The following is a 53,810-nucleotide window of genomic DNA, read 5'->3' as shown; positions in this document are numbered from 1 at the left end:
GAGCATGATCAGTTGCGCGATACCCAGCAGCGTCCTGCGTTGTGACGCGGGTATGAGGTGGGCGAAGTCATGAGCGATGGTTCTGGCTGAGGCGAGTGTTTCGCTGGCATCGGCCAGCAGTTCCTCGTTTTTGAAGTCCGCAGTGACGGCGTACATCCGGCGGGTTTTGCGTGGCGGTGGGGTAGAGCCGGGTGGGCAGAGGTAGTGATCGAGCGCGCGTTCGGCGGCGTCGTTGAGCTTTTTTGAATCGAGGGATTCGTAGGGGGAGGCGAGGTCGGTTTCGGGTGGGTTGGGTGTTGGTTTGATCATGGTGAGACTCCGTGGTTGATTTAGCCGCCACGGCTCATCGCTAAACAAGTAAAGGTGGCGGCTGTACGCAGGTTAGCGATCCGGGTCACAGAAACCCCGGGTAGACCCGAAGGTCTCCCACGCACAGCCACCATGACGCCAAGTGCAGATAGAAAAAGCTGCAATTGAGACTGGGGATTGAGCGTCTGTAGGGTATCGGATCGCTAAACCCGATCGCTGATTCGTCAGCGACCGCACCACAATAGAACCCGCCCCCAAGGCGCACAAGCCGGCGGATTCTGGCGTAGCTGTAGGCAATGGCGCAAGAATTTGTAGCCTGAAAGGCGTGTCTGAAGGTGTCTTTTAAACTCCAGAGTTTAAAAGACGATTTGCACTGACTTAACTGGCCCCTTCGCGAGCAAGCTCGCTCCCACATTTGCAATGCGTTTCCCTGTGGGAGCGGGCTTGCTCGCGAAAGGGCCATCCCGGTAGGCAAAAAAATCTCGGCCAAGTCTCGCTGTTTAAATCACTGCTTAAATAGATTTGTCCCCTTTTCTCGGATCCGCTCAAGGACGACTTGCCGATTCCGCCGGATCTGCGCCGCGATTCCTGACATTGCGGTGATACAACAAAAAACCGCCATCCCGATTGAACGGGCCGGCGGTTCTTTATGCCTGACCCAATGAGAGTCCGCCTCCTGGTGCGGTCATTGTGGCGAGGGAGCTTGCTCCCGTCAGGCTGCGTAGTCAGGAAGTGGCCACGATATTGTCAAAGAGCACAATCGTCCCGTTGGGTTCAATGATGGTGATGCTGTGTATGTCTGGATGTTCGAATTTCAGTTCCAACAACATGCTACCGCCCTCCTTTGCTCGCTGATCGCTCTGGCCGAGTTTTTGATTGTCTTTATTATAGAAATAGGCTTCAAACCCTTCCCCGGCATTAATGAACCAAAGGCTGATAGCCGAGGCCGGCGCTTTAAGGGTTATTTTAAGCTCTCCGCTCATGACACCTAGTACCTTGCCGCCGAAGTGCTCTTCTTCTTTAAAGTTTCTGATGACCATTACCGAATTTTCATTGGGTCGAGGGCCGAGGAAAAAGTCCATATCGGGTCGCTCGAATCCACTGTTCTGCACGAATACACAATTTTCCATATTGTTGAAATCTTCGATAATCCGATTGACCGTGCTCATGACGATTGCTCTGCTGAGTTGATGAGTGGCTACTCAAGCAGACATATGAAAACGCATCTACTGTCAGAAGTTACAGGTTTTCTCACCGTTCGTCTGAAATGCTTTTGGCCATGCATCAATGGTTAAATAAATCTGTCCCCTTTTCGGTCCGATGTCACCGGACTTATGCGTGATTCTCAGGTTTACCTTTCGTCTGAAAAGACGTCTTACCTGTCAGGTTTTACAGGTGTGGGACGCTTGCTGCTGCGGTTTGATTGCCGGGTGGCGCCGCACATCGGGTGCGCTTGCTTATGCGATGGCAAAGGAGAAAAGGAAATGGAATTGAAAGATAAAGATGACGTGGGTGCATTCGTAATGCTACAACGAAAAAATGGTAGGGGCACTATCTTTCCGGGAACGCACGATGAATACGTCAGAATAAAAGACATACTTGCCGGGAAAATTCGCTCACCTTACCCGGAACCTCCGCTTGACCCTGACGGAAGATGTTTTTTCTTTCTGATCCCTGAAAGCCAAAAGCACCAATTCAACTTCAAAGTCGGTAGGTCGGTCGTATGTGATCTGGTGAAAAAAGGTTCGATGGAAGTGACAAACCTCCGCTTTTAATTTGAAGCGCAGCGGGGTTGGCGAATCTCTATCGGGATCAGGCGGTACGCCGAGTACAGATTCGCCGAGATGATCACGAAACACCGCTGGTGCTGGTCACTAACGACTTTTCTCGCTCTGCTGAAGAAATTGCCGGGCTGTACAAACAGCGCTGGCAGATTAAGTTGTTTTTCAAGTGGATCAAGCAAAACCTAAAGCTCAAACGCTATTTTTGCCTCTCCGAAAATGCCGTTCGTCTGCAGATTTACAGCGCTCTGATCACATACCTTTTGCTGCATCTCTATCAGCGCCGATCAGGTGGCTCCGGGTCTATTTCCAGCTTCGTCATTCGGCTAGCCCATACGTTGTTCGAACGCCATCAAGTATCGAACATCTTGAACACCGAAGGCAGAAGCGAACAGAGCAGAAGGCAGCTCAAGGCTGCCTTCTGCTATGAAACAGTTTTTACCGGACACTAGTGACGCTCTGCGTGGGAATGCAGCCCGGGACGCTCCGCGTCCCTTCCGAAGCCGAGCGCGGAGCGTCCGTTGAGGCATTCCCACACAGGAGTGTGGGAACGATCATCGCGGGGCGTTACTGCGGCAACTGCAGATTATCCATCACCCGATTCACCGCCAGCTCGCCGAGCATGATCAATTGCGCGATCCCCAACAGCGTCCTGCGTTGCGACGCGGGGATGAGATGGGCGAAGTCATGGGCGATGGTTCTGGCGGAGGCGAGTGTTTCGCTGGCATCGGCCAGCAGTTCCTCGTTCTTGAAATCTGCGGTGACGGCGTACATCCGACGGGTTTTACGTGGCGGCGGGGTCGAGCCGGGTGGGCAGAGGTAGTGATCGAGGGCGCGGTCGGCGGCGTCGTGGAGCTTTTTGGAATCGAGGGATTCGTAGGGGGAGGTGGGGTCGGTTTCGGGTGGGTTGGGTGTTGGTTTGATCATGGTGAAGCTCCTAGAGTCATTGGAGCTGCCAGCGTTCGCTGCGAGACGAATGAGGGTGGCAGCTATACGCGGGTCGCAGACCGGGACTCTAGAACCGGCAGACCCGAAGGTCTCCCACGTACAGCCGCCATAAGCAAAGCGGATGTTGTGCGTCCAGAGATCGACGGGCTGCGAGACCCGATCGCTGATTCGTCAGCGACCGACCCACAATAGAACCCGACCCCAAGGCGCACAAGCCGGCGGATTCTGGCTTGGCTGTAGGCAATGGCGCAAGAATTTGTAGCCTTGAAGGCGTGTCTGGAGGTGTCTTTTAAACGCCTGAGTTTAAAAGGCGATTTGGCGGACTTCACTGGCCTCTTCGCGAGCAGGCTCGCTCCCAGAAGAGACTGCATTCCAAATGTAAGAGTGAAATGCACACCAAATGTAGGAGTGAGCCTGCTCGCGATAGCGGCGTGTCATCCAAAAAATTCGTCAACTGACACTCAGCTATCGCGAGCAGGCTCACTCCTACAGGGGGCATGTTTTCTCTCCCGATTTCATTCCCCGGCAAAAGTTGGAAAGCTTCTTGCAGTACCCGCCGTGAGCCCGCTCTGGGCGTCAAAAGTTTGCTTTAAAGGAACGGGGAAAACCGGTGGATCGCTCTCAGTTATTCAACACTGCTCGCACAAACGTTGCCGACCTCAGTCGGGGCAATCTGGGCGTGCCGTTGTTGCTGCTGGTGATGCTGGCGATGATGATGTTGCCGGTGCCGCCGTTCCTGCTCGACGTGTTTTTTACCTTCAACATCGCGCTGTCGATCGTCGTTCTGCTGGTCTGCGTGTACGCGCTGCGGCCGCTGGATTTTGCGGTGTTCCCTACGATTCTGCTGGTCGCGACGTTGCTGCGGCTGGCGTTGAACGTGGCTTCGACGCGGGTGGTCATGCTCCACGGTCAGGACGGCCACGCCGCTGCCGGTAAGGTGATTCAGGCCTTCGGTGAGGTGGTGATCGGCGGTAACTACGTGGTCGGTATCGTGGTCTTCGCGATCCTGATGATCATCAACTTCGTCGTGGTGACCAAGGGTGCCGGGCGGATTTCCGAGGTGAGCGCGCGCTTCACCCTCGATGCAATGCCCGGCAAACAAATGGCGATCGACGCCGACCTCAACGCCGGTCTGATCGACCAGAACCAGGCCAAGATGCGCCGTCAGGAAGTCGCCCAAGAGGCCGAGTTCTACGGTTCGATGGACGGTGCCAGCAAGTTCGTCCGGGGTGACGCCATCGCTGGTCTGTTGATTCTGTTCATCAACCTTATCGGCGGCATGGCCGTCGGTATCTTCCAGCACAACATGAGCTTCGGCGATGCCGGTCGGGTTTACGCCTTGCTGACCATCGGTGACGGTTTAGTGGCGCAATTGCCATCACTGTTGTTATCGACAGCGGCGGCGATCATGGTGACCCGTGCTTCCGGTTCGGAAGACATGGGCAAACAGATCAATCGCCAGATGTTCGCCTCGCCGAAAGCGTTGGCGGTGGCGGCCGGTTTGATGGCCGTGATGGGCTTGGTGCCGGGCATGCCGCACTTCTCCTTCCTGAGCATGGCTGCGCTGGCCGCTGGTGGCGCGTACCTGTTCTGGAAGAAGCAGAACGTGGCCAAGGTCGTGGCGCTGGAAGAGGTCAAGCGCCAGCAGGAACTGCTGCCGTCGCCGGCCCGCGCCATGGAAACCAAGGAGCTGGGCTGGGATGACGTGACGCCGATCGACATGATCGGTCTGGAAGTCGGCTATCGCCTGATCCCGCTGGTGGATCGCAACCAGGGTGGGCAGTTGCTGGCGCGGATCAAGGGCGTGCGCAAGAAGCTCTCGCAGGATCTGGGCTTCCTGATGCCGACCGTGCACATCCGCGACAACCTCGATCTGGCGCCGAGCGCTTATCGCCTGACCCTGATGGGCGTGATCCTCGCCGAAGCCGAGATCTACCCGGATCGCGAACTGGCGATCAACCCGGGCCAGGTCTACGGCACGCTCAACGGTATCAATGCCAAAGATCCGGCTTTCGGTCTGGAAGCGGTGTGGATCGAAATCAGCCAGCGTGCGCAGGCTCAGTCGCTCGGTTACACCGTGGTCGATGCCAGCACCGTGGTCGCCACGCACTTGAACCAGATCCTGTACAAGCACTCCAGTGAGCTGATCGGCCACGAGGAAGTGCAGCAACTCATGCAATTGCTGGCCAAAAGCTCGCCGAAACTGGCAGAAGAACTGGTGCCGGGTGTGGTTTCGCTGTCGCAACTGCTCAAAGTGCTGCAAGCGCTGTTGGCCGAACACGTGCCGGTGCGTGATATCCGCAGTATTGCTGAAGCCATCGCCAACAACGCCGCGAAGAGTCAAGATACCGCCGCGTTGGTGGCTGCGGTGCGCGTCGGCGTATCGCGCGCCATCGTCCAAAGCATTGTAGGCACTGAGTCGGAGCTGCCTGTGATCACCTTGGAACCAAGGTTGGAACAAATATTGCTCAATAGTCTGCAGAAGGCAGGACAAGGCTCGGAAGAGGGCGTTCTGCTGGAGCCAAGCATGGCCGAGAAGCTGCAGCGTTCGCTCATCGAAGCCGCGCAGCGTCAGGAAATGCAAGGTCAGCCGGTGATCCTTTTGGTCGCTGGCCCGATCCGCGCGATGCTCTCGCGCTTTGGCCGCCTCGCAGTCCCTGGACTGCATGTGCTGGCCTACCAGGAAATACCGGACAACAAGCAAGTGACCATCGTTGCGACAGTAGGGCCCAACGGCTGAGGTAGTGGTTTATGCAAGTTAAGCGTTTCTTTGCCGCCGATATGCGTCAGGCCATGAAGCTGGTTCGTGATGAGCTGGGCGCTGATGCCGCCATCATTGGCAATCGCCGCATTGCCGGCGGTGTCGAGCTGACGGCGGCACTGGATTACAAATTGTCGGCGCTGGCGCCACGGGTTCCGAACATGGAACTCGAGGACGAGCTGCGCAAGACCCAGTCGCGCATCGTCACCGCTCAGGCCGAGTTGAGCCTGCGTGGCGAAGCCGACGGCAATAGCAATCGCCAGATTTTCGCCGGCCTGCCGCTGACGGCCGGCCTGCCGCTGACCGCAGCTGAACCGCTGACCGAGCCGACCTACGCCGCTCCGGCGCGTCCAGCCCCGGCACCTGCGCAGTCTTCCGGCGGTGTTGATCCGCGCGCACTGGATTCGATGCGTTTTGAATTGAACAGCCTGCGCGAGCTGATGGAAGTCCAGCTCGGTACCCTGGCCTGGAATCAGCTGCAAGGCAGCCGTCCGGCGCAAGCCAATCTGTATCGCCGTCTGCAACGTATCGGCCTGTCCGGCCCGTTGTCGCGCGATCTGCTGGCGATGATCACCGATATCGAAGAGCCGCGTCAGGCCTGGCGCATGTTGCTCGCGCACCTGGCACGGATGATTGCCGTACCGGAAGTCGAGCCGCTGGAAGAGGGCGGTGTGATTGCCATGGTCGGCCCGGCCGGCATGGGCAAGACCACTACGCTGGCCAAGCTTGCCGCGCGTTATGTGCTGAAATACGGCGCGCAGAATGTCGCGCTGGTGAGCATGGACAGTTTCCGTATCGGCGCTCAGGAACAGCTGAAGACGCTGGGTCGCATTCTCAATGTGCCGGTGACCCACGTCGATCCGGGCCAATCGCTGGTGCAGGCGCTGGATCCACTGCTGCGCAAACGCGTGGTGTTGATCGATACTGCCGGCCTGCAAGCCAGCGATCCAGCCCTGCGCATGCAGCTCGAAAGTCTGGCCGGGCGTGGCATTCGGTCAAAAAATTATCTGGTCTTGGCAACCACCAGCCAGAAACAGGTTCTAACCGCCGCTTATCACAGTTACAAGCGTTGCGGGCTTGCCGGCTGCATCCTGACTAAACTGGATGAAACGGCCAGCCTTGGCGAAGTGTTGAGCCTGGCGATCAGTCATGAATTGCCGGTCGCGTACCTGACCGATGGCCCACGGATTCCGGATGATTTGCATCTGCCGCGTCGTCATCAACTGGTCAGCCGCGCCGTCAGCGTGCAAATGCAGGAAGAACCCAGCGAAGAAGCCATGGCTGACATGTTCGCTGATATCTATCACAGCCCGACCAAGCAGGTAGGCTGAGGTATTCATGAACAGTTTTTGTACCTACATCGATGGTCTGCCATGCATTGTTCCGGTTGTGAACGCGCAGCCAGTAATGTGGCCTCCGTCTATGCAAGACAAGGTAAAGAAATAACATGGGCAGCATGCATCCCGTACAGGTGATCGCGGTGACCGGCGGCAAAGGTGGCGTCGGCAAGACTAACGTGTCAGTGAACTTGTCGCTGGCGCTGGCAGAGCTTGGCCGTCGGGTCATGCTGCTGGACGCCGACCTCGGTCTGGCGAACGTTGACGTATTGTTGGGGCTGACCCCTAAGCGCACGCTGGCCGACGTCATCGAAGGCCGTTGCGAATTGCGCGACGTGCTGTTGCAAGGCCCCGGTGGCATTCGCATCGTGCCGGCGGCGTCCGGCACGCAGAGCATGGTCCACCTGAGCCCGGCGCAACACGCCGGCCTGATCCAGGCGTTCAGCGACATCGGCGACAATCTCGACGTATTGGTGATCGACACCGCTGCGGGTATTGGTGACTCGGTAGTCAGTTTTGTTCGCGCAGCCCAGGAAGTGTTGCTGGTGGTCTGCGACGAGCCGACTTCCATTACCGACGCCTACGCGCTGATCAAATTGCTCAACCGCGATTACGGCATGAACCGCTTCCGCGTCCTCGCCAACATGGCGCAGAGCCCGCAGGAAGGGCGCAACCTGTTCGCCAAGTTGACCAAGGTCACGGATCGCTTCCTTGACGTGGCCCTACAATATGTCGGCGCCGTGCCTTACGACGAAAGCGTGCGTAAAGCGGTGCAGAAGCAGCGTGCGGTGTACGAAGCCTTCCCGCGTTCCAAGTGCGCACTGGCGTTCAAGGCGATCGCGCAGAAGGTCGACACCTGGCCGCTGCCCGCCAACCCGCGTGGCCACCTTGAGTTTTTCGTCGAGCGCCTCGTGCAGCAAACGGCAGGGCCCGTGCTATGACCGCAAGCGGTATGAACTACTACAAGAAGTCGGCACGTGACGCGCAGTACGAACTGATCGAGCGTTACGCGCCACTGGTCAAACGCATTGCCTACCACTTGCTGGCGCGTTTGCCGGCGAGTGTGCAGGTCGAAGACCTGATCCAGGCCGGAATGATCGGTCTGCTCGAAGTCTCGACCAAATATGACGCCAGCAAAGGCGCCAGTTTTGAAACGTACGCGGGCATTCGAATCCGCGGCGCGATGCTCGACGAAGTGCGCAAAGGGGACTGGGCGCCACGCTCGGTTCACCGCAATACCCGTATGGTCAGTGACGCAATTCGCTCAATTGAAGCTAAAACCGGCCGTGACGCTAAAGATCACGAGGTTGCAGCCGAACTCCAATTGAGTCTCGACGATTACTACGGGATTTTGAATGACACCTTGGGCAGCCGCCTGTTCAGTTTCGACGACCTGCTGCAGGACGGCGAACACGAAGGGCTGCACGAGGATGGCGCGAGTGCTCATCTTGAGCCGTCGCGCGATCTGGAAGATGAACGTTTCCAGGCTGCGTTGGCGGACGCGATTGCCAATTTGCCGGAGCGTGAGCGACTGGTGTTGGCGCTGTACTACGACGAAGAGCTGAACCTCAAGGAGATCGGTGAAGTCCTTGGCGTCAGTGAATCGCGGGTCAGCCAGTTACACAGCCAGTGCGCGGCCCGTTTGCGGGGGCGTTTGGGGGAGTGGCGAGCGCGCTGAAGGCGGTGTGGGGACACTGCGAACGAGGCTGGTGCGGTGATGAACGGCACCGGTCTTGCTCTGTTGTGCTCCAGACAGTCTTCGAGTGCTAAGCCGATTGATTGAAGTGGCGCGTCCAGGTGCTGGGCGCGTTTAAGACTGCTTGGAGGTCGAATTGAACAAAGACATGAAAATCCTCATCGTTGATGACTTCTCAACGATGCGGCGGATCATCAAGAACCTGCTGCGTGATCTTGGGTTCACCAACACCGTCGAGGCTGACGATGGCGTGACTGCCATTCCAGTGCTCAACAGCGGCAGCATCGACTTTCTGGTAACGGACTGGAACATGCCGGGCATGACCGGTATCGACCTGCTGCGCCACGTGCGTGCCGATGAAAAGCTCAAGCACCTGCCAGTGCTGATGGTGACTGCAGAAGCCAAGCGCGAGCAGATCATTGAAGCCGCTCAGGCCGGTGTAAACGGCTACGTAGTCAAACCTTTCACGGCTCAGGCGTTGAAAGACAAAATCGAGAAGATTTTCGAACGCATCGGCTGATGAACGCGCGGGGGAGCTATGGAGCATAACGAATCTTCACAGGGCGATTTCGAGTCGACCCTGAAAAAACACGCGGTCGAACTGGTCGAAAGCCTTGAAAAAGGCAGGTTCGGCGACGCTGTGCAACTGATCCATGAGCTCAATCAGACCCGTGACCGTGGCCTGTACCAGGAAGTGGGCAAGCTCACACGTGAACTGCACAGTGCGATCGTCAACTTCCAGATCGACCCGAACATGCCGCAGGCCGAGGAAGTGTCGCAAATCACCGACGCCACCGAACGCCTGGGCTATGTGGTCAAGCTGACAGAGGCCGCGGCCAACCGCACCATGGATCTGGTGGAAAGCGCCACGCCGGTGGTCAATAGTCTGGCTGATGAAGCCCAGACCTTGAGCGCCGATTGGGGCCGCTTCATGCGTCGCGAGGTCGGGGCTGAAGAGTTCCGTGAACTGGCGCGCCGGGTCGACGGTTTTCTGTCACGCAGCAGCACGGACAACCGTGCGGTGTCGAGCAATCTCAACGACATCCTGCTGGCCCAGGATTACCAGGACCTGACCGGTCAGGTGATCAAGCGTGTGACCCAACTGGTCACCGAAGTCGAAAGCAATTTGCTCAAACTCGTGCTCATGGCCAGTCAGGTCGACCGCTTTGCGGGCATCGAACATGACCGCGCCGCGATGCTTGCAGAAAAAGATCCACAAAAACATCTCTCGCAGGGTGAAGGTCCGCAGATTCATGCCGATAAACGAGAAGACGTTGTGTCCGGTCAGGACGATGTGGACGATTTGTTATCCAGCCTCGGGTTCTAGAGTTTTGGAATTTTAGGTTTTTTGGGTTTTTAGACCTGTAGGAGCACCCCATTAATGAGCTTCGGCGCCGATGAAGAGATCCTTCAGGATTTCCTGGTTGAGGCCGGCGAGATTCTTGAGCAACTGTCCGAACAACTGGTCGAGCTGGAAAGCCGTCCGGATGACGCAGATCTGCTCAACGCAATTTTTCGCGGTTTCCACACTGTAAAAGGGGGCGCCGGCTTCCTTCAGCTCAATGAGCTGGTGGAGTGCTGTCACATCGCCGAAAACGTGTTCGACATCCTGCGCAAGGGTGAGCGTCGCGTTGATGCAGAACTGATGGACGTTGTCCTCGAAGCACTGGACGCGGTGAACAGCATGTTCAGCGAAGTCCGCGAGCGTGCTCCGATCACCGCCGCCACGCCGGAACTGCTGGCCGCCCTGGCGCGCCTGGCCGAACCGCAAGCGGCGGACGCAGCCCCGGCTTCGCCAGTGGCCGAGATGATCGAAGAACTGGTCGTTGAAGGCGACTCCTCGGGCGACATCACCGATAACGAATTCGAGCAACTGCTGGACTCGCTGAACGCCGTCAAGGCCGAAGCCGAAGCCCCGGCCGCTGCTGCCCCTGCGCAAACGGCCGCTGAAGCCGCGAGCGATGAAATCACCGATGCCGAGTTCGAGTCATTGCTCGATCAGTTGCACGGCAAAGGCCAGTTCGCGGTGGACGCGGTTGCGCCAGTTGCGGCAGCTGCTGCGGCACCGGCCAAGGGCGACAGCTCAGACATCACCGACGACGAATTCGAAGCACTGCTCGATCAGTTGCATGGCAAGGGCAACTTTGCCGTCGATGCGCTGGAGTCGGCGATTGCCTCGGCACCGGCGCCTGCTGCTCCAGCGGCGGCTGCTGCCGGCAGCGATCTGATCAGCGATCACGAGTTCGAATCGCTGCTCGACGAATTGCATGGCAAAGGCAAGTTCACTGACGTTGGTGCCGCGACTGCCGGCGCCGCTTCGACGGTGGCTGCGCCTGCCGCCAAGGCTGCGGCCGCTCCCGCTGCTGCGCCGAAAGCCGCGCCCAAGCCTGAGCCAAAAGCCGAAGCGCCAAAACCGGCTGCCGCTGCTGCACCGGCTCCGGCCCGTGCGCCGGCGACACCGCCACCGGAAAAACCGGCGAGCGAAGCCGAAACCACCGTGCGTGTCGACACGGCACGTCTCGACGAAATCATGAACATGGTCGGCGAGTTGGTGCTGGTGCGTAACCGTCTGGTGCGCCTGGGCCTGAACAGCGGCGATGAAGCCATGCAAAAGGCCGTGTCGAACCTCGACGTGGTCACGGCTGACTTGCAGACCGCGGTGATGAAGACGCGGATGCAGCCGATCAAGAAGGTCTTCGGGCGCTTCCCGCGTCTGGTTCGTGACCTCGCACGTCAGCTGAAGAAAGAGATCAACCTGGAACTGGTGGGTGAAGAAACCGACCTCGACAAAAACCTTGTCGAGGCCCTGGCCGACCCGCTGGTCCACTTGGTGCGCAACGCCGTCGACCACGGCATCGAGTCGCCAGAAGAACGCGAAGCGTCGGGCAAGGCCCGTGGTGGTCGCGTGGTGCTGGCAGCCGAGCAAGAGGGCGACCATATCCTGCTGTCGATTTCCGATGACGGCAAAGGCATGGACCCGAATGTCCTGCGTGCCATCGCGGTAAAACGCGGTGTGATGGACAAGGACGCGGCCGATCGCCTGAGCGATACCGAGTGCTACAACCTGATTTTCGCCCCGGGCTTCTCGACCAAGACCGAGATCTCCGACGTGTCCGGCCGTGGTGTCGGCATGGACGTGGTGAAGACCAAGATTTCCCAGCTCAACGGTTCGATCAACATCTACTCGACCAAGGGCCAGGGCTCGAAGATCGTCATCAAGGTGCCGCTGACCCTCGCGATCATGCCAACCCTGATGGTCATGCTCGGCAATCAGGCGTTTGCGTTCCCGCTGGTCAACGTCAACGAAATCTTCCACCTCGACCTGTCGACCACCAACGTTGTCGACGGCCAGGAAGTGGTGATCGTGCGGGACAAGGCGCTGCCATTGTTCTACCTCAAGCGCTGGCTGGTCAGCTCCGCCGCTCACGAAGAGCAGCGTGAAGGCCACGTGGTGATCCTTTCGGTGGGCACGCAGCGGATCGGCTTTGTCGTCGATCAACTGGTCGGTCAGGAAGAAGTGGTCATCAAGCCATTGGGCAAAATGCTGCAGGGCACTCCGGGCATGTCCGGCGCCACCATTACCGGTGACGGCCGCATCGCGCTGATTCTCGATGTTCCAAGCATGCTCAAGCGTTACGCCGCACGGCGTATTTGAATCCGGGGCGGCGGGGCGACAACGTCCCGCTGCACCTAATGGAGTGTTTATGGCAGTCAAAGTCCTGGTGGTGGACGATTCGGGTTTTTTCCGCCGCCGCGTCTCGGAAATTCTTTCAGCGGATCCGAGCATTCAGGTGGTCGGCACCGCCACCAACGGTAAAGAGGCGATCGATCAGGCGCTGGCACTCAAGCCGGACGTGATCACCATGGACTACGAGATGCCAATGATGGACGGCATCACGGCAGTGCGGCACATCATGCAGCGCTGCCCGACCCCGGTGTTGATGTTCTCCTCGCTGACGCACGAAGGCGCCCGGGTCACCCTGGATGCGCTGGACGCCGGTGCGGTGGATTTCCTGCCGAAGAATTTCGAAGACATCTCGCGTAACCCGGAGAAGGTCAAACAGTTGCTGTGCGAAAAGGTGCATAGCATCTCGCGCAGTAACCGTCGTTTCAGTGCTTACAGTGCGCCGGCTCCAGCCGCAGCACCGACGCCTGCTCCGGCGCCATCCAGCTTCAGCAGCCACAGCACCAGCGCACCGGTACGTCCGACACCCGCGCCTGTGCATGCACCTGCTCCAAGCCGTACTCCGGCCGCCAGCGCTTCGTCGCCAGCGCCGAAACGCAAAGCCTACAAACTGGTTGCCATCGGTACGTCGACTGGCGGCCCGGTGGCGCTGCAACGCGTGCTGACGCAATTGCCGGCGAATTTCCCGGCGCCGATCGTGCTGATCCAGCACATGCCGGCGGCGTTCACCAAGGCGTTTGCCGAGCGTCTCGACAAGCTCTGCCGCATCAGCGTCAAGGAAGCCGAGGATGGCGACATCCTGCGTCCGGGCCTGGCGTTGCTCGCGCCGGGTGGCAAGCAAATGATGATCGACGGCCGTGGCGCGGTGAAAATCCTCCCGGGCGACGAACGTCTGAACTACAAGCCGTGCGTGGACATCACTTTCGGTTCGGCGGCGAAATCCTACGGCGACAAAGTTCTGGCGGTGGTGTTGACCGGCATGGGCGCTGACGGCCGTGAAGGCGCACGTCTGCTCAAGCAGGGCGGCAGCGCGGTGTGGGCGCAGGACGAAGCCAGTTGCGTGATCTACGGCATGCCGATGGCCATCGTCAAAGCTGACCTCGCTGACGCGGTGTATAGCCTCGACGACATCGGCAAACACATTGTCGAGGCGTGTCTCTGATGGATGTTTTAAGCCTTATCGGGATCATCATGGCGTTCGTCGCCATCATCGGCGGTAACTACCTTGAAGGTGGTCACCTCGGTGCGCTGGCCAACGGCCCGGCGGCATTGATCGTACTGGGCGGCACCATCGGTGCCGCACTGCTGCAATCGCCGATGAGCGCGTTCAAACGCGCCATGCAGATCCTCGCCTGGATTCTGTTTCCGCCACGGGTCGATCTGGCCGGTGGCATCGATCGCGTCGTCAACTGGAGCCTCACCGCGCGCAAGGAAGGCCTGCTGGGCCTGGAAGGTGTAGCCGATGCCGAACCGGACAACTACTCGCGCAAGGGCCTGCAACTGCTGGTCGACGGCGCTGAGCCGGAAGCGATCCGCAGCATCCTCGAAGTGGATTTCTACACCCAGGAAGCCCGCGACATCGAGGCGGCGAAAGTCTTTGAAAGCATGGGCGGCTACGCGCCAACCATCGGCATCATCGGTGCGGTGATGGGCCTGATTCACGTGATGGGCAACCTCGCCGATCCGACGCAACTGGGCAGCGGCATCGCCGTGGCGTTCGTCGCGACCATTTACGGCGTGGCCAGTGCCAACCTGGTGTTGCTGCCGGTGGCGGCCAAGCTGAAGTCAATCGCGTTGCGGCAGTCGCGTTATCGCGAAATGTTGTTGGAAGGGATCCTGTCGATCGCCGAAGGTGAAAACCCTCGCTCCATTGAGTTGAAGCTGCAAGGCTTCATGGATTAAGGGAATAACCTCATGGCTCGTCGTCGCCACCAGGAAGAACACGTCAATCACGAGCGCTGGCTCGTGTCCTACGCGGATTTCATCACGCTACTGTTCGCGTTCTTCGTGGTGATGTACTCGATTTCGTCGATCAACGAAGGCAAGTACAAAGTCATTTCCGAAGCGCTGATCGGGGTCTTCACCGACTCCGACCGCTCGCTCAAACCGATCCCGATTGGTGATGAACGACCGAAGACCGTGACCCCGGCCAAGCCGCTGGTCAAGGACGCCGAACAGGTCGACGCCGGTATCGCCGGCGCCAGCGATCCACTGAAAAGCATTGCCGATGACATCAGCGCCGCCTTCGGTGACTTGATCAGCTCTAATCAGATGACCGTGCGTGGCAACGAACTGTGGGTCGAGATCGAACTCAACTCCAGCCTGTTGTTCGGCAGCGGTGACGCCATGCCAAGCGACATCGCCTTCAACATCATCGACAAGGTCGCGGCGATTCTGAAGCCGTTCGATAACCCGATCCACGTCGAAGGTTTCACCGATGATCAGCCGATCCGCACCGCGCAGTACCCGACCAACTGGGAGCTGTCTTCCGCGCGTTCAGCGAGCATCGTGCGCATGCTGGCGATGCAGGGTGTCAATCCTGGCCGCCTGGCCTCGGTCGGTTACGGTGAGTTCCAGCCGGTCGCCAATAACGCCACCGCTGAAGGCCGTGCGAAAAACCGTCGTGTGGTGCTGGTTGTGTCGCGCAATCTCGATGTGCGCCGCAGCCTCACGGGCACCGGAACCGCCAATGCGCAACCGGACGCTGCATTGAAGCGGGCTGGCACACAAACTGCACCGACCCCGGTCAAGACGCCGGGACGCGAGAGTGCCGTCAATTCTCCGTCACCCGCATTAACACGCTGAGCTATGTCTCGGTCGAGCATATCGGCCGGGAGGAACGAACCGAATGAGAGTCTGGGCAGTCGCCAATCAAAAGGGTGGTGTCGGTAAAACCACATCTTCCATCGCTTTAGCCGGATTGCTGGCCGAGGCGGGCAAGCGCGTGGTTGTGGTCGACCTCGACCCGCACGGCTCGATGACCAGCTATTTCGGCTACGACCCCGACAGCCTGGAACACAGCAACTACGACCTGTTTCTGCACAAGGGCAGCGTGCCGCAAGGCCTGCCGGGGCAGCTGCTGTTGTCGACCAGTGACGAACGTATTTCGCTGCTGCCATCGAGCACCGCGCTGGCAACCCTTGAGCGTCAGTCGCCGGGGCAGAGTGGCCTGGGTCTGGTAATCGCCAAGAGTCTGGCGCAGCTGTGGCAGGACTTCGATTACGCGGTGATCGACAGCCCGCCGTTGCTCGGCGTACTGATGGTCAACGCCCTGGCGGCGAGCCAGCAACTGGTGATCCCGGTGCAGACCGAGCATCTGGCCGTCAAAGGTCTGGAGCGCATGGTCAACACCCTGGCAATGATCAATCGTTCGCGCAAACAGGCGTTGCCGTTCAGTATCGTGCCGACCCTGTTCGATCGCCGTACGCAAGCTTCGATGCATACCTTGCGCGTGCTGCGCGACAAATTTCCCGAGGAGATCTGGCAGGGTTACATCCCGGTCGATACCCGTCTGCGCGATGCCAGTCGTGCCGGTGTCACGCCTTCGCAATTCGACGGCAAGAGCCGTGGCGTGCTGGCGTATCGCGCGCTGCTCAAGCATCTGTTGGCGCAACAACTTGTTCCGCAGGTGGCTTGAATGACGTTGAACCTTGTAGGAGCTGCCGCAGGCTGCGATCTTTTGATCTTGCTTTGTGGCGCTCCTGAAAAGATCAAAAGATCGCAGCCTGCGGCAGCTCCTACATGGGGTTGCGTATGAATCGGCCGGTCAAGTTGACGTCGAAGCCGCAATTGGCGCTGCAGTCTTATCTGGATAATTTGCTGCAGGAAATTCCTGAGGAGCTGCCGCCGGTCATTGAGGCGCAGCCTGAAGTTGTGGAAAGCAGCGAGGCGCTGGACGAGTTCCAGGCAGCGGTACTGGAAGAGCAGGCGCGTGACGCGCAGAAAGCGGCCAGGCCTGCTGCGCCGGTTGCCGCGCCTGCCGTTGCAGCGGTTGCCAAAGCGCCGGTGGCTTTGATCGAGGAAGCAGCGCCGGTTCGTGCATCGGTCTCGACGCTCGCTCCGCTGCTGCAAACCCAATTGCTGAAAACCGCGCCGGAACCGGTCGTGGTCGAACCAGCTCCGGCACCCGTCGCACCCGCACCCGTCGAGCAGACGCTGGTTCCGCCGCTGGTGGAAGTGCATCTGCCGCCGAACAACACGCCGCCACCGGTGGAAACCGACGGACGTCCGGCGTGGGCCTCGGAAGCCTTCGAATGCCTGCTGTTCGACGTCGCTGGCCTGACCCTGGCCGTGCCGCTGGTGTGCCTCGGCTCGATCTATTCGCTGGCCGGCCATGAGCTGACGCCGTTGTTCGGTCAGCCGGAATGGTTCCTCGGGATTCTGCCGAGCCAGGCCGGCAACCTGAAAGTGCTGGACACCGCGCGCTGGGTCATGCCCGATCGCTATCGCGATGACTTCCGTCAGGGCCTGCAGTACGTGATTTCGGTACAAGGTTACGAGTGGGGGCTGGCAGTGCATCAGGTCAGCCGCTCGTTGCGTCTGGACCCGAATGAAATCAAATGGAGAAGTCACCGGGGTCAGCGGCCATGGCTCGCCGGCACCGTGATTGAGCACATGTGTGCATTGCTTGACGTTTCCGCACTGGCCGAGTTGATCGCCAGCGGTGGGGCAAAGCACCTCGGCGGCCACAAGCCGCTACATAAACCGACATAGCTGCCGACATAACAATCAGGCGACGGCATTGTTGAATGCCGCCACACAGAACACACACCGCTCAGAGCGGTTTTTTCGAGGGGTCAGGGTATGAGTAGTCAGGCGACGAATGCAAAAGGTTCTGAAGATCCGATCCTGCAATGGGTAACCTTCAAACTGGACAACGAAACCTACGGCATCAACGTGATGCGCGTTCAGGAAGTGCTGCGCTACACCGAGATCGCTCCAGTGCCAGGTGCACCGAGCTACGTGCTGGGCATCATCAACCTGCGCGGTAACGTGGTCACCGTGATCGACACCCGTCAGCGCTTCGGCCTGAACAGCGGCGAGATCAGCGACAACACCCGTATCGTCATCATCGAAGCCGATAAGCAAGTCGTCGGCATCATGGTCGACAGCGTGGCCGAAGTGGTTTACCTGCGTCAGTCGGAAATCGAGACGGCGCCAAACGTCGGCAACGAAGAATCGGCCAAGTTCATCCAGGGCGTGTGCAACAAGAACAACGAGTTGCTGATCCTGGTCGAGCTGGACAAGATGATGAGCGAAGAAGAATGGTCGGACCTGGAGAATATCTGATTGATTCTCGAGGTCGCGGTCATTGTCCTGTTCCTCTTCTGGGCAGGCACGCTGGCAATGTTTGTGTCGTACATCAAGGCGCAGCGCGTCATCGCTGCGCAACAGGCCCAGGGCGATGCGCTGCGTGATCAGCGCATCAAGGAACTGGCCAAGCGTGTCGACGATTACCAGAACGGCAATGTGCGCATGGGCGACGCCCTGCACGAGTTGCGCGCGGTGGTGAGTCCGTTGCCGGACAAGATTGTCGCGCTTGAACAACGCGACCCGTCGAGCCTGTCATTCGCCCAGGCGGCGAAACTGGTAGGCATGGGCGCAAGCGTCGATGAACTGACTCAGTCCTGCGGGTTGACCCAGGCTGAGGCGGAGTTGATGCGCAAGCTTCACAAGAACTAGAAGCAAGATCAAAAGATCGCAGCCTTCGGCAGCTCCTACAGGGAAACGCATTCCAATGTAGGAGCTGCCGAAGGCTGCGATCTTTTGCTTTTAAGGCTTAATAATCATCGCCGCGATCAGTGATGTCCTTCTCGACCATCGGCGCATTCGGGTCCTGCCCCTCGGGGAATTTGCCCTTCAGATTCCACGCAAACGCGATGATCTCGGCGATGGTGTGATACAGCTCTTCGGGAATGCTGTCGCCCAGTTCCATCCTCGCCAGCAAGCGCACCAATTCAGCATTCTCATAGATCGGCACTTCGCAATCACGAGCAATGCGCAGGATTTCTTCGGCCAGTTCATCATCACCCTTGGCGGTGAGGGTCGGGGCGTGGTTGCCGTCGTACTTGAGGGCGATGGCCTGGCGTGGGGCAGTGGAATCGTTCATGCGGTTTCGTCGACCCAGCGGTGTTCGAGGCGGGTTTGGTTGCCCTGCGGCGGGGTGCCGAGGTGGCAGTCGAGGTCGCCGACGTTGAGCCCGCGATCTAGCAGGCGTTGGCGCAGGGCGAACAGGTTGTTGCCGATCAGGTCCGCGGTGTACGGCCGTTCGGCCCACAGTTGGCTGGACAGGCTGCCGGCGATCAGTTGCGCCTGAATCTGCATCGGCCCGAGCGGCTCCATGTCGAACGCCAGATCGACGCGCCACAGTTGTTGCTTGGGCTCGCGCTCGTCACGGCGCTCGTTCGGTTGCGGTTCGCGCTCCGGCGCTTCTTCACGCTGAAACTTGACCTGCAACGGCACGATGTCCTGCAGGTTGCGCATGGGGATTTCCAGTTGCCAGGTGCTGAGCAGACGCCCGTCGTCGGTGACGCCGGTCTGCTCCAGGCTCGACAGTTGATGGCTTTGCAGGCGCGAAACCGCGGCAGCAGCGAGGCGCAGCAATTGCTCCAGATCGCCTTCGCCGTCCTGACTTTGCAGCAAACGCTCGGGCAGCGGGAAGCTGCTGGGCACCGGTTTGGCGCTGACCTGGCCGAGCATGCCGAGGGCGTTGCGGACGAAGCTCGGCAGCGCTTGCGCCAAGGTGTTGGCGGCGATGATCGCGTTGAAACTGGTGCTGCTCGGCAGGCCCGGGGTAAGTTGTGCGATCAGCTTGAGCAGATCGGCTTTCATGTCCGGAGCCAGCGTCGGGTTCTGGCCGGTCAGCAGTTTTGCTTCGAGGAACGCGCCGCTGTTGGCCAGCGCCAGCGCGACGCCTTTGGCGGTGCTCAGTTGTTGCACGTCTGGCAGGCTGGCAAGGAGTTTGTCGACCACCGCGCGCAAATCCTGCGATGTCTGATCGGTATCGCTCGGCAGATTTTGCAAAGCATTCAGCAACCCTGTCAGGGATGCCTGACGACTTTGCTGGCCGAGCAGTTGCTGACTGACGGCCAGTTGTTCCTGGCGGCTGCTCATCGGCAGAAACTTGAGGGTTTGTGAGTCTTCCACCAACGCCGACAGCAAGGTGCCAATGCGCAGCGGCTGCGGGCTGTCGATGGTCAATGTGCTGCCGCTCTGTGCGGTGTTGAGCAGGCTGACCAGCGAGCGGAACACCGCTGCCTGCCCCGGCGTCTGCGGTAGCGCCTGCGAGGTCAGCACTTTGCCTTGCAGCAGCGTGCCGACCGGCAATTGCGCGGTGTCGATGCGGGTGAGGGTGGCGACGCTGCTGGCAATCGCCTGCTGCACGGTAATCGCCAGGTTGCCCGCCGAGGGCTGGGTGATCGCCAGACTGGTGCCTTGGGGCAACGGCAGATTGCTGGTCGCCTGCACGGTGGTCTGGCGTCCGCCGTCGACGGTCACCTTGAGCAATAACTGAAAGGTCTGGTCCGCCTGCTTGAGCGACAACACCTCGGCCTTGGCGCTTTGCCCGGCGCCGATCAGGCCTTCGACCGGGGTCAGCAGCTTGAGCAGCTCACCGACCTGCGGGCGAACGGTCGCCGGGGTGGTGGGCGGGAGCGGGAGGATGTTCATTTCGCCTGTCATACGCGGACACAACCTGAGGAAATTGCACTCTTGAGAGTAAGGCACGACATGTATAATGCCGCCCGTCTTGCGCTTCGAATAAAAAACATAGCAATTGTTTGACCCAGCTCTCTAGATCGAGCCGTCAATGCATCTATGCTGCATCTCTTTAACGGCCGCGCCAGAGCCGACTTGAACCGTATAAGGCCCGTGATCCCTTGACCAGTCCTGTCCTGCAAACCGTTGCCCTCGCGTGTGAACGTGATCTGCGGCTGCTCTTCGAAAATCTCGAATTGAGACTCGCCAGTGGCGATATGGTGCAGATCAGCGGACCCAACGGCAGCGGCAAGACCAGCCTGTTACGCCTGCTATCCGGGTTGATGCAGCCGACCGCCGGGCAAGTCCTGCTCAATGGCCAGCCGCTGAGCGAACAACGCAGCGAACTCGCACGCAACCTGCTGTGGATCGGCCACGCCGCCGGGATCAAGGATTTGCTCACCCCGGAAGAAAACCTGTCTTGGCTCTGCGCGCTGCATCATCCCGCCGAACGCGAGGCCATCTGGCAAGCGCTGGCAGCTGTAGGATTGCGCGGTTTCGAAGATGTTCCCTGCCATAGCCTGTCCGCCGGTCAGCAGCGCCGCGTGGCGCTGGCACGCTTGTATCTCGACAGCCCGCCGCTGTGGATTCTCGATGAGCCGTTCACCGCGCTGGACAAGCAAGGCGTGGCGCAGCTCGAAGAACATCTGGCCGGGCACTGCGAACGCGGTGGTCTGGTGGTGTTGACCACGCACCACACGCTGAGCCGGATGCCGGCCGGTTATCGCGACATCGATCTGGGGAACTGGTCAGTATGAGTGTGTTTGGCCTGCTGGTTGCCCGTGAATCCCGATTGCTGTTTCGCCGCCCGGCGGAACTGGCCAATCCACTGATTTTCTTCGCCATCGTCATCGCATTGTTCCCGCTGGCCGTTGGCCCGGAAACTCAAGTGTTGCAAAACCTGTCCCCCGGGTTAGTCTGGGTGGCGGCGCTGTTGTCGGTCCTGCTCTCGCTGGACGGGCTGTTCCGCAGTGATTTCGAAGACGGATCGCTGGAACAGTGGGTCCTTTCGTCGCACCCGCTGCCACTTCTGGTCTTGGCCAAGGTGCTGGCACACTGGCTTTTCTCCGGTCTGGCACTGGTTCTGCTCTCACCGCTGCTGGCGTTGATGCTCGGTTTGCCTGCCGCCTGTCTGCCGGTTTTGCTGCTTTCGTTGCTGCTGGGAACACCGGTGCTGAGCTTGCTCGGCGCGGTGGGCGCGGCGCTGACGGTCGGTTTGAAGCGTGGCGGCCTGTTGCTGGCGCTGCTGATTTTGCCGCTGTACATCCCGGTGTTGATCCTTGGCAGTGGCGCCTTGCAGGCAGCCCTCCAAGGCATGCCGGCGACCGGGTATCTGCTGTGGCTGGGTAGCCTGACCGCCCTGGCGATCACCCTGACACCGTTTGCAATAGCTGCTGGCCTGAAGATCAGCGTCGGCGAATAATGAGGTCTGGTTAAAATTTAACCAGCAAAGACCCTGAGACTGCTCACACCGATGAGCGGCACCCGTGATGGAAACAGTATGAACTGGACCTGGTTTCACAAGCTCGGCTCGCCCAAGTGGTTCTACGGCATCAGCAGCAAGTTCCTGCCGTGGTTGAGCATTGCAGCGTTGCTGCTGATCGGCGTCGGCGTTGTTTGGGGCCTGGCCTTCGCGCCGCCGGACTATCAGCAAGGCAATAGCTTTCGCATCATCTACATCCACGTACCCGCCGCGATGCTCGCTCAGTCGATCTACGTGATGCTGGCGGTGTGCGGCATCGTGGGCCTGGTGTGGAAGATGAAACTGGCCGACGTCGCCCTGCAATGCGCCGCGCCGATCGGCGCGTGGATGACCGCCGTAGCGCTGGTCACCGGGGCGATCTGGGGCAAACCGACGTGGGGCTCGTGGTGGGTCTGGGACGCGCGTCTGACCTCGATGCTGATTCTGCTGTTTCTGTACTTCGGCGTGATCGCGCTGGGCAATGCCATCAGCAACCGCGACAGCGCCGCCAAGGCCTGCGCGGTGCTGGCCATCGTCGGTGTGATCAACATTCCGATCATCAAATACTCGGTGGAGTGGTGGAACACCCTGCACCAGGGCGCGACCTTCACCCTCACGGAAAAACCGGCGATGCCGGCGGAAATGTGGCTGCCACTGCTGCTGACGGTGCTGGGTTTCTACTGCTTCTTCGGCGCCGTGCTGTTGCTGCGCATGCGCCTTGAAGTGCTCAAGCGCGAAGCCCGCGCCAGTTGGGTGAAAGAAGAAGTGCAGCACAGTCTGGAGGCCGCTCGATGAGTTTTGCTTCATTCGGCGACTTCCTCGCCATGGGCCATCATGGCCTGTATGTCTGGTCGGCCTATGGCATCTGTCTGGCGGTGTTGGCTCTTAACGTGGCGGCACCGATTCTGGCCCGCAAGCGCTATCTGCAACAAGAGGCGCGTCGTTTGCGCCGGGAGAACAGCAAGTGAATCCGCTGCGCAAGAAACGTCTGATCATCATTCTGGCCATTCTGGTCGGAGTCGGCGCTGCCGTCGGCCTGGCCCTCAGCGCCCTGCAGCAGAACATCAATCTGTTCTACACGCCGACGCAGATCGCCAACGGCGAAGCGCCGCAAGACACGCGCATTCGCGCCGGAGGCATGGTTGAGGCCGGTTCGTTGCAGCGCTCGAAAGATTCGCTGGACGTCAAATTCGTCGTCACCGACTTCAATAAATCCGTGACCATCGCCTATCGCGGCATCCTCCCGGATCTGTTCCGCGAAGGGCAGGGCATCGTCGCCCTCGGCAAGCTCAACGCCGACGGCGTGGTAGTGGCCGATGAAGTGCTGGCCAAGCACGACGAGAAGTACATGCCGCCGGAAGTGACCAAAGCCTTGAAAGACAGCGGTCAATCGGCACCAACGCCTGCGAAGGAGGGTTGATCGATGACATCGGCAATTTTTATTCCTGAACTCGGTCATCTGGCGATGATCCTGGCGCTGTGTTTTGCGCTGGTGCAGGCCGTGGTGCCATTGATTGGCGCCTGGCGCGGCGACCGTTTCTGGATGAGTCTGGCCCAGCCTGCCGCGTGGGGGCAGTTTGCGTTTTTGCTGTTCGCGTTCGGCATTCTGACCTACGCGTTCATGACCGATGACTTCTCCGTCGCCTATGTGGCGAACAACTCCAATACCGCGTTGCCGTGGTACTACAAATTCAGTGCAGTGTGGGGCGCCCACGAAGGGTCGTTGCTGCTCTGGGCCCTGATTCTCGGTGGCTGGACCTTTGCCGTGTCGGTGTTCTCGCGGCAGTTGCCGCAAGTCATGCTGGCGCGAGTGCTGGCGGTGATGGGCATGATCAGCACCGGTTTCCTGCTGTTCCTGATCCTCACGTCCAACCCGTTCAAACGCATCCTGCCGCAAATGCCCAGCAATGGCGCTGACCTCAATCCACTGTTGCAAGACATCGGCCTGATCGTGCACCCGCCGATGTTGTACATGGGTTACGTCGGCTTTTCGGTGGCGTTTGCCTTCGCCATCGCCGCGTTGATGGGCGGTCGACTGGATGCCGCGTGGGCGCGCTGGTCGCGTCCGTGGACCATCGTCGCCTGGGCCTTCCTCGGCATCGGTATCACCCTCGGTTCGTGGTGGGCGTACTACGAACTCGGCTGGGGTGGCTGGTGGTTCTGGGACCCGGTGGAAAACGCCTCGTTCATGCCATGGCTGGTCGGCACCGCGCTGATTCACTCGCTGGCGGTCACGGAAAAACGTGGCGTGTTCAAGAGCTGGACGGTGTTGCTGGCGATTGCTGCGTTTTCGCTGAGCCTGCTTGGTACGTTCCTCGTGCGTTCCGGCGTGCTGACTTCGGTGCATGCGTTTGCCTCCGATCCGGAGCGCGGCGTGTTCATCCTGATCTTTCTGTTGTTCGTGGTCGGCGGCTCGCTGACGCTGTTCGCCCTGCGCGCACCCGTGGTCAAGAGTCAGGTCGGTTTCAACCTGTGGTCGCGGGAAACCCTGCTGCTGGGCAACAACCTGGTGCTGGTCGTTGCTGCGTCGATGATTCTGCTCGGTACGCTGTATCCGCTGATTCTTGATGCCCTGAGCGGCGCGAAAATGTCGGTCGGCCCGCCGTACTTCAACGCGCTGTTCATTCCGTTGATTGCGCTGCTGATGATGGTCATGGCGGTCGGCGTGATCGTGCGCTGGAAAGACACGCCGGTGAAATGGCTGGCCGGCATGCTGACCCCGGTGCTGCTCGGCAGCGTCGCGCTGGCGGTGGTGGCCGGTGTCGCTTACGGCGATTTCAACTGGGCGGTGATCGCGACCTTCCTGCTCGCTGCGTGGGTATTGCTCGCCGGTGCGCGCGACATCGTCGACAAGACCCGGCACAAAGGCTTGATCAAAGGTTTACCGACCCTGACCCGCAGTTATTGGGGCATGCAGATCGCGCACCTCGGCATCGCCGTGTGTGCGCTCGGCGTGGTGTTGTCGAGTCAGAACAGTGCCGAACGCGATCTGCGTCTGGCGCCGGGCGAGTCGATGGATCTGGCCGGTTATCACTTTGTCTTCGAAGGCGCCAAGCACTTCGAAGGGCCGAACTTTACCTCGGACAAAGGCACGATTCGGGTCATTCGTGACGGCAAGGAAGTCAGCGTGCTGCACCCGGAAAAACGTCTGTACACCGTGCAGAACTCGGTGATGACCGAAGCCGGTATCGACGCCGGTTTCACCCGTGACCTTTACGTCGCCCTCGGTGAACCGCTGGACAACGGCGCGTGGGCGGTGCGCGTGCACGTCAAACCGTTCGTGCGCTGGATCTGGTTCGGCGGCTTGCTCACTGGTTTTGGTGGATTGCTGGCGGCGCTGGATCGACGTTATCGGGTCAAGGTGAAAGCCAAGGTGCGTGAAGCACTGGGCATGACGGGAGCGGCTGCATGAGACGTTGGTTGATGCTGGTGCCACTGGCGATTTTTCTGCTGGTGGCGGTGTTTCTTTATCGCGGTCTGTATCTCGATCCGGCGGAGTTGCCGTCGGCGATGATCAACAAGCCGTTCCCGGAGTTTTCCCTGCCCAACGTGCAGGGCGACAAGAGCCTGACCAAAGCTGACATTCTTGGCAAACCGGCTCTGGTCAACGTTTGGGGCACCTGGTGCATTTCCTGCCGGGTCGAGCATCCGGTGCTGAACAAACTCGCCGAGCGCGGCGTGGTGATCTACGGCATCAACTACAAGGACACCAACGCTGATGCCTTGAAGTGGCTGGCCGAATTCCACAATCCGTATGCGCTGGACATCCGCGACGACGAGGGCTCGCTGGGACTGAACCTCGGCGTCTACGGCGCCCCGGAAACCTTTTTCATCGACGCCAAGGGCATCATCCGCGACAAGTACGTCGGCGTGATTGATGAACAAGTCTGGCGCGAAAAACTCGCAGCCAAGTATCAGGCGCTGGTCGATGAGGCCAAGCCATGAAGCGCTTTATGGCTGCGTTGATATTGGGTTTGAGTCTGGTCGGTGTCGCCCATGCCGCCATCGACACCTACGAGTTCGCCAAAGAAGGCGATCGTGAGCGTTTTCGCGAGTTGACCAAGGAACTGCGCTGCCCCAAGTGCCAGAACCAGGACATCGCCGACTCCAACGCGCCGATTGCCGCGGACCTGCGCAAAGAGATTTTCCGCATGCTCGGCGAGGGCAAGGACAACCAGCAGATCATCGACTTCATGGTCGATCGCTACGGTGATTTCGTTCGCTACAAACCGGCGCTCAACGCCAAGACTGCGCTGCTGTGGTTCGGCCCGGCCGGCCTGCTGCTCGGTGGTCTGGTGGTGATCGCGGTGATCGTCCGCCGTCGTCGCGGCCAGCGTGCCGAGACTCCGCAAGCGCTGTCCAGCGAAGAGCGTCAGCGCCTCGACCAACTGTTGGATAAAAACCAAGAATGATTGATTTCTGGCTTGCCGCAGGGCTGTTGCTTCTGGTCGCCCTGAGTTTTCTGCTGATCCCGGTGCTGCGTGAACGTCGCGCCCAGCGTGAAGAGGATCGTACTGCCCTGAACGTTGCGCTGTATCAGGAGCGCGTCGCCGAGTTGCAATCGCAACAGGCTGAAGGTGTGCTCGACGCCGCGCAAATGGACAGCGGTCGTGCCGAGGCGGCGCGTGAGTTGCTGGCCGATACCGAAGGGGTTGCCGCACCGCGTATCTCGAAACTGGGTAAACCGTTGCCGCTGCTGGCGGCAGTCTTGGTGCCCGTGCTGGGCCTCGGCCTGTATATGCACTTCGGCGCTGCCGACAAAGTCGAGCTGACCCGCGAATTTGCCCAGGCACCGCAGTCGATGGAAGAAATGACCCAGCGTCTGGAACGTGCTGTTGCGGCGCAACCGGATTCCGCTGAAGGCCTGTATTTCCTCGGTCGTACCTACATGGCGCAAGAGCGTCCGGCGGACGCGGCGAAGATGTTCGAACGCGCTGCCAATCTGGCCGGACGTCAACCGGAGCTGCTCGGTCAGTGGGCGCAGGCGCAGTATTTTGCTGATGGCAAAAAGTGGTCGGCGAAGATTCAGGCCCTGACTGACGAAGCGCTGAAGGCGGATCCGAAAGAAGTGACCAGCCTTGGTTTGCTCGGTATCGCTGCGTTTGAAGGCGAGCGTTATCAGGAAGCGATCGATTACTGGAACCGTCTGCTGGCGCAACTGCCGCCTGAGGATAGCTCCCGCGCCGCGCTGCAAGGCGGGATCAAACGCGCCGCCGAACGTCTGGAAGCCAGCGGTGGCAAAGTCGCTCAGGCACCGGTAGCCGCGAAAGCCGCACTGTTGAAAGTCAGCGTCGATCTGGCCAGCGAACTCAAAGGCAAGGTGCAACCGGGCGACAGCGTATTCATTTTCGCCCGCGCCACCTCCGGTCCACCGGCACCGCTGGCAGCCAAACGCCTGACCGTGGCCGATCTGCCGGTGACCGTCGAACTGGGCGATGCTGACGCAATGATGCCGCAGTTGAAACTGTCGAACTTCCCTGAAGTCCAACTGGTTGCGCGCATCTCCCGCGCCGGCCAACCGACTGCCGGCGAGTGGGTCGGTCGCAGCGGCCCTCTGGCCAGCAGCACCACTGCGCTACAAAAACTGACCATCGACAGCCCGGACAAATAGCCGGGCACAACAGGAAAGCACCGCCATGCACACCATCGCCCGAATCACAGTCCTCACACTGGCCCTGGGCTTGAGTGCATGTGCGGTGCAACGACCGGAACCGACGACGAATTTGCCGCCAATTCCGCCGTCGCAGCCAAGCCCGACCCCGTCGACTTCGCCGACGCCTGGCAAAAGCATCCCGGCGAAACCGGCCAAACCGGTGCCGCGCACCTCGGCCAGCTTCGCCCCGCCACCGGGCGGCAACAGCCACTGGGACCAGAAACTCGGCGTCTACGTCCTCGACGACCAGACCAATACCTTCTACCGCCAGCGCACCTACTACCGCTGGAACAACGGCTGGAGCCGCTCCGTCAGCCCGAACGGCCCGTGGGAAGACACCAACATCCACGGCGTGCCACCGGGGTTGGGCAAGCAATTCGGGCAGTAAATGAAAACGGCGATCTTCGGATCGCCTTTTTTTTGTCTGTCGATTGCGCTGGTGATTTCACAGGATCGCGCGGTAGCTGCCGAGCGCTTGAATCGACTTCTTCAACCCCTGACGTTGTAGCAAACTCAGAAACGATTCGACGTCCATCGTGGGTGTTTTCAATTGTTTGCGTTGGTGCTGCGCGGCTGCGACAACGGCTGCCGAATCCAGATGAAACAGGTTTTCGACGAACTCATCCGGGTGTTGCGCCTCAATACCGAAAGGGGCGAGGTATTTGTCGGGAAAATCTTTCAAATTAAACGTCACGATCACGCCAGCATTGCAACGAATCGCTGCTGCCAGAACATGGCGGTCATCCAGATCGGGCAATGACAATCCACTGACCAAATTTTCATAGTCGTAGACGCAGGCATCGGGAATCGCCTGATCCATCAGCTCCGAGGTGCGATCCAATTGCTCGATTGTCAGGTCAGTGCGGTTCTTCAACAGATTGCGTTTCCATTCGCCGTGAATCTCCTTGGTCCATCGTGCCCGGAATAGCCCTGAGAGGGCTAACCACATCAAAAAGTCTCTCAATGGGGCTGGGTACAAAACACATGCATCGTATACAGCAGTGAAAGAGGAATGCCTCACTCGTAACCTGTCCTTAACGCTTGTGCCTGCTCTGCGAGAAGCATCATTGCCTGCTCGCTGGCGCTGTCACGCCGGGTCTTATAATCCATCAGATCGGCAAAGCGCACACGTCGGTGCTTGCCGGTTTTGTGGTAGGAAATCTCGCCACTTTCCAGCAGTTTAATCATGTGCGGGCGTGAGACGTTGAGCAGGTCGGCGGCTTCTTGGGTGGTCAGTTCGGCGTGTACTGGCACGACTTTAACGGCGTTGCCCTCTGCCAGCGCTGTAAGAATGTCAGCAAGCAAGCGCAGGGCGGACGTTGGCAACTCGACACGATGAGCTTCGTTCTGCTCATCGAAGATATGTATGTGCTGGGTTTCGAATTGGGTAGCGAGGTAAGCGGCCAAGGCACGCTGGCCCTCGATGGCGGCTTTGATCTCGCGCTCTACGGGGAGGGTGACCGGCGGATGAATAACAATCGACATGATGGTTTTCCAGCTTTCTGAAAAGACAATGTCTGGACGTTATTCGAATTAAACGAAAATCGCAATAAACGAAACGTTACGCGTCAATGGTTGCTCACTAGAAGCCCGTGGACACACTCAACAATCGCCCTTGCCTTGGCACTCGCCATCTGCCCCGTCGGAAAAACCGCCCACACATCGTTATCCGGCAGCGTCCACTCCTACAGGGGAGTCGTATTGATTAAAACGAGGCTTTACCGACCTAGGAGCCGCCATCGACGAACAATGTCTGCCCGGTGATGAAGCCACTCTGTTCTGAAGGTAGAAACTGCCATTGCCATAACAATCCCTTCTGGTCTTCCATTGTTCAGGGCTTTGGATGTGAGCCGCTGAGTGTATTCGGGTCCGGTTGCGATGCAATCAATCACATTCTGTAAAACAACCGGGCGTCGCTTCCAGAATTTCTATGCTTGAGTAAATATAACTCTAGAGTTATTTTTGTGAGGCCAAGGCAAGGAGGCGGTTGGTGCAGAGCAGGCTATTGATCAAGGAGTTGGAGGATGCAGGCTGGACGCTGGATCGGGTCACTGGCAGTCATCACATCTTCAGGCACCGATACAACCCGTACACGATTCCCGTTCCTCACCCGAAAAAGGATTTGCCACTGGGGACGGTCAAAAGCATCAGGAGGCGTGCCGGGTTGTACAACCCGCCAGCCAGTTATGAAGGAGATCGGTAATGCAATATCCAATCTGCATCGAATGGGGTGATGAAAATACCGCCATCGGTATTCAGATCCCTGATATTCCCGGCGCAGTAACGGCAGGGGATAGCTTTGAAGATGCCTACAAGGCTGCGGTTGAAGTCGCCCACATCATGCTGCAGGAGATCGCGGCAGACGGGGAGTCGATTCCTATGCCGACTTCGGCATCTGCTCATCGCAGTAATCCGGACTTTGCCGATATGGGATGGGGCATGCTCGAGCTGGACATTTCGCCGTATCTGGGCAAGACCGAGAAGGTCAACGTAACGCTGCCCGGTTACGTGATTCAGCGCATCGATCGTTATGTGCGCGAACACAATGTCAAAAGCCGCTCCTCCTTTCTGGCGGATGCGGCAATGGAGAAACTGGTTCGTTATTAAGCTTCCTCGCTCCCCCAGGCTCAGTGAATAACCTGTGGGAGCGAGCCTGCTCGCGAAGCTTTTGACGCTTCACGCAGTCGCCAATGAACCACGCTGCGAAACACTCAAAAACCGCAACAATGCCAACAGCGGGAACGCACTGCCGACAATCACGATCCACAACCAGCCGCCATGCTCATACAACGCACTGGCGACCGACGAGCCGAAGGCGCCGCCGATGAAGATGCTGGTCATGTACAGCGCGTTCAAACGACCACGGCTCTTTGCGTCCAGCGAGTAGACCGCGCGCTGACCGAGGACCATGTTCATCTGCACGCAGAAGTCGAGCACCACGCCGGTCACGGCCAGGCCGATGACGCTGTAGGCCGGGTGGATGAAGGCGGGCAGGAAGCTCAGGCTGGCGAAGATCATGGCCAGCAGCGAGGCGATGCGGGTGTGACCGGCATCGGCCAGACGCCCGCTGATTGGCGCGGCGATGGCACCGATGGCGCCGACCAGGGCGAAGATCGCGATTTCGCTTTGCGACAGGCCATGGTTACGCGCCAGTTCCAGCGGCACTGCCGTCCAGAACAGGCTGAACGTGGCGAACATGCAGCCCTGATAAAACGCACGTTGACGCAGCACCGGTTGTTGGCGCAGCAGCGTCCACAACGAGCCAAGCAGTTGGCCATACGTGGCGCTGTGATCCGGTTGGCGCTTGGGCACGGTCAGCGCCAGTACCACGCTGATCGCTGCCATCAGTGCCGCAGCAATCATGAACATCGCCCGCCAGCCGAGGTGATCTGCAACCACGCTCGATACCGGTCGCGCCAACAGAATCCCCAGCAACAAACCGCCCATGATCCCGCCGACCACACGGCCACGGGATTCCTCCGGAGCAAGGTGCGCCGCCAGAGGAATCAGAATCTGCACCGACACCGAGCTGAAGCCGACCAACAACGAGATCAGCAGAAACACATTAGGCTGATCGGTAAACGCCGCCGCCAACAGGCTGGCAATCGCCACCACGGTGGTGATGATCATCAACCGACGGTTTTCCAGCAGGTCCGCCAGCGGCACCAAAAAAAACAGGCCCAGCGCATAGCCGATCTGCGTCAGCGAAACGATGAAACTGGCCATGGTGTCGCTCAGGCCAATGTCCGGCGCGATCAGGCCGATGATTGGCTGCGCATAGTAGATGTTGGCAACGATGGCGCCGCAGCAGAAGGCGAACAGCAGCACCATGCCTCGGGTCATTGCGTGAGTCGTGGCGATCATAGGAGTTACTCGATCCAGCGAAAGGAATGCGGTGAGGCTAAGGGACAAACCGAACGGGCAGAAGCAGCCTTCGGTTGATATCAGTTATTACGTCGGGTAATGACGGCCGTGGCCATTCGGGGCGAACCTTGCGTCCGACCGTTGAGGGCTGATGATACATTCACTTACATCTTCTTCGATAGCGTGCTTATGTTTGCATCGGTTGTTCCACGTAGATCACCGGAGGAATGCAATGTTTCGTCAGACGCTTCGCCATACCGCAACGATTGTCCTGATCAGTCTGCTCGGCGCGACGAGCGTGCAGGCCGCTGATGCACCGGGGATGCGCCTCGGCGTACGCGGCGAGATCACCGGGGTCAGCGCAGACAGCTTGAAAGTCAAAGTCAACAGCGGCGAGAACGTGGTGATTCACTTGACCGGCGACACCAAAATTCGCGCCGTCACCCTGGCCAATATCGAAGACATCAAGCCCGGCAGCTACATCGGTTCGGCGGCGATGTCGCAGGAGGATGGCACGCTCAAGGCGCTGGAAGTGCATGTGTTTCCGCCGGAGCTGGCGGGTAGCGGCGACGGTCATCGACCGTTCGATCTGGCCAAGGGCAGCAGCATGACCAATGGCAGTGTCGGCGATCTGGTGGTGAGCAACGGGCGGGTGCTGACGGTGAACTACAAGGGCGGGCAGCAGAAGATCCTGGTGCCGGAGGATGTGCCGATCGTCAATCTGACGCCGGGGGATCGGAGTTTGCTGAAGGTTGGGGTGAAGATTGTGACGTTCGTGACGCAGAGTGCGGATGGCACGCTGACGGCGCAATCGATTTCTGCGGGTAAGGATGGGGTGACGCCGCCGATGTAAAAGCCCCTCACCCTAGCCCTCCCGAAACGTCGGACCGCCCGGAGGTAGAGGGGACTGATTGGGGGATGCTTGAGAGGTACACCGACCTGAACTTGCTTCAGTGAATCCATAATCGACTCGATATTTCAGGTCGATGTCTGACGCCAGACACTTCGGTCGGCCCCCTCTCCCTCTGGGAGAGGGCTGGGGTGAGGGTAAAGCGGCCACAAAAAAAGGCGACCTTAGTGGGTCGCCTTTTTCATACCAGCCTAAACCTTACTGCCCGCTATAAATCTGATCGAAAACCCCACCATCATTGAAGTGAGTCTTCTGCACCGTACGCCAGTCACCAAAGGTCTTCTCCACCGAGAGGAAATCAACTTTCGGGAAACGATCGGTGTACTTCGCCAACACCGCCGGATCACGCGGACGCAGGTAGTTCGCCGCCGCAATTTCCTGACCTTCCGGCGACCACAGGTACTTCAGGTACTCATCCGCCGCCGCGCGCGAACCTTTCTTGTCGACCACTTTATCGACCACCGATACCGGCGGCTCGGCCTCAGCCGAAACACTCGGGTAGACGACTTCAAACTGATCACGACCAAACTCGCGAGCAATCATTTCCGCTTCGTTTTCGAAGGTCACCAGCACGTCGCCGATCTGGTTGGTCATGAAGGTCGTGGTGGCGGCGCGGCCACCGGTGTCCAGTACCGGCGCTTGCTTGAACAGTTTGCCGACGAAGTCTTTGGCCTTGTTCTCATCGCCACCGTTCTTCAGCACATAACCCCAGGCCGACAGATAGGTGTAGCGGCCGTTACCCGAGGTTTTCGGGTTTGGCACGATCACTTGCACGCCGTCCTTGAGCAGATCCGGCCAGTCTTTCAGGGCTTTCGGGTTGCCTTTGCGCACAATGAACACCGTGGCCGAGGTGAACGGCGCGCTGTTGTTCGGCAGACGCGTGACCCAGTTCTCCGGCACCAGTTTGCCGTTGTCGGCGAGGGCGTTGATGTCGGTGGCCATGTTCATGGTGATGACGTCAGCCGGCAGGCCATCGATCACCGAGCGCGCTTGCTTGCTCGAGCCGCCGAAGGACATCTGCACGGTGATGTTTTCGTTGTGCTCGGCTTGCCAGTGTTTCTGGAACGCAGTGTTGTAGTCCTTGTAGAAATCGCGCATCACGTCGTAGGAAACGTTGAGCAGCGTCGGGGCTGCCTGAGCGATGTTGGCCAAGGCCAGGCCGGCGGCGAGAAGTGAGGCGCCAAAGAGTTTTTTCACTGCGCATTCCTTGTTTTATCTGTGTAGGAGCAGGGGGTGATGTTCAATTGCCACTGACTATAACGGGGTGCGCATAGTCGTTTAAAGATTAAAAAGCTCTTTGCTTATTCCAGTTTCTTGAACAATGCATTGCCGCATCGCGAGCAAAACGCCGCGCCGTGCTCATGGCTGTTTTTCTTGCACACCGGGCAGTCGTGTTGCAGCTGTTCACCGCGCATGGCGTTGGCCAGTTCGGCGGTGAAAATCCCCGTCGGCACGGCGATGATCGAGTAACCGGTGATCATCACCAGCGACGAAATCACCTGGCCCAGCGGGGTCTTCGGCACGATGTCGCCAAAGCCCACGGTGGTCAACGTGACGATCGCCCAATAGATACCTTTGGGAATGCTGGTGAAGCCGTGTTCCGGGCCTTCGATCACGTACATCAAAGTGCCGAACACCGTCACCAAGGTGCAGACGCTGACTAGAAACACAACGATCTTCTGCTTGCTGCCACGCAGCGCCGACATCAAGTAATTGGCTTGCTTGAGGTACGGGCTGAGCTTGAGCACACGGAAAATCCGCAACATGCGGATGATCCGGATAATCAGCAGGTACTGCGCATCGCTGTAATACAGGGCGAGGATGCCGGGCACGATTGCCAGTAAATCCACCAGCCCGTAAAAGCTGAAGGCGTAGCGCAACGGTTTCGGTGAGCAGTACAGACGCAGGATGTACTCGCCGAGAAAGATGATCGTGAAGCCCCACTCGATGTAGGCCAGCACGTCGGCATAGTTCTGGTGAATGCTGTCGATGCTGTCGAGCATCACGATCACCAGACTGGCGAGGATGATCAACAGCAGGATGCCGTCGAAGCGACGCCCGGCGCGGGTGTCGCTCTGAAAAATCATCACGTAAAGCCGTTCGCGCCAACTGTTGCTGCTGTCCATGGATAACGCCTGAATCGAAGATCAGCGCAGCCTAGGTTGATTCTCCCCATGAGCGCAAGGCGCACGCTCGACGATGGCTTTGCCAAGCATCTGGATGCCGGCGCGGATCAGCCAGCCGGCGAGGATGAACGGCGCGGTCAGGGTCGCAAGGCCAACCGCCGCAAACAACGGCGTAACCAGCAACGCGAGGACGATGCCGAGCAGCGGCAGCCACGGTTGTTGGCGTTGCGCGGAGAAGGCGAGGGCGGCGAGCACGGCGTTGTAGCTGCCGAGTCCTGACAGCGCAGCGCTGGTTTCGTGGTGCAGCAGGCTCGAACCGAGGCCGATCGCCGAGGCGAGCATTGCCCAGCAAAACGCCCGGCGATCAGCGATCAACAGACCTATGGCGATCAACGCGCCGGCCAGTGGATGACCGAGGAACATCACCTGACCCAGGCCACGCAGTTCAGCGGCGAGCAGGTTCAGTGTGTTCATTTCGACGTGCGCCATCGGCGCCGATGGTTCGGCAAACAGCAGCAGAACCCAGCTCATCGCCACGAACGGCGAGGTATAGGCCGGGATCGATCGGCTGCTGTACACGTATTTAAGCCACTGCTGCGTGATCATCGCGCTCAGGCCGCCAGCGGCGAGAATCAGCGGTGGCAGCAGCGGCGACCACGGGAAATACAGGCTCAGCAACAGGCCAAGCAAAATGCCGTTGTAGCTGAACAACCCGGCCTGGCGATCAGCCTTGGCGTAGTTGCGCCGTTGCGCCGTGAGCAATCCGGCGACGGCACCGAGCAGCGCACCGGCGAACAGCACAGGTGCGGTCAGCAGGATCGCCAACAGGCACAGCAGGCCGCACAGCGGATGGCGCTGGAGGAATATCTGACTGAAACCGTTGAGCAAAGCCTCGGCCCAGTCGGGGCAGTGGGTGTTGAAATGATTGGCAGGCATGTTGAGAAAATCTGGGCAGCTGATCGTTCCCACGCTCTGCGTGGGAATGCCTCAAAGGACGCTCTGCGTCTGCTCTTGGGACGCAGAGCGTCCCGGGCCGCACTCCCACGCAGAGCGTGGGAACGATCATGGTGGGGGGCTTAAATCAATGTTTCGATCCGCAGCGAGTTGGTCGACCCCGGCTGGCCGAACGGCACGCCGGCAGTGATCAGCAGCGTGTCGCCACGCTCGGCCATGCCTTGGGCCTGGGCGATTTCCAGCGCGGTTGAGCAAACCTCATCGACCTGACGCAGACGATCGTTGACCACCGAATGAATCCCCCACGCCACGCTCAAACGCCGTGCGGTTTGCAGGTTCGGCGTCAAGTTGAGGATCGGCGCTTTCGGCCGTTCCCGCGCTGCACGCAGACTCGAGGTGCCCGATTCGCTGTAGTTGACCAGCACCGCCACCGGCAGCACGTTGCTGATGCGCCGGATCGCGCAGCTGATCGCATCGGAAACGGTTGCTTCGGCTTTCGGCCGGCTAACGTCGAGTTGAGTCTGATAGTCCGGGCCGTTTTCCACTTGGCGAATGATTTTGCTCATCATCTGCACAGCTTCGAGTGGGTATTCGCCGGACGCGGTTTCCGCCGACAGCATCACCGCGTCAGCGCCTTCGGCCACGGCGTTGGCAACGTCCGTCACCTCAGCGCGGGTCGGAGCAGGGGAGAAGCGCATCGATTCCAGCATCTGCGTCGCCACCACCACCGGTTTGCCCAGTTCGCGGCAAGTGGTGATGATGTTTTTCTGAATCTGCGGCACGCTTTCGGCCGGCACTTCGACGCCGAGGTCGCCACGGGCAACCATGATCGCGTCGCTCAATTCAGCGATTTCGCGCAGTTGTTCAACGGCTGACGGCTTCTCGATTTTCGCCATCAGAAAGGCTTTGTCGCCGATCAATGCGCGGGCTTCGATGATGTCCTGTGGGCGCTGCACAAACGACAGCGCGACCCAGTCCACACCCAGTTCCAGGCCGAAGCTCAAATCGCGGCGATCCTTGGCGGTCAGCGGGCTGAGGTCGAGCACCGCTTGCGGCACGTTGACGCCTTTGCGGTCCGACAATTCGCCGCCGTTGAGCACGGTGGTGTCGATCGCGTCGGCGTATTTGGTGACCACGCGCAGACGCAGTTTGCCGTCGTCGAGCAGCAGATCCATGCCGGCTTCCAGCGCGGCAATGATCTCCGGATGCGGCAGGTTTACTCGGCGCTCATCGCCCGGTGTCGCGTCCAGATCCAGACGGAAGGCCTGACCGCGATGCAGTTGCACCTTGCCGTCGGCGAACTTGCCGACGCGCAGTTTCGGCCCCTGCAAGTCCATCAGAATGCCCAGCGGATAGTTGAGCTGACGCTCGACTTCGCGGATCCACTGATAGCGCTTGGCGTGGTCGGCGTGATCGCCGTGGCTGAAGTTCAGGCGGAAGATATTCACCCCGGCCTCGACCAGTTCGCGGATGTCTTCGATGCCATCGACAGCTGGCCCGAGGGTGGCGAGGATTTTGACCTTTTTATCAGGCGTCATGATTTGCAGCTCTCAAGGATCAGAATGGCGCGGAAGTCGTTGACGTTGGTGCGGGTCGGCTCGGTGACGATCAGCGCATCGAGCGCCGCGAAATAGCCGTAGCCGTTGTTGTTATCCAGTTCATCGCTGGCGCTTAAACCGAGGGCGGCGGCGCGGGCGTAGCTGTCCGGGGTCATGATCGCGCCAGCGTTGTCTTCCGAGCCGTCGATGCCGTCGGTGTCACCGGCCAGGGCGTAAACGCCGGGCTGGCCTTTGAGGCTGTCGGTGAGGCTGAGGAGGAATTCGGCGTTGCGTCCGCCACGGCCATTGCCGCGCACGGTCACGGTGGTTTCGCCGCCGGAGAGAATCACGCACGGTGCTGCCAATGGTTGACCGTGATGGATGATCTGGCGGGCGATGCCGGCATGGACTTTCGCCACTTCGCGCGACTCACCTTCGAGGTCGCCGAGGATCAGCGTGCTGAAACCGGCCTGACGGCATTTCACCGCAGCGGCATCCAGCGATTGCTGAGGACGGGCGATCAACTGGAAGTGGCTGCGCGCCAGGCTCGGATCCCCGGGTTTGACGGTTTCCGATTCAGGGCTTTGCAGCCAGTTGCGCACGGAAGCGGGGATCTCGATGCCGTAGCGTTTGATGATCGCCAGCGCTTCAGCGGAAGTGCTTGGGTCGGCCACGGTCGGGCCGGAAGCGATGACCGTGGCGAGGTCGCCCGGTACATCGGAAATCGCGTAGGTATAAACAGTGGCAGGCCAGCAAGCCTTGCCCAGACGCCCACCCTTGATCGCCGAGAGGTGCTTGCGCACGCAGTTCATCTCGCCGATGGTCGCGCCGGATTTGAGCAGGGCTTTGTTGATCGACTGCTTGTCGGCGAGGGTGATGCCTGCGGCCGGCAACGCCAGCAGGGCAGAGCCACCACCGGAGAGCAGGAAGATCACGCGGTCGTCTTCAGTCAGGTTGCTGACCAGTTCGAGCACGCGTTTGGCTACGGCCAGGCCGGCAGCGTCCGGTACCGGATGCGCGGCTTCGACCACTTCGATTTTTTCGCAGGGGGCGCCGTGACCGTAGCGGGTTACAACCAGGCCAGATACTTCACCTTCCCAGCAGCGCTCGACCACTTGCGCCATCGCGGCGGCAGCTTTGCCGGCACCGATGACGATCACCCGGCCGCTGCGATCTGCAGGCAGATGGGCTTCGAGGACCTGGTTCGGATGGGCCGCGTCGATGGCTGTGGCAAACAGCTCGCGCAGCAGTTGTTGCGGATCGACCGACATGGCGGGCTCCCAATCTTATTGTTCTTGGTTTAGTGCTGATGATCGTTCCCACGCTCTGCGTGGGAATGCCTCAATGGACGCTCTGCGTCCGCTTCGGCAGGGACGCGGAGCGTCCCGGGCTGCATTCCCACGCAGAGCGTGGGAACGAGCGACGGGGCAGGGCTTATTTGTTATCGCGAATCGAGAAGTTGGCCATGTGCTCCAGACCCTTGATCAGCGCCGAGTGGTCCCAGTTGCTGCCACCGATCGCTGCGCAGGTGCTGAACACTTGCTGGGCGTTGGCGGTGTTCGGCAGGTTGATGTTCAGTTCCTTGGCGCCTTGCAGGGCCAGGTTCAGGTCCTTCTGGTGCAGGCTGATGCGGAAGCCTGGATCGAAAGTGCCTTTGATCATGCGCTCGCCGTGCACTTCGAGGATCTTCGAAGAGGCGAAACCGCCCATCAGTGCTTCACGCACCTTGGCCGGATCAGCACCGTTTTTCGAAGCGAATAGCAGGGCTTCAGCAACGGCCTGAATGTTCAGGGCGACGATGATCTGGTTGGCGACTTTGGCGGTTTGACCGTCGCCATTGCCACCGACCAGAGTGATGTTCTTGCCCATGGCCTGGAACAGCGGCAGGGCGCGTTCGAAGGCATCCGCGTCACCACCGATCATGATGCTCAGGGTCGCGGCTTTGGCGCCGACTTCACCACCGGAAACCGGTGCGTCGAGGTACTGCGCGCCTTTCTCGTTGATCTTCGCCGCGAAAGCCTTTGTGGCGGTTGGCGAGATCGAGCTCATGTCGATAACGATTTTGCCTTTGCTCAGGCCGGCGGCAACACCGTCGGCGCGGAACAGTACGTCGTCGACCTGTGGGGTATCCGGGACCATGACGATGATGAATTCAGCTTCCTGCGCCACTTCGCGCGGGTTGGCCAGGGCGACGGCGCCAGCGGCGACAAGGTCGGCCGGGGCGGCGTCGTGGTGCGCCGACAGGAACAGGCTGTGACCGGCTTTCTGCAGGTTCGAAGCCATTGGGTGGCCCATGATGCCGGTGCCGATAAATCCGATTTTAGCCATGAGAAAATCCTCTTGTTTTTATAAACAGCCGTAGGAGCTGCCGAAGGCTCGGGCCGCGTTCGGACGATCTTTTGATCTTGATCTGTAAAAACAAGATCAAAAGATCGCAGCCTTCGGCAGTTCCTACAGGGTCATGTGTTCGTTCAGATTGCGTTGTGGGTTTTCAGCCAGCCGAGGCCTGCTTCGGTGGTGGTCAGCGGCTTGTATTCGCAACCCACCCAACCCTGATAACCGATGCGATCAAGGTGTTCGAACAGGAAGCGGTAGTTGATTTCACCAGTGCCGGGTTCGTTGCGGCCCGGGTTGTCCGCGAGCTGCACATGGTTGATCTCGCCCAGATGCGATTGCAGGGTGCGGGCCAGATCGCCTTCCATGATTTGCATGTGATAGATGTCGTATTGCAGGAACAGGTTGGCGCTGCCGACCTGCTCGCGAATCGACAGGGCTTGCGCCGTGTTGTTCAGGTAGAAACCCGGGATGTCGCGGGTGTTGATCGCTTCCATCACCAGTTTGATGCCCGCTGCCTGCAGCTTGTCGGCGGCGTATTTCAGGTTGGCGACGAAGGTCTTTTCTACCGTGGCATCGTCAACGCCTTGTGGACGAATACCGGCCAGGCAGTTGATCTGGGTGTTGCCCAGCACTTGCGCATAGGCAATCGCCAGATCGACACCGGCGCGGAACTCTTCGACCCGATCCGGCAGGCACGCGATACCGCGCTCGCCCTTGGCCCAGTCACCGGCCGGCAGGTTGAACAGCACTTGAGTCAGACCGTTGGCGTCGAGCCTGGCCTTGATTTCGGCAGAGCTGAAGTCGTACGGGAACAGGTACTCGACACCGCTGAAACCAGCCTTGGCGGCGGCGTCGAAACGGGCAAGGAAATCCTGTTCGGTGAACAGCATGGACAGGTTGGCTGCGAAACGCGGCATGGTGGTCTCCTAAAAACGGATGTGACACGGTGGGTCAGATTGTTCGCGATCAGTCCCCTCTCCTGGGGGAGAGGGTTAGGGTGAGGGGGACCCTGAGTCTGATCCGAATTTTGCGAGCACCGCAAAACCTTTCCCTCACCCCAGCCCTCCCGAAACGTCGGACCGCCCGGAGGGAGAGGGGGCTAGCTACGTTCAATCAAGCAGCGAAATCGCCGTTGGCGCATCGTTGCCGACCAGCGCCAGGTCTTCGAATTCGTTGACGGCGTTGATCTCGGTGCCCATGGAGATGTTGGTCACACGCTCCAGAATGATCTCGACGATCACCGGCACCTTGAACTCTTCGATCATCTGTTCGGCCTTGCGCAGGGCAGGGGCGATTTCCGACGGTTCGAACACACGCAGCGCCTTACAGCCGAGGCCTTCAGCCACTGCGACGTGGTCAACACCGTAACCGTTGAGTTCCGGCGCGTTCAGGTTATCGAAGGACAGCTGCACGCAGTAGTCCATTTCGAACCCGCGCTGGGCCTGACGGATCAGACCCAGGTACGAGTTGTTCACCACGACGTGGATGTACGGCAGTTTGAACTGAGCGCCGACCGCCAGTTCTTCGATCATGAACTGGAAGTCATAGTCCCCCGACAGGGCCACGACTTTCCGGCTCGGATCGGCCTTGACCACGCCCAGCGCTGCCGGAATGGTCCAGCCCAACGGGCCGGCCTGGCCGCAGTTGATCCAGTGACGCGGCTTGTAGACGTGCAGGAACTGCGCGCCGGCAATCTGCGACAGACCAATGGTGCTGACGTAGCAGGTGTCCTTGCCGAACACCTGGTTCATTTCTTCGTAAACGCGTTGCGGTTTTACCGGCACGTTGTCGAAGTGGGTCTTGCGATGCAGGCTGGCTTTGCGCTGCTGGCAGTCTTGCAGCCAGGCACTGCGGTTTTTCAGCTTGCCGGCGGCTTGCCATTCACGGGCCACTTCGATGAACACGGTCAGCGCAGCAGCGGCGTCGGAAACGATGCCCAGATCCGGGGTGAACACACGACCGATCTGCGTGCCTTCGATGTCGACGTGAATGAACTTGCGACCTTCGGTGTAAACGTCAACCGAACCGGTGTGACGGTTAGCCCAACGGTTACCGATCCCCAACACCACGTCGGATTTCAGCATGGTGGCGTTGCCGTAACGATGCGACGTCTGCAGACCGACCATGCCGACCATCAACGGGTGATCGTCCGGGATGGTGCCCCAGCCCATCAGGGTCGGGATCACCGGAATACCGGTCAGTTCAGCGAATTCAACCAGCAGATCGCTGGCGTCGGCGTTGATGATGCCGCCACCGGCAACCAACAGTGGGCGCTCAGCCTGATCAAGCAAAGCCAAAGCTTTTTCAACCTGAACGCGGGTCGCGGTCGGCTTGGCCAATGGCAGCGGCTGGTAGGCGTCGATGTCGAATTCGATTTCGGCCATCTGCACGTCGAACGGCAGGTCGATCAGCACCGGGCCTGGACGGCCGGAACGCATTTCGAAGAAGGCTTTCTGGAACGCGTAAGGCACTTGGCCCGGTTCCAGAACAGTCGTTGCCCACTTGGTCACTGGCTTGACGATGCTGGTGATGTCGACAGCCTGGAAGTCTTCCTTGTGCATACGGGCGCGGGGTGCCTGGCCGGTAATGCAGAGGATTGGAATCGAGTCGGCCGAGGCGCTGTAGAGCCCGGTGACCATGTCGGTACCGGCAGGACCGGAAGTACCGATGCACACGCCGATGTTGCCGGCCTTGGTGCGGGTGTAGCCCTCGGCCATGTGCGAGGCGCCTTCAACGTGGCGAGCAAGGACGTGATCGATGCCACCGACTTTCTGCAAGGCGGAGTACAGCGGGTTGATGGCAGCGCCCGGGATGCCAAAAGCGGTATCAACCCCTTCACGGCGCATCACCAGAACGGCGGCTTCGATTGCTCTCATTTTGCTCATGGTTTTGTGCCTCTTTACGTTTTGTAATTGTATACAAGTGGCTTTGCGCAGAGTGTATTCACGGCGGACGGCGCAGGTCAATCCATTTTCTCAAGCGCCTGTTTCATTCGTCGGAAGCCTGCCTGAGTGTGGCTTTTCGTCGCATGTGGCGCTTTTCGAGAATTATTGTATACAAAAAAATAACTCATTGTGTTCTATTTGTTGCATCGGCCTGCGGCAGAAAACCGCAGGCCCACGACTTTCCCTATAACAAAATGAGGACGGCACCATGAGCGCTTTAACCTTGAAAGTCGCAGTCAACCTGGTCAATCAGGCCATCAATGCAGGGCGCGGCATCAACGCCGCGCCGCTGACCATCGCGGTACTCGATACCGGCGGCCACCTGATCACCTTGCAACGCGAAGACGGCGCCAGCCTGCTGCGCCCGAACATCGCCATCGGCAAAGCCTGGGGCGCCATCGCCCTGGGCAAAGGCTCACGCCTGCTGGCACTGGATGCACAACAACGCCCGGCGTTTATTGCCGCGCTGAACAGCATGGGCCAGGGCAGCGTCGTGCCGGCACCGGGTGGTGTGTTGATTCGGGATCAGGCGGGGAACGTGCTGGGCGCGATCGGGATTAGCGGGGATTTGTCGGACATTGATGAGCAGGTGGCGATTAAAGCTGTGGAGGCGCTGGAGTTGCGGGCGGATGCGGGGGTGGCTGCTTGAATCTGCGTTGATTGAATAACCGCTATCGCGAGCAGGCTCACTCCTACAGGAATTTTTGTTCAGACACAAAATGTATGAACACCCCAGATCCCCTGTAGGAGTGAGCCTGCTCGCGATCGCTATCTACCAGACACATCCAGCCAACAGTTGACCGCTCCATTTGTCTTTCCCGGTACTAGCCTTTTCATGACCTGATCACAGAGGGCAAAGGAATGCCGGATCTACCTGCAGCACATAAATTGCGAGTCGGGCGCTATACCGAAGTCAGTCGAATCTACCTGTTAACCAGCACCACTTATCAACGAAGGCCGATCTTCACGAATTTTGCTTTGGGCAAACTGGTCGCTGATCAATTCCGGCACGCGCAAGATTCAGGGCTGGTAAGTTCACTAGCCTGGGTAGTGATGCCAGATCATTTCCATTGGTTGATTGAATTGCGACGAGGTTCATTGAGTGAGGTGATGCAAAAAACCAAATCGCTGAGTACCAAGGCTGTCAGGCAAGCTTCCGGTGGAAACAGCGTTCTCTGGCAGAGAGGGTTTCATGACCGCGCGCTGAGACGGGAAGAAGACCTGTTGAAGATGGCGCGTTATGTCGTGGCCAACCCGTTGCGGGCCGGGCTGGTGGAGAAGCTTGGCGACTATCCGCTGTGGGATGCTATTTGGGTTTGAGCTGAAACCGAGTTGCCTCGATCGCGAGCAGGCTCACTCCTACAGGGGAACGCATTCCAAATGTAGGAGCGAGCCTACTCGCGATGGCGTCTCCACGGTGTTTCAGTCCGGCTCACACCCCTTCAACACCAACCGGATAATCGTCTGTGCCGCCGCTTCATAATCCGCCTCGTCCAGCTTGTCCTTGCCGGTCACCGCAGAAATCTGCCAGTCGAAGTCGGCGTAGGTCTGGGTCGCGGCCCAGATGCTGAACATCAGGTGATTAGGGTCGATCGGGGCGATCTGGCCGCGGTCGATCCAGCTCTGGATGCAGTCGATGTTGTGCTTGGCCTGGCCGTTGAGTTGCTCGACCAGATCGGCGCTCAAATGTGGCGCACCGTGCATGATTTCGCTGGCAAATACTTTCGAGGCGAAGGGCAGGTCGCGGGAGATGCGGATCTTCGAGCGGATGTAGCCACTCAGCACTTCGCTCGGTACGCCGTCCGGATTGAACGGGGTCGAGGCCTGCAAAATCGGCACGATGATGCTTTCCAATACCTCGCGGTAAAGGTTTTCCTTGGACTTGAAGTAGTAGTAGACGTTGGGCTTGGGCAATCCCGCCTTGGCGGCGATGTCGCTGGTTTTGGTCGCAGCGAAGCCCTTGTCGGCAAACTCCTCACTGGCGGCACGCAGGATCAGTTCTTTGTTGCGCTCGCGGATTGTGCTCATAAACCCGGTGGTTCCTTGCCTGTTCTGGCGGTTGCGCATGGTAGCACCGGCCTCGCGCGACGCTCAAGAATGCCCCGCGTGGTCTAAGGTCGCGTTATGCTTCGCAACATTCATACATAAAAGGAAACAGGATTCATGGCAGGAAGCAGTTTGCTGGTGCTGATCGACGATATTGCCACCGTGCTGGACGACGTGGCGTTGATGACCAAAATGGCTGCCAAGAAGACCGCCGGGGTGCTCGGCGATGATCTGGCGCTCAACGCCCAGCAGGTCTCCGGCGTGCGTGCCGAGCGGGAAATCCCGGTGGTCTGGGCCGTGGCCAAAGGTTCTTTCGTCAACAAATTGATCCTCGTGCCGTCGGCGCTGGCGATCAGTGCGTTCGTACCGTGGCTGGTAACACCGTTGTTGATGGTGGGTGGTGCGTATCTGTGTTTCGAAGGTTTCGAGAAGCTTGCGCACAAGTTTCTGCACAGCAAGGCTGAAGACGAGGCCGAACATGCGCAACTGACTGAGGCGGTAGCTGATCCGGCGACCGATCTGGTGGCGTACGAAAAGGACAAGATCAAAGGCGCGATTCGCACTGACTTTATCCTTTCGGCAGAGATTATCGCCATCACTCTGGGCACCGTGGCAACGGCCTCGCTGACTCAGCAAGTGATCGTGATGTCCGGCATTGCGATTGTGATGACGGTGGGCGTTTATGGCCTGGTGGCGGGCATCGTCAAACTCGACGATCTCGGCCTGTGGCTGACGCAGAAACCTGGGCAGTTTGCCAAGAAAGTCGGCAGCGCCATCCTGAGTGCGGCGCCGTACATGATGAAAACCTTGTCGGTGGTCGGTACGGCGGCGATGTTCCTGGTCGGCGGCGGCATCCTCACCCATGGCGTGCCGGTAGTGCATGACTGGATTGAAGGCGTTGGTGCGGCAGCCGGTAGTGCCGGGTTTGCGGTGCCGATGTTGCTTAATGGTGTGGCGGGGATCATCGCTGGCGCGGTGGTGCTGGCGGTGGTTGCCGTTGTCGGCAAGATCTGGAAAGCTCTGAAAAACTAATCAACAACACATAACCTTTGTAGGAGTGTTGTGCCATTGAAAAAGGGCCATTCGACTCGCATCGAATGGCCCTTTTTTGTACCTGCCAAAAACTATTCGGCGATCTGCAACTTGCGCGCTTCGGTGTACACGTAACGCACCTTCTCGTACTCGAACGGCGAGTTCATCTGGCCGTAACGGAAGCTGGTCTGATAACGCTTGTCGACTGCACGCAACGCCCAGACTTCCGGATGGTTGGAGCTGACTTCCGAGACGTTGAGGAAGTTGATCGCCGATTCGGCGGTGTAATCCACGGCAAGACCGGCAGTGTCACGGATGTTCGACGGTCCGAAGATCGGCAGCACGAAGTAGGCGCCGCCCGGTACACCGTAGAAGCCCAGGGTCTGACCGAAGTCTTCGCTCTGGCGCGGCAGGCCCATGGCAGTAGCCGGGTCCCACAGACCGGCGATGCCGATGGTGGTGTTGAGCAGCAGGCGCGCGGTGGTTTCCATCGAGCGCTGGCCTTTGAACTGCAACAGGCTGTTGACCAGATTCGGCACGTCACCGAGGTTGTTGAAGAAGTTGCTTACGCCTGTGCGCACGAAGCTCGGCGTGATGTAGCGATAGCCATCGACCACCGGCAGGAACACCCATTGGTCGAAGCGATAGTTAAAGTGGTAAACCCGGCGGTTCCACGACTCCAACGGATCGTAGACGTTCAGCGCGTTGAGCGTCGAACGCTCAAATTCACGCTGATCCAGCCCCGGGTTGAACTTGAGTTTGGACAGCGGTTCCTTGAAGCCGTCGCTGTCGACGACGACCGGTGCGTTGGCTTTACTGTTGTCGGCCTGGGCCACGCCTGCGCAGAGGAGCGCTGCCATCAGCAGGAGATATTTAGCCACGGAAGAACTCCAGCATGGCGTCGCTGTTGACGCGGTAGTTAAGGTTGCCGCAATGGCCGCCGAGTGGATAAACGGTCAGTCGATCACCGAAGGTCTTGCGCAGGAAACCGAGGTCGCCCGGACCGAGGATCACGTCATCGGCGTTGTGCATCACGGCGATTTTCGGGCTGTCGTGCAGGTAATCCTTGAGCGCATACAGGCTCACCTGATCGATCAGTTGCAGCAGGCTGCCGCCGTCGGTGCGTGCACGCCACATCGGAATGACCTGTTCGGTCAGGTAGCAGTCGAAGTCGCACTGCAACGCACGCTTGAGGAACGGCGTGAGGCTGGTGCCTTCGGTGATCGGGAATTTCGGCGGGGTGATCAGGCCGCGACGGTTGATCAGGTCCGAGGTAAAGGCAATGTCGGCTGCCGAGAAACGGAACGAGGTGCCAATCAACATCGCCATCTGTTCGTTGGTCAGGTGCTGCTTGGACTGCTGGAAGTCGTAAAGCAGCGCGTCATTGAGGTCGATGTAGCCTTTCTGCTGGAAGTAGCGGGTCAGCTTGGACAGCACCAGCTCGTAGAATGTGGTGCTGGTGTTGATGCCTTTCACCTCGGTTTGCACGAGCTTGTCGAGGTTGGTCACCGAGGTGTAGAGGTTGACCGGCGGATTGAGCAGCAGGACTTTCTTGAAATTGAAGCTGCGGCGCGTCTCGTCCAGATGCGCAACGAAAGCAGCATCGAGGGCGCCGAGGCTGTAACCGGTCAGGTAGTACTCGGTCACCGGCAGTTTCGGGTTTTGCGCGCGCACGGCTTGCATCACCCGGTACATGTCTTCGGCATCTTCCTTGGTCACGCCCGGGGTGGCGAAGCGTGAGGCGGCGCTGATGAAGTCGAAACTGGTCGGCGACGACAACTGCACGACGTGGTAGCCGGCCTTGTAGTAGAGCTTTTTCAGGTATTCGTTGAGCGTGCTGTCATAACGTGCGCCGGTGCCGGCAATCAGAAAGATCAGCGGGGCCGGTTTGTCCTGGGTGGCGATGCGGTAGGTGAGCTTTTTCACCGCCCAGAAGTTGTCCGGCAGGATGAACTCTCGCTCCGGGCGCAAGGTCAGGCTGCGGTCCGACTGATTGATGTCGTCGTCCAGCGGCAATTCCGGGCGCAAGTCCGGCGGCGTCGTGGCGATGGTCGCCTCGAACGGGTTGGTCAGGGGGTAGCCATAACTGGCGGCGTCGATATCCACCGCCAGTGCGGACGCACTCAAAATAAGGCCGCTGAACAGCGCGGCGAAGCGCAAGGAACGGAGCATGACTAGATCCCTTAGAGGAAGGTGCCGAATGAAGTTCGCAGGCTATGACCACCGGGGTTGCGCCAAAGTGCCATGCTGCGGCACCAAACAGGCAGAATTCGGAGTAATAGTAGCTGGACGATACACTTTGCACGCCCTGAATGAACAGTTAACAGTTGTTAGTTCTTGCACACGGCTGGCGGCAGATTAAGCTGGCCGCCGATTTCCGAAGATTGGAGTGTTTCATGTCCCGCCGTTTGCCCGTGATTTTACTGCTCGTTCTGTTGCCGTTGTGGCTGGCCGCCAGTTATGGCGCGCGTTATGGCTTTATGGAAGACGGCAAGTGGGTGGGCATCTGCGTCGACGAGGCCAGTCGCTGGGAATGTCAGGTGCGGTCGAACCTTGGCTTGATGATTCACTTCAAGGTGTTGGGCTGGACGGCGCTGGGTGCGGCGTTGATCGGTTTTGTCTTGCCGGGGCGGGCAGGGTGGTGGCTGGCGGTGCTGGCGCTGGTGTTTGGGATGCCGGCACTGGCGTTGTACAACACCACGTTGGCAGTGTTTGCGCTGGTGATTGCCGGGTTGCGGTTGGTCCGCGAGTCCCGTAGCGCCTGACAGTCAGTCATCGCTGGCAAGCCAGCTCCCACAGGTTTTTGTGTCGTACACACATGTTGTGTTCAATCAATATCCTGTGGGAGCTGGCTTGCCAGCGATGAGGGCTTGGAAGGCGCTAAAGATCAGGCCTTGCGAACGCGGAGGCAGCGCCACAACGCAGCGACCATCAGAGCGCTGACCAACGCCCAACCCCACGCCTGCTGATTCTGCAAACCTTCCTGATACAGCTGCGGCGCAATCCCCGCGCCGACAATGAAGGTCAGCAAGGCAATTTCACGACGCGGCACGCTGACCGGCCGGCACAGATAAACCAGCGCCGGCAGCACAAACGCCATGCTTGCAAAGCTGCGATAACGCGGATCAAACACCATCTCCAGCATCATCACCGCTGCGGCAAAGCCTGCTGCCGCGACCAGCCAGCCGGCGCGCCGCTCCAGCAGATTGAACACCCGCTCACGCCAGCCAGTTCGCGCGCTCAGCGTCAGTGCCGCGTGTGCCAGTACCAACAGATTCAGCGCCGTCAGCAAACCGACCCACAGCCACTCACTGGTGAACCGCGTGGTCACCCGCGCCAGATCACCCCAGGCGCCAATCGAGCAAGCGGCGAGGGCGCCCAGCAGCGGCAACACCAGCGCCGAGCGCGTGGTACGAACGCGACCGCCAAGGATCAGCGTGCCAAGGAAAATCAACCCGCCGACCGCCAGCCATTCTTTCCAGAACGGTACATTCGTCACCGGTCCGGCGAGTACGCCTTTGTCCTGACGATCAGCATCGAACAGTCCCCAGTAACCGCCCACCGCGCCTTCACTGCCGCGCTTCCATGGCTGGTCAAACGCTTCGATCAGGTTGTAATGCCAGCCTTCTTTCTCGGCCATTGCGACAAAACCACGAATGAACCTGGCCTCGTTGACCCGGCTCGGCAGGGCGGTCTCGCGCTGGCGGCCTTCGCTCGGCCAGCCGGTTTCGCCAATCATCACGTCTTTCGGCGCGAATTTATTGCCGAACACCTGACGCACATCCGCGACATGTTGCAGGGCGACGTCAATGTTCGACGGATCATCCTCCCAGTACGGCAGCAAGTGGATGGTCAGGAAATCCACCGCCGGTGCGATTTCCGGATGCTTGAGCCAGAACTCCCAGACATCGGCATAGGTGACCGGTTGCTTGACCTGGCCCTTCACCTTGTTGATCAACCGGGCAAGTTGCGCGCCAGTGACTTCCTTGCGCAGCAGCGCTTCGTTGCCGACGATCACCGCGCTGACCACGTCCGGGTTGGCGTTGGCTGATTTGATCAGCAGGTCGACTTCTTTCTCGGTGTCTACCGGGTTGCTGTTGACCCACGCGCCGATCATCAATTTCAAGCCGTGTTTGCGCGCCAGATCCGGCAGCGCCTCGAGGCCGGTCATCGAATAGGTGCGAATGCACTCAAAACGTGTCGCCAGCAGCGCGAGGTCAGCGTCCATGCGCTCGGGGCGCAGCTTGAACGGCACGTCGAACGGCGACTGGTCTTTATCGAACGGGGTGTAGGAGGCGCATTGCAATTTATGCGTCGGCGTAGCGGCGTCCGGCAGGATCACCGGTTGGCCGAGGCCGTACCAGAAGCCAGCGAGTGCAAACAGCCCCAGCAGGCAGGCGAAGAGATAAGGCAGAAAAGGGAAGCGGGAGGTCGCGGACATGGTCAGGCCGAGTGGCTGCAAAGCGACGCATGTTACCTGCATTTATAGAGGGGTTGGTGGCTCGCATGATTTTGACATGCAAAGTTCGGGCGGATTGTCTGGCGCCAAATATTCAGACGTCATTAATGGCCTTGTGATGTCGTTTCTCGTTGTCTTGAGGTCGCTGGCAGAGCAGGTCGACTGCCGCCTGAGGTTGATGATCAAGCCATCAGTGCTCCGCTGATGTTCTAACGAGTTTGCGGTCAGGCGTGATGGGGGCGCCGTGCACCATAACAATACGTTGACGCCGCCCGTCATCCGTCGGGCGCAGCATTTCGGGGAAGTAACGATGAAGATGCGACGACTTTTAGGCGCAAGTGCTGCTCTGGTGCTTGCGATGAGTTCCACTTTCGCCAGCGCAGAAAAACAGACCCTGAACATCGGTTACGTTGACGGCTGGTCCGACAGCGTCGCGACCACCCACGTGGCGGCCGAAGTGATCAAGCAGAAACTCGGCTACGACGTGAAACTGCAAGCCGTCGCCACCGGGATCATGTGGCAGGGCGTAGCCACCGGCAAACTCGACGCCATGCTCTCGGCCTGGCTGCCAGTGACCCACGGTGAATACTGGACGAAGAACAAGGATCAGGTCGTCGATTACGGCCCGAACTTCAAGGATGCGAAAATCGGCCTGATCGTGCCGGAGTATGTGAAAGCCAAGTCGATCGAAGACCTGAAAACCGATGACACCTTCAAAAATCGCATCGTCGGCATCGACGCCGGTTCAGGCGTCATGCTCAAGACCGATCAGGCGATCAAGGATTACGGCCTCGACAAATACAGCCTCAAAGCCAGTTCCGGCGCCGGCATGATTGCCGAGCTGACCCGTGCCGAGAAGAAAAACGAATCCATCGCCGTCACCGGTTGGGTGCCGCACTGGATGTTCGCCAAGTGGAAACTGCGCTTCCTCGATGACCCGAAAGGCGTGTACGGCGCAGCTGAAACCGTAAACAGCATCGGCAGCAAAGAACTCGCGACCAAAGCACCGGAAGTGGCCAAGTTCCTGAAGAACTTCCAGTGGGCGTCGAAAGACGAAATCGGCGAAGTCATGCTGGCGATTCAGGACGGTGCCAAGCCTGATGCCGCGGCGAAAGACTGGGTCGCCAAACACCCGGATCGCGTGGCTGACTGGACCAAATAACCGCCACACCGCTGTACCCCTGTAGGAGTGAGCCTGCTCGCGATAGCGTCCTGTCAGTTGATGAAAATGTCGACTGATACGACGCCATCGCGAGCAGGCTCACTCCTACAGTTGTTTTGCGTGTACCGGAAATTGGCAAAAGTGTCATGGCGTTCTACTACTAAGGTCGTCTGTTACCGCTCCCGCAGCCGCATACATTAGCTATGTTCCAACAATAATCTGTGCTGCGAGGATAAAAACAATGAACGACAGCATTTACCTCTCGATTCAAAACAGTCCCCGATTCAAGGAGCTGGTGCGAAAAAGGGAAAAGTTCGCCTGGATACTCTCGGCGATCATGCTCGGGCTTTACTCTGGCTTCATCCTGTTGATCGCTTACGGGCCGCATATTCTGGGCGCGAAACTCAGTCCGGAATCCTCGATTACCTGGGGAATTCCAATCGGTGTCGGACTCATTCTTTCCGCATTCATCCTCACCGCTATCTACGTGCGCCGCGCCAATGGCGAGTTTGACGACCTGAACAATGCGATTCTCAAGGAGGCTCAGCAATGATCCGGCGTCTACTGGCTTTATTGAGTGTTGCGGCTTTTGCGCCGAGTGTCTGGGCGGCTGACGCATTGACGGGGGAGGTGGCCAAACAGCCGCTGAACATTCCTGCGATCCTGATGTTCGTCGCGTTCGTTGGCGCGACCTTATACATCACCTACTGGGCCTCGAAGAAAAACAACTCGGCGGCCGACTACTATGCGGCGGGCGGCAAGATCACCGGTTTCCAGAATGGTCTGGCAATTGCCGGTGACTACATGTCGGCGGCCTCCTTCCTGGGGATTTCCGCGCTGGTATTCACCTCCGGCTACGATGGCCTGATCTACTCGATCGGCTTCCTGGTGGGCTGGCCGATCATTCTGTTCCTGATCGCCGAGCGTCTGCGTAACCTGGGTAAATACACTTTTGCCGACGTGGCGTCCTACCGCCTCGGGCAAACCCAGATCCGCACCCTGTCTGCCTGCGGTTCGCTGGTGGTGGTGGCGTTCTACCTGATCGCGCAAATGGTCGGTGCCGGCAAGTTGATCCAGCTGTTGTTCGGTCTGGACTACCACGTCGCGGTGATTCTGGTCGGTGTACTGATGTGCATGTACGTGCTGTTCGGCGGCATGCTGGCGACCACCTGGGTACAGATCATCAAGGCTGTGCTGTTGCTGTCCGGTGCCTCGTTCATGGCGCTGATGGTGATGAAGCACGTAGGCTTCGACTTCAACACGCTGTTCTCCGAAGCGATCAAGGTTCACGCCAAAGGCGAAGCGATCATGAGCCCGGGCGGTCTGGTCAAGGATCCGATTTCGGCGTTCTCGCTGGGTCTGGCGCTGATGTTCGGTACGGCTGGTCTGCCACACATTCTGATGCGCTTCTTCACCGTGAGTGACGCAAAAGAAGCCCGCAAGAGCGTGCTCTACGCAACCGGTTTCATTGGCTACTTCTACATCCTGACCTTCATTATCGGCTTCGGCGCGATCCTGCTGGTCAGCACTAACCCGGCCTTCAAAGATGCTGCTGGCGCGCTGTTGGGCGGCAACAACATGGCGGCGGTGCACCTGGCCAACGCGGTCGGCGGCAGTATCTTCCTCGGCTTTATCTCGGCGGTGGCGTTCGCGACCATTCTGGCGGTAGTGGCAGGCCTGACCCTGGCCGGTGCTTCGGCGGTTTCTCACGACCTGTACGCCAGTGTGATCAAGAAGGGCAAGGCGAACGAGAAGGACGAGATTCGTGTCTCGAAGATCACCACCATTGCCTTGGCGGTGCTGGCGATTGGCTTGGGCATCTTGTTCGAAAGTCAGAACATTGCGTTCATGGTGGGCCTGGCGTTCTCGATCGCTGCCAGCTGTAACTTCCCGGTGCTGTTGCTTTCGATGTACTGGAAGAAGCTGACCACTCGTGGGGCGATGATTGGCGGCTGGTTGGGTCTGGTGAGTGCGGTTGGCCTGATGATCCTTGGCCCGACCATCTGGGTGCAGATTCTGCATCATGAGAAGGCGATCTTCCCTTACGAATACCCGGCGTTGTTCTCGATGATCATTGCCTTTGTGGGGATCTGGTTCTTCTCGATTACTGACAAGTCGGCGGCTGCGGACAATGAGCGGGCGTTGTTCTTCCCGCAGTTTGTGCGTTCGCAGACGGGGTTGGGGGCGAGTGGGGCGGTTTCGCATTGATGGTTTGATGGTTTTGTAATGTTGTGCTGAATGCCCCGGTTGAGAGATCGGGGCATTTTTTGTGGGCGGTTATCGGACTTTGGTGTGTTTTTTATTGGGTGTATATCCGTTGCTGCGGTAACGGCTGATTAGGGTTTCGCCCTTACGGCGACTCACTTTTTTTCAAACGCCAAAAAAAGTAAGCAAAAAACGCTTGCTCCTACGTCCGGCCCGCTCGCTGGGGCTCGGGGTTCCTTCGCTGCGGGATCGATCCGGGCGCAGCGCCTACGGTTTGCTTCGCTGCACCTCCTCTCGCTGTGTTTGGCTTCGCCAAACGGTCGCTGCGCTCCCACGCCCGGATCAATCCCTCCACTCAGCCTTCCGACGTCGCTTACAGATCAAGAGCTGCAGCCGAGCTAACGCTCATCCTGTTGAGTGGTGAAGAGCGTGTGTTCGGCTTTGGTTCGGTGGTGGATTTGCCCCTCATCGGAACACCGCCCGCCCAGCCCTCTCCCGAGGGAGAGGGAGCCGATTTGTGAGCTTTTCAGAATCTGAGTTCAACGCGGTTGCAGTGGTCAACTAATTCCGGACACCTCGATAGGTGGTTTTGACGCCATCGCTCGCTCATAAACGGTCGGTGGCAGATATCCCAGTTTCGAGTGCAGCCGTTCGTTGTTGTAAAACCCAACGATGTATTCGGTAATGTCGCGGATCGCTTCAGCGTGGTTCGCGTAGTCACGTCGCCATACCCGCTCCATTTTCAAACTCAAAAAGAAGCGCTCCATCACTGCGTTGTCCCAGCAATTACCTTTACGGCTCATGCTCTGCTGCATGTCGTTTCTTGCCAGTAATTCTCTGTAAGC

At 59.2% G+C, this 53,810-nt stretch carries 57 protein-coding genes and 1 pseudogene; 36 read left to right on the top strand and 22 right to left on the bottom strand.

The window, feature by feature from the left end:
- Together ACM6IN_RS14700 and ACM6IN_RS14695 are read right to left on the bottom strand one after the other, a co-directional pair.
- The coding region (locus ACM6IN_RS14700; protein ID WP_414916261.1) for a DUF6124 family protein at positions 1 to 309 on the bottom strand (309 nt) is incomplete at its 3' end.
- Positions 310 to 1,034: 725 nt separating this feature from the next.
- Entirely contained in the window at positions 1,035 to 1,478 is a 444-nt protein-coding gene (locus ACM6IN_RS14695; protein WP_414916260.1) for a hypothetical protein, read from the bottom strand.
- Between the two features lie 315 nt (positions 1,479 to 1,793).
- Here ACM6IN_RS14695 and ACM6IN_RS14690 point away from each other — a divergent pair, with 315 nt between their 5' ends.
- Together ACM6IN_RS14690 and ACM6IN_RS14685 are read left to right on the top strand one after the other, a co-directional pair.
- On the top strand, positions 1,794 to 2,084 hold the full coding sequence (locus ACM6IN_RS14690) for a hypothetical protein (RefSeq protein ID WP_414916259.1): 291 nt from the start codon (positions 1,794 to 1,796) through the stop codon (positions 2,082 to 2,084).
- 17 nt (positions 2,085 to 2,101) lie between these two features.
- Complete coding sequence (locus ACM6IN_RS14685; protein WP_414916258.1) at positions 2,102 to 2,542, top strand: transposase; 441 nt, start codon at positions 2,102 to 2,104, stop codon at positions 2,540 to 2,542.
- Positions 2,543 to 2,657: 115 nt separating this feature from the next.
- On the opposite strand, the gene ACM6IN_RS14680 is transcribed toward ACM6IN_RS14685, so the two are convergent.
- On the bottom strand, positions 2,658 to 3,017 hold the full coding sequence (locus tag ACM6IN_RS14680) for a DUF6124 family protein (protein WP_095114140.1): 360 nt from the start codon (positions 3,015 to 3,017) through the stop codon (positions 2,658 to 2,660).
- Between the two features lie 631 nt (positions 3,018 to 3,648).
- Between ACM6IN_RS14680 and flhA the strand changes: the two genes are divergently transcribed.
- The 14 genes from flhA (at position 3,649) to ACM6IN_RS14610 (ending at position 18,199) form a co-directional block, all read left to right on the top strand.
- Positions 3,649 to 5,778, top strand: a complete 2,130-nt coding sequence (flhA, locus tag ACM6IN_RS14675) for a flagellar biosynthesis protein FlhA (RefSeq protein WP_007920014.1) — start codon at positions 3,649 to 3,651, stop codon at positions 5,776 to 5,778.
- A gap of 11 nt (positions 5,779 to 5,789) precedes the next feature.
- Entirely contained in the window at positions 5,790 to 7,130 is a 1,341-nt protein-coding gene (gene flhF / locus ACM6IN_RS14670) for a flagellar biosynthesis protein FlhF (protein WP_007920012.1), read from the top strand.
- Positions 7,131 to 7,246: 116 nt separating this feature from the next.
- Positions 7,247 to 8,077, top strand: coding sequence for a flagellar synthesis regulator FleN (fleN, locus tag ACM6IN_RS14665; protein ID WP_003222917.1), 831 nt, complete (start codon positions 7,247 to 7,249; stop codon positions 8,075 to 8,077).
- A complete protein-coding gene (fliA, locus tag ACM6IN_RS14660) occupies positions 8,074 to 8,814 on the top strand; it encodes an RNA polymerase sigma factor FliA (RefSeq protein WP_007920004.1) in 741 nt (246 codons plus the stop codon). The genes fleN and fliA overlap by 4 nt, the downstream gene beginning before the upstream one ends.
- 166 nt (positions 8,815 to 8,980) lie before the next feature.
- Positions 8,981 to 9,352, top strand: a complete 372-nt coding sequence (locus tag ACM6IN_RS14655) for a chemotaxis response regulator CheY (protein ID WP_161986607.1) — start codon at positions 8,981 to 8,983, stop codon at positions 9,350 to 9,352.
- An 18-nt stretch (positions 9,353 to 9,370) separates the two neighbouring features.
- A complete protein-coding gene (locus ACM6IN_RS14650) occupies positions 9,371 to 10,159 on the top strand; it encodes a protein phosphatase CheZ (RefSeq protein WP_007920000.1) in 789 nt (262 codons plus the stop codon).
- A 54-nt stretch (positions 10,160 to 10,213) separates the two neighbouring features.
- On the top strand, positions 10,214 to 12,487 hold the full coding sequence (locus tag ACM6IN_RS14645) for a chemotaxis protein CheA (protein WP_007919999.1): 2,274 nt from the start codon (positions 10,214 to 10,216) through the stop codon (positions 12,485 to 12,487).
- A gap of 49 nt (positions 12,488 to 12,536) precedes the next feature.
- Positions 12,537 to 13,679, top strand: a complete 1,143-nt coding sequence (locus ACM6IN_RS14640; RefSeq protein ID WP_414916257.1) for a protein-glutamate methylesterase/protein-glutamine glutaminase — start codon at positions 12,537 to 12,539, stop codon at positions 13,677 to 13,679.
- Positions 13,679 to 14,419, top strand: a complete 741-nt coding sequence (locus ACM6IN_RS14635) for a flagellar motor protein (RefSeq protein ID WP_003222929.1) — start codon at positions 13,679 to 13,681, stop codon at positions 14,417 to 14,419. The genes ACM6IN_RS14640 and ACM6IN_RS14635 overlap by 1 nt, the downstream gene beginning before the upstream one ends.
- Positions 14,420 to 14,431: 12 nt before the next feature.
- On the top strand, positions 14,432 to 15,322 hold the full coding sequence (motD, locus tag ACM6IN_RS14630; protein ID WP_007919992.1) for a flagellar motor protein MotD: 891 nt from the start codon (positions 14,432 to 14,434) through the stop codon (positions 15,320 to 15,322).
- A 43-nt stretch (positions 15,323 to 15,365) separates the two neighbouring features.
- Positions 15,366 to 16,154: a ParA family protein gene (locus ACM6IN_RS14625; protein WP_007919990.1), complete on the top strand. Its 789-nt coding sequence runs from the start codon at positions 15,366 to 15,368 to the stop codon at positions 16,152 to 16,154.
- Positions 16,155 to 16,270: 116 nt separating this feature from the next.
- Positions 16,271 to 17,230: a CheW domain-containing protein gene (locus ACM6IN_RS14620; protein WP_095114137.1), complete on the top strand. Its 960-nt coding sequence runs from the start codon at positions 16,271 to 16,273 to the stop codon at positions 17,228 to 17,230.
- Positions 17,231 to 17,320: 90 nt separating this feature from the next.
- Positions 17,321 to 17,806 (top strand): chemotaxis protein CheW, encoded by a 486-nt coding sequence (locus tag ACM6IN_RS14615; protein ID WP_007919980.1) that lies wholly within the window; start codon positions 17,321 to 17,323, stop codon positions 17,804 to 17,806.
- Positions 17,807 to 18,199, top strand: coding sequence for a DUF2802 domain-containing protein (locus tag ACM6IN_RS14610; protein WP_007919978.1), 393 nt, complete (start codon positions 17,807 to 17,809; stop codon positions 18,197 to 18,199).
- A gap of 97 nt (positions 18,200 to 18,296) precedes the next feature.
- Here ACM6IN_RS14610 and ACM6IN_RS14605 read toward each other — a convergent pair whose 3' ends face one another.
- Both ACM6IN_RS14605 and ACM6IN_RS14600 read right to left on the bottom strand, forming a co-directional pair.
- The gene (locus ACM6IN_RS14605; RefSeq protein ID WP_414916256.1) at positions 18,297 to 18,626 is read right to left on the bottom strand and encodes an EscU/YscU/HrcU family type III secretion system export apparatus switch protein; all 330 of its coding nucleotides are present in this window, start codon (positions 18,624 to 18,626) and stop codon (positions 18,297 to 18,299) included.
- A complete protein-coding gene (locus ACM6IN_RS14600) occupies positions 18,623 to 20,197 on the bottom strand; it encodes a flagellar hook-length control protein FliK (RefSeq protein ID WP_007919973.1) in 1,575 nt (524 codons plus the stop codon). Before ACM6IN_RS14600 ends, ACM6IN_RS14605 begins: the two co-directional genes overlap by 4 nt.
- A gap of 197 nt (positions 20,198 to 20,394) precedes the next feature.
- On the opposite strand from ACM6IN_RS14600, the gene ccmA reads away from it, so the two are divergent.
- The 10 genes from ccmA (at position 20,395) to ACM6IN_RS14550 (ending at position 27,775) form a co-directional block, all read left to right on the top strand.
- The gene (gene ccmA / locus ACM6IN_RS14595) at positions 20,395 to 21,030 is read left to right on the top strand and encodes a cytochrome c biogenesis heme-transporting ATPase CcmA (RefSeq protein ID WP_007919971.1); all 636 of its coding nucleotides are present in this window, start codon (positions 20,395 to 20,397) and stop codon (positions 21,028 to 21,030) included.
- Positions 21,027 to 21,695: a heme exporter protein CcmB gene (gene ccmB, locus ACM6IN_RS14590; RefSeq protein ID WP_007919970.1), complete on the top strand. Its 669-nt coding sequence runs from the start codon at positions 21,027 to 21,029 to the stop codon at positions 21,693 to 21,695. Before ccmA ends, ccmB begins: the two co-directional genes overlap by 4 nt.
- Before the next feature lie 78 nt (positions 21,696 to 21,773).
- On the top strand, positions 21,774 to 22,529 hold the full coding sequence (locus tag ACM6IN_RS14585; protein ID WP_122608285.1) for a heme ABC transporter permease: 756 nt from the start codon (positions 21,774 to 21,776) through the stop codon (positions 22,527 to 22,529).
- Positions 22,526 to 22,702 carry a heme exporter protein CcmD gene (gene ccmD / locus ACM6IN_RS14580; protein ID WP_019692354.1) on the top strand — a complete coding sequence of 59 codons (177 nt, stop codon included), beginning with the start codon at positions 22,526 to 22,528 and terminating at the stop codon, positions 22,700 to 22,702. The genes ACM6IN_RS14585 and ccmD overlap by 4 nt, the downstream gene beginning before the upstream one ends.
- Entirely contained in the window at positions 22,699 to 23,154 is a 456-nt protein-coding gene (ccmE, locus tag ACM6IN_RS14575; protein WP_007919964.1) for a cytochrome c maturation protein CcmE, read from the top strand. The genes ccmD and ccmE overlap by 4 nt, the downstream gene beginning before the upstream one ends.
- Positions 23,155 to 23,157: 3 nt before the next feature.
- On the top strand, positions 23,158 to 25,146 hold the full coding sequence (locus tag ACM6IN_RS14570) for a heme lyase CcmF/NrfE family subunit (protein WP_414916255.1): 1,989 nt from the start codon (positions 23,158 to 23,160) through the stop codon (positions 25,144 to 25,146).
- Positions 25,143 to 25,679 (top strand): DsbE family thiol:disulfide interchange protein, encoded by a 537-nt coding sequence (locus ACM6IN_RS14565; RefSeq protein WP_007919961.1) that lies wholly within the window; start codon positions 25,143 to 25,145, stop codon positions 25,677 to 25,679. The genes ACM6IN_RS14570 and ACM6IN_RS14565 overlap by 4 nt, the downstream gene beginning before the upstream one ends.
- The gene (locus tag ACM6IN_RS14560) at positions 25,676 to 26,146 is read left to right on the top strand and encodes a cytochrome c-type biogenesis protein (protein WP_007919960.1); all 471 of its coding nucleotides are present in this window, start codon (positions 25,676 to 25,678) and stop codon (positions 26,144 to 26,146) included. Before ACM6IN_RS14565 ends, ACM6IN_RS14560 begins: the two co-directional genes overlap by 4 nt.
- The gene (gene ccmI / locus ACM6IN_RS14555; protein WP_414916254.1) at positions 26,143 to 27,345 is read left to right on the top strand and encodes a c-type cytochrome biogenesis protein CcmI; all 1,203 of its coding nucleotides are present in this window, start codon (positions 26,143 to 26,145) and stop codon (positions 27,343 to 27,345) included. The genes ACM6IN_RS14560 and ccmI overlap by 4 nt, the downstream gene beginning before the upstream one ends.
- A 25-nt stretch (positions 27,346 to 27,370) precedes the next feature.
- Positions 27,371 to 27,775, top strand: coding sequence for a hypothetical protein (locus tag ACM6IN_RS14550; RefSeq protein ID WP_016987493.1), 405 nt, complete (start codon positions 27,371 to 27,373; stop codon positions 27,773 to 27,775).
- Between the two features lie 57 nt (positions 27,776 to 27,832).
- Here ACM6IN_RS14550 and ACM6IN_RS14545 read toward each other — a convergent pair whose 3' ends face one another.
- The 3 genes and pseudogenes from ACM6IN_RS14545 to ACM6IN_RS14535 form a co-directional block, all read right to left on the bottom strand.
- Positions 27,833 to 28,408, bottom strand: a complete 576-nt coding sequence (locus tag ACM6IN_RS14545) for a PIN domain-containing protein (protein WP_081498761.1) — start codon at positions 28,406 to 28,408, stop codon at positions 27,833 to 27,835.
- On the bottom strand, positions 28,405 to 28,872 hold the full coding sequence (locus ACM6IN_RS14540; protein ID WP_007919953.1) for a helix-turn-helix domain-containing protein: 468 nt from the start codon (positions 28,870 to 28,872) through the stop codon (positions 28,405 to 28,407). Before ACM6IN_RS14540 ends, ACM6IN_RS14545 begins: the two co-directional genes overlap by 4 nt.
- Before the next feature lie 241 nt (positions 28,873 to 29,113).
- Positions 29,114 to 29,192: pseudogene (locus ACM6IN_RS14535) on the bottom strand (short-chain dehydrogenase); the annotation flags it as partial.
- Between the two features lie 185 nt (positions 29,193 to 29,377).
- Here ACM6IN_RS14535 and ACM6IN_RS14530 point away from each other — a divergent pair.
- The gene (locus ACM6IN_RS14530; protein ID WP_414916253.1) at positions 29,378 to 29,590 is read left to right on the top strand and encodes a type II toxin-antitoxin system HicA family toxin; all 213 of its coding nucleotides are present in this window, start codon (positions 29,378 to 29,380) and stop codon (positions 29,588 to 29,590) included.
- The gene (locus ACM6IN_RS14525) at positions 29,590 to 29,994 is read left to right on the top strand and encodes a type II toxin-antitoxin system HicB family antitoxin (protein WP_064390887.1); all 405 of its coding nucleotides are present in this window, start codon (positions 29,590 to 29,592) and stop codon (positions 29,992 to 29,994) included. Before ACM6IN_RS14530 ends, ACM6IN_RS14525 begins: the two co-directional genes overlap by 1 nt.
- A gap of 69 nt (positions 29,995 to 30,063) precedes the next feature.
- Here the strand turns inward: ACM6IN_RS14525 and ACM6IN_RS14520 are convergent, their stop codons facing one another.
- Positions 30,064 to 31,251 (bottom strand): MFS transporter, encoded by a 1,188-nt coding sequence (locus tag ACM6IN_RS14520; RefSeq protein ID WP_414916252.1) that lies wholly within the window; start codon positions 31,249 to 31,251, stop codon positions 30,064 to 30,066.
- Positions 31,252 to 31,483: 232 nt separating this feature from the next.
- Here ACM6IN_RS14520 and ACM6IN_RS14515 point away from each other — a divergent pair, with 232 nt between their 5' ends.
- Entirely contained in the window at positions 31,484 to 32,104 is a 621-nt protein-coding gene (locus tag ACM6IN_RS14515) for a hypothetical protein (protein WP_414916251.1), read from the top strand.
- A gap of 255 nt (positions 32,105 to 32,359) precedes the next feature.
- On the opposite strand, the gene ACM6IN_RS14510 is transcribed toward ACM6IN_RS14515, so the two are convergent.
- From ACM6IN_RS14510 to gcl, 8 genes are all read right to left on the bottom strand, one after another.
- Complete coding sequence (locus tag ACM6IN_RS14510) at positions 32,360 to 33,358, bottom strand: sulfate ABC transporter substrate-binding protein (RefSeq protein WP_007950301.1); 999 nt, start codon at positions 33,356 to 33,358, stop codon at positions 32,360 to 32,362.
- Positions 33,359 to 33,462: 104 nt separating this feature from the next.
- On the bottom strand, positions 33,463 to 34,287 hold the full coding sequence (locus ACM6IN_RS14505; protein WP_007919942.1) for an ion transporter: 825 nt from the start codon (positions 34,285 to 34,287) through the stop codon (positions 33,463 to 33,465).
- A 21-nt stretch (positions 34,288 to 34,308) separates the two neighbouring features.
- On the bottom strand, positions 34,309 to 35,223 hold the full coding sequence (locus tag ACM6IN_RS14500; protein WP_414916250.1) for an urea transporter: 915 nt from the start codon (positions 35,221 to 35,223) through the stop codon (positions 34,309 to 34,311).
- Positions 35,224 to 35,363: 140 nt separating this feature from the next.
- Positions 35,364 to 36,779: a pyruvate kinase gene (gene pyk / locus ACM6IN_RS14495; RefSeq protein WP_095114130.1), complete on the bottom strand. Its 1,416-nt coding sequence runs from the start codon at positions 36,777 to 36,779 to the stop codon at positions 35,364 to 35,366.
- On the bottom strand, positions 36,776 to 38,050 hold the full coding sequence (locus ACM6IN_RS14490; protein ID WP_095114129.1) for a glycerate kinase: 1,275 nt from the start codon (positions 38,048 to 38,050) through the stop codon (positions 36,776 to 36,778). The genes pyk and ACM6IN_RS14490 overlap by 4 nt, the downstream gene beginning before the upstream one ends.
- 163 nt (positions 38,051 to 38,213) lie before the next feature.
- A complete protein-coding gene (locus tag ACM6IN_RS14485) occupies positions 38,214 to 39,107 on the bottom strand; it encodes a 2-hydroxy-3-oxopropionate reductase (protein WP_007919937.1) in 894 nt (297 codons plus the stop codon).
- Positions 39,108 to 39,250: 143 nt separating this feature from the next.
- Entirely contained in the window at positions 39,251 to 40,033 is a 783-nt protein-coding gene (gene hyi, locus ACM6IN_RS14480) for a hydroxypyruvate isomerase (RefSeq protein WP_016987505.1), read from the bottom strand.
- A 192-nt stretch (positions 40,034 to 40,225) separates the two neighbouring features.
- On the bottom strand, positions 40,226 to 42,001 hold the full coding sequence (gene gcl, locus ACM6IN_RS14475; RefSeq protein WP_007919935.1) for a glyoxylate carboligase: 1,776 nt from the start codon (positions 41,999 to 42,001) through the stop codon (positions 40,226 to 40,228).
- A 268-nt stretch (positions 42,002 to 42,269) separates the two neighbouring features.
- On the opposite strand from gcl, the gene ACM6IN_RS14470 reads away from it, so the two are divergent.
- On the top strand, positions 42,270 to 42,710 hold the full coding sequence (locus ACM6IN_RS14470) for a GlcG/HbpS family heme-binding protein (RefSeq protein ID WP_007919933.1): 441 nt from the start codon (positions 42,270 to 42,272) through the stop codon (positions 42,708 to 42,710).
- A gap of 212 nt (positions 42,711 to 42,922) precedes the next feature.
- Positions 42,923 to 43,381 carry an REP-associated tyrosine transposase gene (locus ACM6IN_RS14465; protein WP_414916249.1) on the top strand — a complete coding sequence of 153 codons (459 nt, stop codon included), beginning with the start codon at positions 42,923 to 42,925 and terminating at the stop codon, positions 43,379 to 43,381.
- 102 nt (positions 43,382 to 43,483) lie between these two features.
- Here ACM6IN_RS14465 and ACM6IN_RS14460 read toward each other — a convergent pair whose 3' ends face one another.
- Positions 43,484 to 44,089 carry a TetR/AcrR family transcriptional regulator gene (locus ACM6IN_RS14460; RefSeq protein ID WP_007919931.1) on the bottom strand — a complete coding sequence of 202 codons (606 nt, stop codon included), beginning with the start codon at positions 44,087 to 44,089 and terminating at the stop codon, positions 43,484 to 43,486.
- Between the two features lie 135 nt (positions 44,090 to 44,224).
- Between ACM6IN_RS14460 and ACM6IN_RS14455 the strand changes: the two genes are divergently transcribed.
- The gene (locus ACM6IN_RS14455) at positions 44,225 to 45,139 is read left to right on the top strand and encodes a DUF808 domain-containing protein (RefSeq protein ID WP_414916248.1); all 915 of its coding nucleotides are present in this window, start codon (positions 44,225 to 44,227) and stop codon (positions 45,137 to 45,139) included.
- Positions 45,140 to 45,231: 92 nt separating this feature from the next.
- Here ACM6IN_RS14455 and ACM6IN_RS14450 read toward each other — a convergent pair whose 3' ends face one another.
- Both ACM6IN_RS14450 and ACM6IN_RS14445 read right to left on the bottom strand, forming a co-directional pair.
- The gene (locus ACM6IN_RS14450; protein WP_007919929.1) at positions 45,232 to 46,020 is read right to left on the bottom strand and encodes a VacJ family lipoprotein; all 789 of its coding nucleotides are present in this window, start codon (positions 46,018 to 46,020) and stop codon (positions 45,232 to 45,234) included.
- Positions 46,013 to 47,311, bottom strand: coding sequence for a serine protein kinase PrkA (locus ACM6IN_RS14445; RefSeq protein WP_007919928.1), 1,299 nt, complete (start codon positions 47,309 to 47,311; stop codon positions 46,013 to 46,015). The genes ACM6IN_RS14450 and ACM6IN_RS14445 overlap by 8 nt, the downstream gene beginning before the upstream one ends.
- Positions 47,312 to 47,535: 224 nt before the next feature.
- Here ACM6IN_RS14445 and ACM6IN_RS14440 point away from each other — a divergent pair, with 224 nt between their 5' ends.
- A complete protein-coding gene (locus ACM6IN_RS14440) occupies positions 47,536 to 47,904 on the top strand; it encodes a hypothetical protein (RefSeq protein WP_007919927.1) in 369 nt (122 codons plus the stop codon).
- 122 nt (positions 47,905 to 48,026) lie between these two features.
- On the opposite strand, the gene ACM6IN_RS14435 is transcribed toward ACM6IN_RS14440, so the two are convergent.
- Complete coding sequence (locus ACM6IN_RS14435; RefSeq protein WP_414916247.1) at positions 48,027 to 49,622, bottom strand: beta (1-6) glucans synthase; 1,596 nt, start codon at positions 49,620 to 49,622, stop codon at positions 48,027 to 48,029.
- Between the two features lie 286 nt (positions 49,623 to 49,908).
- Here ACM6IN_RS14435 and ACM6IN_RS14430 point away from each other — a divergent pair, with 286 nt between their 5' ends.
- The 3 genes from ACM6IN_RS14430 (at position 49,909) to ACM6IN_RS14420 (ending at position 52,968) form a co-directional block, all read left to right on the top strand.
- Positions 49,909 to 50,760: a glycine betaine ABC transporter substrate-binding protein gene (locus ACM6IN_RS14430; RefSeq protein WP_007919916.1), complete on the top strand. Its 852-nt coding sequence runs from the start codon at positions 49,909 to 49,911 to the stop codon at positions 50,758 to 50,760.
- Between the two features lie 241 nt (positions 50,761 to 51,001).
- Positions 51,002 to 51,313 (top strand): DUF485 domain-containing protein, encoded by a 312-nt coding sequence (locus ACM6IN_RS14425; protein WP_007919908.1) that lies wholly within the window; start codon positions 51,002 to 51,004, stop codon positions 51,311 to 51,313.
- On the top strand, positions 51,310 to 52,968 hold the full coding sequence (locus ACM6IN_RS14420; RefSeq protein WP_007919906.1) for a cation acetate symporter: 1,659 nt from the start codon (positions 51,310 to 51,312) through the stop codon (positions 52,966 to 52,968). Before ACM6IN_RS14425 ends, ACM6IN_RS14420 begins: the two co-directional genes overlap by 4 nt.
- Before the next feature lie 554 nt (positions 52,969 to 53,522).
- Here the strand turns inward: ACM6IN_RS14420 and ACM6IN_RS14415 are convergent.
- A partial coding sequence (locus tag ACM6IN_RS14415; RefSeq protein ID WP_414916246.1) for an integrase core domain-containing protein occupies positions 53,523 to 53,810 on the bottom strand: 288 nt, incomplete at its 5' end.

Source organism: Pseudomonas sp. IT-P395, from assembly GCF_949767675.1.
GTDB lineage: Bacteria > Pseudomonadota > Gammaproteobacteria > Pseudomonadales > Pseudomonadaceae > Aquipseudomonas.
The sequence above is the reverse complement of the archived record's forward strand: the minus strand, read 5'-3'. Positions and strand labels throughout refer to the sequence as shown.

What these genes read in the sequence shown, in the direction of transcription:
- ACM6IN_RS14460 (WP_007919931.1), bottom strand. Translation starts at nt 44,089, where the DNA reads ATGAGCACAATCCGCGAGCGCAACAAAGAACTGATCCTGCGTGCCGCC.
- ACM6IN_RS14490 (WP_095114129.1), bottom strand. Translation starts at nt 38,050, where the DNA reads ATGTCGGTCGATCCGCAACAACTGCTGCGCGAGCTGTTTGCCACAGCC.
- ACM6IN_RS14645 (WP_007919999.1), top strand. Translation starts at nt 10,214, where the DNA reads ATGAGCTTCGGCGCCGATGAAGAGATCCTTCAGGATTTCCTGGTTGAG.
- ACM6IN_RS14565 (WP_007919961.1), top strand. Translation starts at nt 25,143, where the DNA reads ATGAGACGTTGGTTGATGCTGGTGCCACTGGCGATTTTTCTGCTGGTG.
- ACM6IN_RS14550 (WP_016987493.1), top strand. Translation starts at nt 27,371, where the DNA reads ATGCACACCATCGCCCGAATCACAGTCCTCACACTGGCCCTGGGCTTG.
- ACM6IN_RS14640 (WP_414916257.1), top strand. Translation starts at nt 12,537, where the DNA reads ATGGCAGTCAAAGTCCTGGTGGTGGACGATTCGGGTTTTTTCCGCCGC.
- ccmI (WP_414916254.1), top strand. Translation starts at nt 26,143, where the DNA reads ATGATTGATTTCTGGCTTGCCGCAGGGCTGTTGCTTCTGGTCGCCCTG.
- ACM6IN_RS14625 (WP_007919990.1), top strand. Translation starts at nt 15,366, where the DNA reads ATGAGAGTCTGGGCAGTCGCCAATCAAAAGGGTGGTGTCGGTAAAACC.
- ACM6IN_RS14505 (WP_007919942.1), bottom strand. Translation starts at nt 34,287, where the DNA reads ATGGACAGCAGCAACAGTTGGCGCGAACGGCTTTACGTGATGATTTTT.
- ACM6IN_RS14470 (WP_007919933.1), top strand. Translation starts at nt 42,270, where the DNA reads ATGAGCGCTTTAACCTTGAAAGTCGCAGTCAACCTGGTCAATCAGGCC.
- fliA (WP_007920004.1), top strand. Translation starts at nt 8,074, where the DNA reads ATGACCGCAAGCGGTATGAACTACTACAAGAAGTCGGCACGTGACGCG.
- ACM6IN_RS14430 (WP_007919916.1), top strand. Translation starts at nt 49,909, where the DNA reads ATGAAGATGCGACGACTTTTAGGCGCAAGTGCTGCTCTGGTGCTTGCG.
- ACM6IN_RS14465 (WP_414916249.1), top strand. Translation starts at nt 42,923, where the DNA reads ATGCCGGATCTACCTGCAGCACATAAATTGCGAGTCGGGCGCTATACC.
- ACM6IN_RS14620 (WP_095114137.1), top strand. Translation starts at nt 16,271, where the DNA reads ATGAATCGGCCGGTCAAGTTGACGTCGAAGCCGCAATTGGCGCTGCAG.
- ccmD (WP_019692354.1), top strand. Translation starts at nt 22,526, where the DNA reads ATGAGTTTTGCTTCATTCGGCGACTTCCTCGCCATGGGCCATCATGGC.
- ACM6IN_RS14695 (WP_414916260.1), bottom strand. Translation starts at nt 1,478, where the DNA reads ATGAGCACGGTCAATCGGATTATCGAAGATTTCAACAATATGGAAAAT.
- pyk (WP_095114130.1), bottom strand. Translation starts at nt 36,779, where the DNA reads ATGACGCCTGATAAAAAGGTCAAAATCCTCGCCACCCTCGGGCCAGCT.
- ccmB (WP_007919970.1), top strand. Translation starts at nt 21,027, where the DNA reads ATGAGTGTGTTTGGCCTGCTGGTTGCCCGTGAATCCCGATTGCTGTTT.
- ACM6IN_RS14425 (WP_007919908.1), top strand. Translation starts at nt 51,002, where the DNA reads ATGAACGACAGCATTTACCTCTCGATTCAAAACAGTCCCCGATTCAAG.
- ACM6IN_RS14655 (WP_161986607.1), top strand. Translation starts at nt 8,981, where the DNA reads ATGAAAATCCTCATCGTTGATGACTTCTCAACGATGCGGCGGATCATC.
- hyi (WP_016987505.1), bottom strand. Translation starts at nt 40,033, where the DNA reads ATGCCGCGTTTCGCAGCCAACCTGTCCATGCTGTTCACCGAACAGGAT.
- ACM6IN_RS14585 (WP_122608285.1), top strand. Translation starts at nt 21,774, where the DNA reads ATGAACTGGACCTGGTTTCACAAGCTCGGCTCGCCCAAGTGGTTCTAC.
- gcl (WP_007919935.1), bottom strand. Translation starts at nt 42,001, where the DNA reads ATGAGCAAAATGAGAGCAATCGAAGCCGCCGTTCTGGTGATGCGCCGT.
- ACM6IN_RS14635 (WP_003222929.1), top strand. Translation starts at nt 13,679, where the DNA reads ATGGATGTTTTAAGCCTTATCGGGATCATCATGGCGTTCGTCGCCATC.
- ACM6IN_RS14540 (WP_007919953.1), bottom strand. Translation starts at nt 28,872, where the DNA reads ATGTCGATTGTTATTCATCCGCCGGTCACCCTCCCCGTAGAGCGCGAG.
- motD (WP_007919992.1), top strand. Translation starts at nt 14,432, where the DNA reads ATGGCTCGTCGTCGCCACCAGGAAGAACACGTCAATCACGAGCGCTGG.
- ACM6IN_RS14680 (WP_095114140.1), bottom strand. Translation starts at nt 3,017, where the DNA reads ATGATCAAACCAACACCCAACCCACCCGAAACCGACCCCACCTCCCCC.
- ACM6IN_RS14515 (WP_414916251.1), top strand. Translation starts at nt 31,484, where the DNA reads ATGTTTCGTCAGACGCTTCGCCATACCGCAACGATTGTCCTGATCAGT.
- ACM6IN_RS14690 (WP_414916259.1), top strand. Translation starts at nt 1,794, where the DNA reads ATGGAATTGAAAGATAAAGATGACGTGGGTGCATTCGTAATGCTACAA.
- ACM6IN_RS14525 (WP_064390887.1), top strand. Translation starts at nt 29,590, where the DNA reads ATGCAATATCCAATCTGCATCGAATGGGGTGATGAAAATACCGCCATC.
- ACM6IN_RS14420 (WP_007919906.1), top strand. Translation starts at nt 51,310, where the DNA reads ATGATCCGGCGTCTACTGGCTTTATTGAGTGTTGCGGCTTTTGCGCCG.
- ACM6IN_RS14520 (WP_414916252.1), bottom strand. Translation starts at nt 31,251, where the DNA reads ATGATCGCCACGACTCACGCAATGACCCGAGGCATGGTGCTGCTGTTC.
- ACM6IN_RS14485 (WP_007919937.1), bottom strand. Translation starts at nt 39,107, where the DNA reads ATGGCTAAAATCGGATTTATCGGCACCGGCATCATGGGCCACCCAATG.
- ACM6IN_RS14570 (WP_414916255.1), top strand. Translation starts at nt 23,158, where the DNA reads ATGACATCGGCAATTTTTATTCCTGAACTCGGTCATCTGGCGATGATC.
- ACM6IN_RS14445 (WP_007919928.1), bottom strand. Translation starts at nt 47,311, where the DNA reads ATGCTCCGTTCCTTGCGCTTCGCCGCGCTGTTCAGCGGCCTTATTTTG.
- ACM6IN_RS14440 (WP_007919927.1), top strand. Translation starts at nt 47,536, where the DNA reads ATGTCCCGCCGTTTGCCCGTGATTTTACTGCTCGTTCTGTTGCCGTTG.
- ACM6IN_RS14500 (WP_414916250.1), bottom strand. Translation starts at nt 35,223, where the DNA reads ATGCCTGCCAATCATTTCAACACCCACTGCCCCGACTGGGCCGAGGCT.
- ACM6IN_RS14615 (WP_007919980.1), top strand. Translation starts at nt 17,321, where the DNA reads ATGAGTAGTCAGGCGACGAATGCAAAAGGTTCTGAAGATCCGATCCTG.
- ACM6IN_RS14600 (WP_007919973.1), bottom strand. Translation starts at nt 20,197, where the DNA reads ATGACAGGCGAAATGAACATCCTCCCGCTCCCGCCCACCACCCCGGCG.
- ACM6IN_RS14435 (WP_414916247.1), bottom strand. Translation starts at nt 49,622, where the DNA reads ATGCAGGTAACATGCGTCGCTTTGCAGCCACTCGGCCTGACCATGTCC.
- ACM6IN_RS14605 (WP_414916256.1), bottom strand. Translation starts at nt 18,626, where the DNA reads ATGAACGATTCCACTGCCCCACGCCAGGCCATCGCCCTCAAGTACGAC.
- ACM6IN_RS14560 (WP_007919960.1), top strand. Translation starts at nt 25,676, where the DNA reads ATGAAGCGCTTTATGGCTGCGTTGATATTGGGTTTGAGTCTGGTCGGT.
- ACM6IN_RS14650 (WP_007920000.1), top strand. Translation starts at nt 9,371, where the DNA reads ATGGAGCATAACGAATCTTCACAGGGCGATTTCGAGTCGACCCTGAAA.
- fleN (WP_003222917.1), top strand. Translation starts at nt 7,247, where the DNA reads ATGGGCAGCATGCATCCCGTACAGGTGATCGCGGTGACCGGCGGCAAA.
- flhF (WP_007920012.1), top strand. Translation starts at nt 5,790, where the DNA reads ATGCAAGTTAAGCGTTTCTTTGCCGCCGATATGCGTCAGGCCATGAAG.
- ACM6IN_RS14455 (WP_414916248.1), top strand. Translation starts at nt 44,225, where the DNA reads ATGGCAGGAAGCAGTTTGCTGGTGCTGATCGACGATATTGCCACCGTG.